The following is a 56,336-nucleotide window of genomic DNA, read 5'->3' as shown; positions in this document are numbered from 1 at the left end:
ATGCCCACTTCGTGGCGCAGCAGGTCGGCAAGGTCATTGACGGGCGCGGCGGCGATCTGTTCGGCCGTGATGACAGAGATAGAGGCCGGTGCCGAGCGGGTATTGTGCGCCGTTGTGGTGACGGTGATCACCTCATCGGCTTGAGGGGCGTTACTGGCGGCGATGGCTTGCTGGGTCAGCAGAGTGACGATGGTGGTGGCCAGCAGGCTGGGAGCAATAAAACGGGAGGTTGAGGATTTCATTATTTACATCTTCCATAATATGCAAATGATAAGCGTTATCATTATCAAGTTGAATTTACTCCGATCGCAACTCTTTTTTATTGGCGAAGCTCAGTTTCGTTCGTCACTCTCTTTTGACTAAAAAGAAGTTAATGAAATTGATTCTCATTTGTATTGATCGTTTTTTCGCTCCTTGTTAGGATGCCGTTCACCCTGATATCTGGTGAGTCAAATGGCTCACTTTAAGTCGTGTCAGGCAGTGATTCATTCCAAGGAGTAGCACCGTCATGTGTGACCATGCACTGGAAGGAGAGTGGCCCGCCACAGCGGTCGGGCTGGATAAAGTGTGCTGTTTTGCCAGCGGTGACAGGGTACTGGTCGCCTCCGGTATCCACGACAGTTTTACCGGCATCCCACCGGATAAGCTCCTTGCCCATCTGCGTCAGCTGCGCCAGCAGGGGATGGTCAATCCCATCGCCATCGGCGCCATTCCGTTTGATACCCAATCCCCCTGGCATCTGGTGATCCCGGCGCAATCGCAGTGGGTCGCAAGGGATGCGCTGTTGCCCGCCAGCTGTTGCCAGCTCCATGGCGAGGTGAGCGAAGTGACCGGCTCCGCCCACTATCAGGGGGCGGTGCGGGCAGCGTTGCAGCAGTTCAGCGAGGGGCAACTCGAGAAAGTGGTGTTGTCACGCGCCATCGACGTGCAGAGCGCAGAGCAGACCTCCCCCGCACACGCCTATGGCTCTCTGCTGGCCCAGAATCCGGGCGCCTATGTGTTCCAGATCCCGCTGCCGGATGGGGAGACCCTGCTTGGTGCGAGCCCCGAGCTGCTGGTATCGCGCAGCGAGATGGCGGTGGTGAGCAATCCGCTGGCGGGTTCCCGTCCGCGCCACGCGTTTCCTGATCAACATGCGGCCAGTGCCGAACTGCTTGGGGCGCAAAAAGATCGCTATGAACATGCGCTGGTGGCCGATGCGGTTGCTGCGGCCCTCGCTCCCTTCTGCCGCGAGCTGGATGTGCCCGCGGAGCCGCAGGTGATCGCGACCCCTACCATGTGGCACCTCTCGACCCGCATCGCCGGACGGCTCCATGAGCCATCTCCCGTGCTGGCACTGGCGCTGGCGCTACACCCGACACCGGCGGTGTGCGGCACGCCGCTCTCGGCAGCGCGTCAGGCCATCGCCCGGCTCGAGGGGTACGATCGCCGCTTCTACTGTGGCGCCGTCGGCTGGATGGATGCCGATGGCAATGGCGAGTGGGTTGTCACCATTCGCTGTGGCGTGCTGGCCGGTAGGCAACTGCGACTCTATGCTGGTGCCGGGGTGGTGGTGGGCTCTTCGCCCGAAGCAGAGTGGCAAGAGACCGCTGCCAAGCTTGGCACCATGTTGCGCGCCTTTGGCCTCGAGAGCCGGGAGCCGGAGGTGACAACATGAAGCCGCTGGTACCCTTTACCCCCTGGCCCGCCGAGCTGGCAGCCCACTACCGGGCACAAGGGTGGTGGCGCGGACAACCGCTCACCGCCCTGCTAGATGACTCTGCCGAACGTTATTCCGAGCGCACGGCCCTGATCTGCGGCGAGCGAACCCTCAGTTATGGCCAGTTAAAGCGTGAGGTCGATGCACTGGCGGCGCGGCTGGCCGCGCGCGGGCTGGGTCATGGCGATACCGCGCTGGTGCAGTTGCCCAACTGCGCCGAGTTCTATATCTGCTGGTTTGCCCTGATCCGCTGCGGCGTGGTGGCGGTGCATGCCCTCTACAGCCATCAACGGCGCGAGCTGGTGGCCTTTGCCCGCCAGATTGAGCCCGCCTTGCTGGTACTAAGCCCCTCTCACCCCGGCTTTGCCGGTGAAGCGGGAAGCCTCGTGGCCCTTGATGAACTGGTATCTCCTTCCTGCCAGACACTGCTGTTCGAGCAGGCTGAAGGCTCCGATCTTCAGTCGGGATTTGCATGGCATCAGCCTGACCCCATAGCCCGTGCTGATGGTTCGCCGCCGGCGGCCACTGCACCAACCCCTACACCGACTCCAGCCGATCAGGTCGCTTTTTTCCAGCTCTCCGGCGGCAGCACCGGCACCCCCAAACTGATCCCCCGTACCCACGATGACTATGGCTACAGCGTGCGCCAGAGCGTAGAGGTGTGCGGCTGGGATGAGCGGGTGATCTATCTCTGCGCTCTGCCAGCGCCCCACAACTTTCCCCTGAGCTCCCCCGGGGCACTCGGGGTGTTTTATGCCGGTGGCTGCGTGGTGCTGGCAAAGGATCCTTCCGCCGCAACCTGTCTGCCGCTGGTGCAGCGCCATCAGGTCAACTGGGCGGCGCTGGTGCCACCGGCTCTGGCGCTCTGGCTGGAGGCGGCCAGCCACTATCCGCAGACCTCCCTGGAGTGTGTGCAGGTGGGCGGCGCGCGCCTCAGCCCGGCTCATGCCGAGGCGGTAGCGAGCCGCCTTGGCTGCCGCTTGCAGCAGGTGTTCGGCATGGCCGAGGGGCTGGTCAACTACACCCGCATCGAGGATGACCAGTGGCACATCGTCAATACCCAGGGCCGCCCGATGAGCCCGGGCGACGAGGTCGAGGTGCGGGATAGCGACGGACGCCCCTTGCCAGATGGCGAGTGCGGCGAGCTCTGGACGCGTGGCCCCTACACCTTTCGCGGCTACTTCAAAGCTGATGCCCACAATCAGCGTGCCTTCGACCGGGACGGTTTCTACTGCACCGGCGATCTGGTCTGCCGCTTGCACAGTGGTCATTTGATAGTGGTGGGGCGCAACAAGGATCAGATCAACCGGGGCGGGGAGAAGATCGACGCCCTCGAGATTGAAGAGCTGTTGCTGACCCACCCGGAGGTGCGGCAGGCAGCGCTGGTCGCCATGCCTGATCCCATGCTCGGGGAGCGCAGCTGCGCCTTTCTGATGTGCCGCGAGCCCCTCAATTTGCCCCGCTTGCGCCGTTTCCTGCGCGAGCAGGGGGTGGCCGATTACAAACTGCCCGATCGCCTGGTGCTGGTGGAGCAACTGCCCCACACCCCGGTCGGCAAGATAGACAAACAGACGCTGCGCGAGCAGCTCGCCAAGGAGTGTGCATGACCATTCAATCCCTCGCCGCCTATCCGCTGCCTACCGCCGAGGAGCTGCCCACCGGGCGGGTGAACTGGCCCTTCGAACCGGGCCGCGCAGCCTTGCTGGTCCACGATATGCAGCACTATTTCGTCGACTTCTACGGGCCGGACAATCCGCTGATCAATCAGGTCATCGACCATATCGCCACCCTGATCCGTCAGGCGCGAGCTCTTGGCATGCCGGTGGTCTATACCGCCCAGCCCGCCGAGCAGAGTCAGGCCGATCGGGCGCTGCTCAACGACATGTGGGGGCCCGGGTTGACCCAGGCGCCGGAGCGCCAACCAATCGTTCCGGCGCTGGCACCCGAGCCGCAGGATACGGTGCTGACCAAGTGGCGCTACAGCGCTTTTTGCCGTTCACCGCTGGCCGAGCTGATGGCCGAATGGGGGCGGGATCAGCTGGTGATCTGCGGCATCTACGGCCATATCGGGGTGATGCAGACGGCGGTCGATGCTTTTATGCGCGATATTCGCCCCTTCCTGGTGGCTGATGCCATCGCCGACTTTTCCCGCGAAGATCATCTGCTGGCGCTCTCCTACGTCAGCCGCAATGCAGGTCGGGTGATTACCGTGGCCGAGGTGATGGCGGCCAGCAAACGCCCCCTGACTCGGGAGTCGCTGCGTGCTCAGGTGTTGGCGCGGCTACCCGCCGAGATGCAGCATGAGCAGCCCACCGAGGATGACAACTTGCTCGACTATGGTCTCGATTCGCTGGCTGTGATGGGGCTGGTGGAGGAGTGGCGCCAGCAGGGAGTGGTGGTGGAGCTGGCCGAGCTGGCCCGCACGCCGACCCTGGCCCATTGGTGGGCGCTCCTCTCCCGTCAGCTGAATGTCAGTCAGGACACGGCTTATCAGGTCAACGAAGAGCACGTCAGCGAACCGGAGTGCACCCCATGAGCGAGTGGCAAGGCAGAACCGTCTGGGTAACCGGTGCGGCACAGGGAATTGGCCATGCGGTGGCGCGCACCTTTGCCGAGGCAGGGGCCAGCGTGGTGGCGTTCGATTTGCAACTGGTCGAGGCGCTGCCCGGCAACGTGAAGGGAGTGGTGATCGATGTCAGCGACAGCGAGGCCGTGACCCGCTGCTGCGAACAGCTGCTGGACGAAGGGCTGGGGCCCGATGTGCTGGTCAATGTCGCGGGCGTACTGGCGACCGGCAGGATCGATGAGGTGGATGACGCTCTTTTGCAGCGCACCTTCGCCATCAACACTTTCGCCCCCTTCTACCTGATGCGGGCCCTGACCCCCTGGTTTCAGGGACGGCGCAGGGGCGCCATCGTCAATGTCTCCTCCAATGCCGGTCGGGTGCCACGAGTGGGGATGGGCATCTATGGCGCCTCCAAGGCGGCGCTGACCAGCCTCACCCAAACGGCGGGGTTGGAGCTTGCTCCCTACGGCGTGCGCTGCAATCTGGTGTCGCCGGGCTCTACCCGCACCCCCATGCTGTACGGCATGTGGCAGGAGGGGGAGGCGGCGCAGCAGGAAGGAGAGCTGCGTACCATCGCGGGCCTGCCCGGGCAGTTCAAGCTGGGGATCCCTCTTGGCAAGCTCGGGACACCCGACGAGGTGGCTGCCTGCGTGCTGTTTCTCGCCTCCGATGCCGCCAGCCATATCACCCTGCAGGATCTGGTGGTCGATGGCGGTGCCACCCTGGGGGTCTAGCCCACGCGCTGCCGATCTGGCAGGCGTGACACTCTCTTTATGGAGGAGGCCAGGCCTCCTCGCTTTTCAGCCATGCGGGCAGGAGCAAGCCGCTGCCCGCTCGATGTTTGCGCAAGGACATTCCCATGGAACAGACAATGGCGATGCGCGCCACCCACCAGCGTGGTGAGCACCCGCGCTGGCCGCTTACCACTGCTCAGGCGGGCATCTGGTTTGCCCAGCAAAAATACCCGCAGAGCCCCGCCTGCAATACCGGCGAGTACTGGCTGCTGGAGGGGGCGCTGGCTCCCCATCACTTCACCCGTGCGGTGCGCCAGACCATCGACGAGATCCCCGGTCTGCACTGCGCTTTTGTTGCCACTGCCGATGGCCCGCAGATGGTGGCCAACCCCGCCTGCTGGCAGCTGGCAGAGCGGGATCTGCGCAGCGAAGCCGACCCGCTTGCGGCCGCGCAGGTCGAGATGCGTGCGCAGCTGGCCGTCCCCTTCAATCTGGCCGGGGGGCCGCTGTTTGCCACCACCCTCTATCGCCTTGGTGAGGGGCGGTGGGCCTGGTTTATCGCCGTGCACCATATCGCCATCGATGGCTTTGGCCTGAGCCTGCTCTGCCAGCGGGTGGCCAATTGGTATGAGGCGCTCTGCGTCGGCGAGCAGCCAGCACCCTGCCACTATGCGACCCAGCAGGAGTTGCTGGCCGAGGAGGTGGCCTATCAGGATTCGCCGCGCGCAGAGCGGGATCGCGATTTCTTCGTGCAGCAGCTGGCCGGGGTGGAGAATCCGGCGTCGCTCTCCCGCCGTCCGGCGCAAGGGCCGGGCCCCACATATCGTCTTGAGCAGCGGCTGGCTGGTCGCCAGTGGCAGGCATTGGTGGCACGGGCGAGTCGTTCGGCCTGTCACCCCTACAGCCTGCTGCTGGCGGCGGTGGCCAGCTATGTGCAGCGGATGAGCGGCGCTGGCGAGGTGGTGCTGGGTATTCCGCTGATGGGGCGGCTGGGCTCAGCAGCGGCCGATACCCCCTGCATGAAGGTCAATGTGGTGCCCCTGCGCATCGAGCTGAGCGGCACCAGCCGGGTAGGGGCGTTGCTGGCACAGGTCGAGCGGCAATTTGCCGCCCTGCGCCGTCATCAGGGCTGCCGTCAGGAGTGGTTGCAACAGCGTCAGCCGGGCCAGCCGCTGTTTGGCCCTCAGGTCAACCTGATGCCCTTTGCCCGTACCCTCAGCGTTGGTGAAGGGCACAACCAGGTTCGTGGCGAGGTGCAGGTGCTGGCGGCAGGGCCGGTGGAGGAATGCGCCTTCTACTTTGCCGAGGAGGCAGGCGCGATGACCCTGACCCTCGAAGCACATCAGGGGCGCTTCAGCCAACAGGAGAGTGAACGTCATCTGGCCCGACTGGTAGCCTATCTGGCCGCCTGGAGTGAGGCGGCTGACGAGACCCCGGCGGTGCGCTTGCCGCTGTTGCTGCCCTGCGAGCAGGCTGAGCTGACGCGCTGGAACCAAACCGACCATCCGTTGCCGACCACTACCCTGAGCGCACTGCTGGCCGAGGGGCTGGCGGCGGCAGATCAGAGCGCCATCGCGCTGGAGTGTGGTGCCGAGCGCTGGAGTGTGGCCGAGCTGCGTCAGCGTACCCGTCAGTTGGCCAGCTATCTGGCGGGAAAGGGCGTGGGCCCCGGTTGTCGGGTGGCGGTAGTGATCCCGCGCTCTCCCGAGCTTATTCTCGCCCAGCAGGCCATCATGGCGGTGGGAGCGGTCTACGTGCCCGTGGATCCGGACTATCCGGCGGAGCGGATCGGCTACATTCTCGCCAGCAGCGATCCTGCGCTGGTGCTGACTAGTCGCACATTGCGGATGCCGCTCGACGTGGCCGCACCACTTGTCTGCCTAGATGCCCCCGGTGTGGCAGAGCAGCTGGCGACGATAGACGTGGTGGCGATAACACCTTGTGATCTGCCAGCCCCCAAACCGGAAGATGCGGCCTACATCATCTACACCTCAGGTTCGACCGGTCGGCCCAAAGGGGTGGTGGTGAGCCACGGCGCCATCGTCAACCGGCTGCTCTGGATGCAGCACATGTATCCCATCGGCCCGGCGGATCGGGTGCTGCAAAAGACCCCGGCCGGTTTCGATGTCTCCATCTGGGAGTTCTTCTGGCCCTTTATGACTGGGGCGCGGCTGGTGCTCGCCAAACCGGGTGGCCACAAGGATCCCGCCTACCTTACCGAGCTAATTGAGCAGGCCGGGGTCACCACCTTGCACTTTGTCCCCTCCATGCTGCAGATCTTTGTCACTCAGGCCGAGCCTGCGCGTTGCAGGGCACTGCGGCAGGTATTCTGCTCCGGCGAGGCGCTGCCCGCGGATCTGGTGCAGCGCTGGTATGGGGCATTTTCAGCCCCCCTGCACAACCTCTATGGCCCGACCGAAGCAGCGGTGGATGTCACCTGGTATCCCTGCCGGGCAGACGAGGCGGTGACCAGCGTGCCCATCGGCTATCCGGTCTGGAATACCAGCATCCACATTCTCGACCCCTGGTTGCAGCCGGTGCCGCCCGGTGTCGCGGGTGAGCTCTGGATCGGCGGCGTGCAGGTGGCGGAGGGCTACTTTGGCCAGCCCGAGCTCACCGCCGAGCGCTTTATTGCCAACCCCTTCGGAGCGGGACGGCTCTATCGCAGCGGCGATCTGGCCGCCTGGCGCGAGGATGGCGCCATCGAGTATCTGGGGCGCCTCGATTTTCAGGTGAAGATCCGTGGCCAGCGCATCGAACTGGAGGAGATCGAGCAGGTGCTGCTGCGCCATCCCCGGGTGGCGCAGGCGGTGGTGCTGGCCCCTGAATTTGCCCCCGGCGATCGTCGTCTGGTGGCCTATGTGGTGGCCGCAGATAGCAGAGATCTGACGCTGGCCGAGCTTACACCTGCCCTTGGCGCCGTGCTGCCCGACTATATGGTGCCGGGGCTCCTGGTAAACCTGGCTGAGCTGCCGCTCACTCCCAATGGCAAGCTGGATCGCAAGGGGCTGCCGCTGCCCGACATGGCGTCGGCGGTGGGTCAGTCACTGCCGAAAACCTTGCTGGAGGAGCGCCTCTGTCGCCTCTTCGCCGAGATACTGGGGCTGGCGCGGGTCGGCGCCGACGATAACTTCTTTGCGCTCGGTGGCCATTCCCTGCTGGCGGCGCAGTTGGTGGTGCGTATTGAAGAGTCGACCGGACAGGCGCTCACTTTGGCCAGTCTGTTCGAAGCGCCGAGCCCAGCCCAGCTGGCGCGCCGTCTTGGCGGCGAACGTGAAGGGATGCCCATGCTGTTGCCCCTGCGAGCGCCCGGTGCGCCAGCGGGTACATCGGGTACCACTCTCTTTTGCGTCCATCCCGCCGGCGGGCTCGGCTGGTGTTATGCGCCGCTGGTGCCCCATCTGCCGGCCGACATGGCGGTCTATGCCCTACAGGCGCGGGCGCTCTGCCAGCCGGATGTCCCGCTGCCCGCCAGTTTCGACGAGCTGGCTCTCGACTATGTGACCGAGCTGCGTCGTCAGCAGAGCGAGGGGCCCTACTGGCTGCTCGGCTGGTCGCTCGGGGGCATGCTGGTGCACCGGATGGCCGCCATGTTGCAGGAGCAGGGACAGGAGGTGGCCATGGTGCTGCTGCTCGATGCCTACTCCTGTCAGCAGTGGCAGACCCAGCCGTTGCCCGACGAGCAGCGGATGCTCGATGCGCTGCTGCGAATGGGGGGGATTGCGGTTGCGGACGAGGCGCTCGACTCCCTCACTCGCGACGAGGTGGTGGCCAGGCTGGGGGCGGAGGGGAGTGCGCTGGCCATGCTCGACGAGCAGGTGGTGAGCGCCATGATTGAGCTGGTGGGCCACAACAACCGGCTGATCCGTGAGCCGGTCGACTACTGCTACCACGGGGAGGTGATCTTTATCGAGGCGTCAGCTTCCCGCCAGCCCTGGCTGGATGGACGTGGCTGGGAGCCGCTGACAAAAGGCGAAATCCGCTATGAGCGCTTCCCCTGCCTGCATCAGGAGATGGTGCATCCCGACTGGTTGGCGAAGATCGGCGCTTTTATTTGTGAGCGGGTCGATGGGGTCGGGCAACAACCGCACATCCGGCAGGAAGGGGATGCATGACCCCGGTTGCCGCCATCCGGGAAGCCTTGCAGGCGGGCAAGCTGGTGGGGCTGGGGGAGCCGCACTGGCACCCGGATTTTATCCGGCGCCAGCACGCCTGGCTGTGTGATCCGGCGCTCTGGGGAATCATGACCGATCTGGTGCTGGAGTGCGGCAACCGCCGCCATCAAGGCTTGCTCGATGCCTGGCTGGCGGGTGAGGTGCGCTGGCAAGGGGAGCCGCTGACGCTGGCGCGGCTCTATCCGGTCTGGCTCGACTCCTGTGCCTTTCCCGCTTGGATGGCCCCCGAGTTTCCGGCTCTCTTTTCCGCTCTGCGCCAGAGCAATCTGGCGCGCCCTGCACATATGCGGCTGCGGGTGCATCTCTGCGAGCCCTCGTTCGAGTGGCAGGAGATGAGCCCGGAGCGATGGCAGCAGCACAACAGGGGGCGGGATCAGGCGCTGGCCGACTATCTTCTTGCACTTCCCGCCCGCGGCGTGGTGGTGTTGGCTGGGGCGCGCCATCTGCTCAAAGCCGCAGGGGATCCCCACTTTGCGCAGCCGACGCTGGGTCAGTTGCTGGAGGCGGCAAGGCCGGGTTGGCTGCAGGTGCTTCACCCCTGGCCAATGGTTGCTGGGAAGGGAGATGAGGAAGAGGAGCTGGTGTGCGAGTTGGCCGATATCACAACTGTCGAGCTGTATCCCCACTGGTCGGCGCATCCGCCGCTGGAAACTCTTGTCGACAGGTTGGTGCGCGTGGCTGACCGGGGACGGGAGATGCGAATTTGCCCCACCTTGCTGGCCGAGCCTTGGCGCAGCCGCTTGTTGAGTCGCGCTCACTTGCTGCCAGCTGGCATGGCCCGCCAGCTGCAACATTGGCTGGCGTAACTGCTGGTTGGCGTAACCGCTAACTTGAGTAACAGAAGGGGGAGTAGGCTCCCCTTTTCAATATTTGGCATCCTGCATTCAGTGCTGCAAAGTTGCACCATTTACGGCATACCTTGCCACTCATCGCCGAAAATTCAGCTCCTTCGCTACTTTAAAGAAGTTTCTACTGGTCTTACCTGAGTAAATTCTTTTGCTTTTTATTTAACAAGGTATTTACATCTAAGTGTCACCAGCATCGGTGACGCCTACAACGGCAAGGAGCCAGTTATGACCCATGTCGACATCCCTTTCCTTCGTTACCTCGATGCGGAAGGGTGCCCGGTCGCCACCTTACCGACCTGGCTGGACAAGGCGATACTGCACACCTTTTACCGCAATATGGTGATGGTGCGCAGCTATGACAAAAAAGCGATAGCGCTGCAACGAACCGGCAAACTCGGTACTTTTCCCTCCCATCTCGGCGCAGAAGCCGTGGGGATTGGCATTGGTCTCGCCATGCAGCCGCAGGATGTCTACGTTCCCTACTATCGAGACATGCCCACCCTCTATGTGCGGGGCGTGCCGATGGAGAAAAACCTGCAATATTGGGGGGGGGACGAGCGGGGCAGTTATTTTCTCAAACCCGATGGGACTCCCTCTGAAGATCTCCCCATCTGCGTCCCCATCGCTACCCAGATCACCCACGCCTGCGGTATTGCCTCGGCCTTCAAACTGCGTAATCAACCGCGGGTTGCCGTAGTCACCATCGGCGATGGCGGTACCTCCAAGGGGGATTTTCTGGAGGGGCTCAACTGCGCCGGTGTCTGGCACCTGCCGATGGTCATCATCGTCAACAACAACCAGTGGGCCATCTCGGTGCCACGCAAACTGCAATCGAGCGCTCCTACGCTGGCCCAGAAGGGGATTGGCGCCGGGGTGCGCAGTCTGCAGGTGGATGGCAATGATGTGGTGGCGGTCTACGATGCCGCCCGCAGTGCCGTCGAACGGGCCCGCAGCGGCAAGGGGCCGACCCTGATAGAAGCGGTCAGTTATCGCCTCGGCGATCACACCACGGCCGACGATGCCACTCGTTATCGCGATGGGGCCGAGGTCGAGGCCGCCTGGGCGAAAGAGCCGGTCAAGCGGCTACGCCAGTTTATGCATAGCAAAGGGTGGTGGGATGAGGAGCAGGAGCAGAGCCTGCTGGCGGAGGCTACCCGAGAGGTAGAGCAGGCGGTCGCCCGTTATGAGGCGATGGCGCCCCAGCCGCCGGAGGCGATGCTCGATTATCACTACGCCAGCCTGCCCGCCGAACTCGTGCCCCAGCGCGAGCGAGTGATTGCCAAGGGGATGAAGCAGGAGGTTGGCCATGAGTGAGATCAGTTTGCTGGAAGCGGTCAACATGGCCCTTCACTACGAGATGGAGCACGACCCGGATGTGGTGGTGCTCGGCGAGGATGTGGGGGTCAACGGCGGGGTGTTTCGCGCCACCGTGGGCCTGCGCGACAAGTTCGGTTTCAAGCGGGTGATCGACACGCCGCTGGCCGAGGGATTAATCGCCGGGGTGGCGGTCGGCATGGCCACCCAGGGGCTCAAGCCGGTGGCTGAGTTCCAGTTTCAGGGCTTCATCTTTCCCGGGATGGAGCAGATCATCTGTCAGGCGGCGCGGATGCGAAACCGCACCCGTGGCCGCCTCTCCTGTCCCCTCGTCTATCGCTCCCCGTATGGCGCGGGCATTCATTCGCCTGAACATCACAGCGAGAGCGTCGAGGCGCTGTTTGCCCATATCCCTGGGCTAAGGGTAGTGATCCCCTCCAGCCCGAGACGCGCCTATGGCCTGCTGCTCTCGGCCATCCGCGATCCGGATCCCGTGATGTTTTTCGAACCGGACCGCATCTATCGCTCGATGAAATCCGAGGTGGTGGATGACGGTGTCGGCCTGCCGCTGGATGTCTGCTTCACCCTGCGCCCGGGCCGGGATATCACGGTAGTGGCCTGGGGGGCCTGCATCCAGGAGGTGATGCGGGCGGCGAACCTGCTGGCCGAGCAGGATATCCAGTGCGAGGTGCTGGATCTGGCCACCATCAAGCCGCTGGATATGGAGACCATCCTCACCTCGGTACGCAAGACCGGCCGGTTACTGGTGGTGCATGAGGCGTGTGGCAGCTTCGGGGTCGGGGCCGAAATCGTTGCGCGGGTGACCGAGCAGGCACTTCCCAGCCTCAAGGCGCCACCCAAACGATTGACCGGGGTGGATGCCGCCGTCCCCTACTATCGCAACGAGGCGTATTACCTCATCACCGAGCAGGATATCGCCGATGCCGCTCATCAGCTGATGGAGAACCAGTGGCTATGAAATTTTTCAAATTACCGGATCTGGGTGAAGGGTTGGCCGAAGCCGAGATCGTCGAATGGAAGGTGAGTGCCGGTGATACCGTTGCGGTCGATCAGGTGCTCTTGTCGGTGGAAACGGCCAAAGCGCTGGTGGATGTGCCCTCTCCGGTGGCCGGGGTGATTGCCCGTCTCTGCGGCGCCGAGGGGGATATCCTCCATATCGGTGCGCCGCTGGTGGAGTTCGAGGGGGGCGAAGATGATGGCACCGTGGTGGGCAAGGTGAGCGCCCATCAGCAACATATCGAGGATCACTTCGTGGTGGGGGCCATTGCCCCGGGTGGCGCGCTGGTGCAAGCCATGCCTGCCGTGCGCCTGCTGGCACAAAAACTGGGTCTGGATATCGACCGGATCAAGGGAAGTGGCAGCGGCGGCATGGTGACCGAGCTGGATGTGCAGCAGGCATTCGAGTCACAGCAGAGCAGCGGCAACGAGTTCCTCAAAGGGTCGCGGCGTGCCATGGCCAAGGCGATGGAGCTCTCTCATCAGACTGTGGTGCCGGTCAGCATCACCGATGAGGTGGATTTGCGTCACTGGCGGCCTGATGAGGATGTGACGGTGCGCCTTATCAAGGCCATTGGCGTGGCGTGCCGCGCCGAGCCCTCGATGAACGCCTGGTTTGATGGCGACACCCTTTCACGGCGTCTGTTCAAAGAGGTCAATGTAGCCATCGCGGTGGATTCAAAGCATGGCCTTTATGTGCCGGTGATGGAGAACGTGGCCGAGCGGGAGGGGGCGGATATCCGGCAGGGGCTGGATCGGATGATCGCCGATGTGAAGGCGCGCGCCGTGCCGCGCGAGATGTTGCAGGGGGCGACCATTACGCTCACCAACTTCGGCGCCATCGCAGGCCGCTATGCCAGCCCCATCGTGACGCCGCCGCAGGTGGCCATCATAGGGGCAGGCAAACTGTTCGAAAAAGTGGTGTTCATCCATGGTGAAGCGCGTCCCGTCAGAGCATTGCCGCTGTCGATGACATTTGACCACAGAGCCTGTACTGGCGGGGAGGCGGCTCGTTTTCTCAAAGCGCTGGTCGAAGCGTTGGAAGCAGCGACCTTATAACAGTTTGTGCCCTGCCGTTGGCAGGGCACAAATTTGTTTGCGTAATCTACAAAGCCACGTATAATCCAAACCAGCTTGAAAGGGCGATAGTTATGTCAATGAATACGATGTTTCACATCTTGTCCTGTTGTTCATAAGTTAATCCCGTTTTTTGAGCTTTACCCGCTGAAAAGCATAAGTAATTATTTTGAATACAGGTTTAAAAGATATGTCTAACATGATCACCGGTACCGTTAAGTTTTTCAACGAAACCAAAGGTTTTGGCTTCATCCAGCAAGAAAACGGCCCGGACGTTTTCGTTCACTTCAGCGCCATTCAAGGTAACGGTTTCCGTACCCTGGCTGAAGGTCAGCGCGTACAGTTCTCTGTGACCCAAGGTCAGAAAGGCCCGCAGGCTGAGAACGTAACCGCTCTGTAATTCTTACAGAATTTAAGAAAGCCGTGGTACCTCTGGTGCCACGGCTTTTTGTTTATCTGGCTTCTGCTACTGACTCCCATGTGCTGAATCATGCTGTTATCGCTCCTGCTTGCTGCCACCTTGACTCTGACGTCCGATGCGCCGGTACCGGTTCAATCCGCGATGGAAGCGCAGGTGATCTGCCAGCAATTCGTCCAGGTCCGGATGGGCACTGCACAGCAACCCGATGAGCTGAATGCGCGACTGGTGCCTGAAAGGGAGGGGGAGTGGCTGGTGGATGGCAAAGTAAAAGGACCCGAAGGTCCTTTGCTGTTTGCCTGTCATCTTCACCAAGGGGAGCGCTGGGAGCTACTCAACTTTTCGCTCTGGGCACCACAGCCGGTCAAAGCGGTTTGAGTGCAACCAGCAGATGTTGCAGGTGTTCAACCATGGTCATGCCAAACGGGGTGAGATAGCCGCCATCTTCTGCGCTGATGAGCCCCTGTTGGTGCAGACGGGCTGCCGCCTGGCACAACTCTTCAGACATATCGCTGCGTAATTTAATCCCTAGGCTCATGTTGGCCGGATCAAAGCATGCCAGTATTTTCAAATCGTTCACGAATTCGTTAGAAACCTGGTCGATCCCAATCATGGATTTACTCCTTACGCTAAAGATGTATGCAAACTAGCATCCCCGGATCCACTTTAGTGGGCGCTGGCTCAAATTATTGATCTTTGGCTGGATGCTGCGTTTCAAATGCTGTTTTTTTCGGCGTAATCAGATGGTTGGCTGACAGCTTCGCCAAGGGCCGAGCCGGACCAAACGTGGTAGGATAGGGGAATTCTTTATATCGGACGGTCCATTGGCGGCTGTTCGCCCAGTCCAAGGTATTGCTCATGGTCAAGATCACGCTGGTATCCCTGCTGCATTCACACACCGCCACTTTCCCTGTTTACCCAGTCTCCTTGCTGACCTCCTTGTTGGAGGGCCATGAGGGAGAGGTGTGGCTACCTGCCCGCAAGGGGGGCGACATTACCCATCTTCGCAAACATGCTAAAGGGGCTCGCGCCCGCGAGCTGGCAAATCTCGATGCCGGTTGGTGCGATTTTATATCTGGTCAGGAAGGGGCGACTGCGGAGCTGGATGCGCTGGCCAACTACGACACCGAGATGATGGACAACTTGCAGATGTACTGGCATAGCGCGGGCAAGATCAACAGCCCGATCACAGATAATTTGTTCGAACTTCGTCGCGAAGTGGTGGATGAGGCCCATGGCGAAAAGCTTGCCGCTCTCTGGGAGCAACAACAACAGCAGCGATTTGAGCAGTTGATGAAAAGTGCGGCTGACGGTCGGGATCAACTCTGTTTCGTCGAAGTAGAGTCTGCCTACTGGCTGCGACAGAAGTTGAGCGAGCAACCTGATGTAGAGCTGATCACCCCGACCTTTTAATCCGGTCTGGAAGGTGGGTGAAACGTTTTATTCGCCGCCCTGCTCTATCCTTATGAGCGTTGCTGTTTCCCCGACGGGAGTCAGGAGGCGGCAAGCTGGACAAGCTGACCACAAGATGTGAACATGGCGCCCTTTATCGAGAGAGAGACTTGGCCAATGAGCTATGAACTGAGCGACACCGAGCGCAATGCCGCGCTGCAACTGAACGCTGACTACCGTTACGATCACTTCATCAGCAAGCTGGTCGAGCATGAAGAGCTGTTCGTCCTGACTGACGAGCATGGCGTCATGATGCTGACCACCGACGATGAAGATTGCATCCCGGTATGGCCGCACCCGGAGTACGCCAAGGCGTGGGCCGAAGGCGAGTGGGCCGATTGCAAACCACAGTCCATCACCCTCAAGGTGTGGCTGGAGCGGTGGATTGACGGCATGGAGCAGGACGAGCTGTGTGTTGCCGTGTTCCCGACCCCGGATCAGGAAGGCATCGTACTGGAGCCGGCTGACGTGGCTGACGCCATTGCCGAGAAGCAGGCCAAACGCGGCTGATCACCGAGCTATTCGCAACACCGGTTGCCAACAAAGACCCCGCTATCTGGCGGGGTCTTTGTTTTAGGTCTGTTTGCCAAACGAGTTGTGGCTATCAGGGCTGGCGATAGGTGGTGTCGATGATGGGCTCGGCCGGGAAAGTCTTGCCACTCTTGATGGCTGCCCTGGTCTCGGATTTTAGCTCTTCATCGATCCACAGCAGACCGCCATAGCTGTAACCGCTGTTGTCGCCACCGAGTGGCCAATAGAGCTGCTCGCTCTTGGGCGTTGCTGGTACTTTTGGCAGTTTGATCCAGCGCCATGCCCCTTCCCGTGTGTAGGGCACCTGATACGCAGGCACGAAGCTGGCCAGCTCATAGAGCCGCTGCTGGATCTGCCGTGACAGGGCCGCTTTTTTGGCAAAGTCGAACTCCTTGTCATACTGCTCCACCAAGGCTGTGATGGCGTCGTCATCGATGTTCATGATGTTGTTGGTCTGGGGCTTGTTGGCGTTGACCTTGTGGAAGAACTCCCAATAGGCGGGATAGCGGCTACCCGCCCAGGCCATCCAGGCGCTCTGGTGCTTTTTCTCCAGCATCGATTTGAAACCGGCCGATGCATCCATCAGGTTGAGCTCCAGATTAAGCCCCGCCTTCTTGGCCTCTTCCCGCAACAGCGTGAGCCGCTGGGCGTGCTCTGCGGTGGTGTAGGTGATGGCGAGGGTCAGTGACTGCCCCTTGTCGTTTTGCAAAATCCCCTGCGGCCCCACTTTGTTAAAGCCTGCCTTGGCAAAGTATTCCCGTGCCAGTTTGGGATCGAACGGACGGGCCTTGATCTCGCTGTTGGTAAACTCCCCCTGACCTGAGCCATAGCTGTTGAGGCGTTGGTAATCCCCCCGCAGCAGGGTAGCGAGCATTCTGTCGAAATTGAGGGCATGCTGGATGCCGAGGCGAACATCGAGATTGCGCAGCAGCGGATCGGCGGTGTTGAGATAGAGCCCCATCGGCGGTTGCGGGGTCTGGTTGTAGAACCAGCGCCGCTCGATATACCCCTTCTCGAACTCGGCGGTGTTGGTCTTGTCGTGCCACCAGTTGGGCATCACCAGCGGGAAGCTGTCGAGATCGCCGCGCAGGAAGTGCTGCCAGGCGATGTTCAGCTCCCTGAGCACCTTGATCTCGATCCGCGCAGGATTGAAGCGATGCTGGAAGTAGCGCTCGTCATCCCCCCACCAGTGTTCAATCCGTTTTAAAGTGACCGATTTGCCCTTTTTCACCTGATCGATCTGATAAGGACCGGTGACTGGCAACACCTTCCAGTTGTACTCCTTGACCCAGTTGGCGGTGAGCTTGATGGCGTGGCTCGGCTCCGGGCTGATGGGCAGTGACTCGAGCAGATCCTGGCGGCTCTTTTCGGTGCCGCTGGTGATGGCCAGGGTGTGATCATCAAACTTGGTGATATCGGTTATCTGGGTGCTGTAGTAGTTGTTGTACCAGGGGTCGTTGATCTCCTTGCTGCGCATCATCTTGAGGGTAAAGAGCCAGTCATCGGCGGTGACCGGTTGGCCATCTGACCAGCGTGCCTTGGGATTGATGCGAAAATAGAGGGTCTTGTTGTCGGCGCCGAAGGCCCACTCGTTTGCCAGCATCGGCATGGGGTTGCCGGTGACGGGATGAGTGCTCAGCAGTGGCAGGTTGGTTTCCCGCACGTAACTGGCAAAGCCGCCGTTGGAGTCGGGGCCATATTTGCGCAGGGTCAGGGGGAAGCTGGTCATAAAGGTGCGAAAGGTGCCGCCGCGTTTGGCGGCCGGATCGGCATAGAGAGGATCCTGGTTGTTGCTCTCCCACTTCAAGTCGGCAGGCAGCGTGGCACTCCAGCCAAACGGGCTCCAGCACAGGGCCAGGGTGATGGCGGTGGCGCGAATGATAGGGGAGAGTCGGCGCTCCCCGGCGTTGATGGTCGATGGCATGTCCTTGCTCTCCTGAAGTCTGCTTCCTGCAGATCACGCACTGGTGATGTCAGTCCCGATGGGGACTGGCTCATCATGAAAATTTTATCCTGTCAGGTCAATGAAATAGCGTGAATTAGCGGGTGGCCTAGGCCGCAACGCAGTGCAGGGTGATCCCCTTGGCCGCGATGGCTGCCCGCATGGGGGCGGGCAGGGCATCATCGGTAACCAGCACGTTGATCTGGCCCGGCGTGCCAAGCTGGCTCGGGTGGATGGCGCCAAACTTGCTGCTGTCGGTGATCACCACATTGGTCATCCCCTTGGCAAGCACGCTGTTGACCACATCGGCCCGCATCATGTCGCGGCCGGTAAACCCCATCTCGGGATGAAAGCCATCCACCCCGATGAAGGCCTTGGAGAAGTGCACCTGCTCGATGCAGAGGCGAGTGAGCGGCCCCACCACGCTCTCGCTCTGATGCTGGAACAGCCCGCCGAGCAGCACCACCTGAGCCGGGGTGTCTTTGAGCAGATGGGCGATATAGCTGCTGATGGTGATGATGGTGACCCGTTTGTGCAGGGCCAGATGGCGCGCCAGCATGGCGTTGGCGCTGCCCCCTTCGATAAAGACTGTCTCGCCATCCTCTACCAGCTGGGCGGCACGCTCGGCGAGGCGCTCCTTGAGCAGGTAATTGATGTTCATCCGGGCATCCGGGTCATCGGTCTCCAGCGCCATGGCCGAGCCGTGTACCCGTCTGAGCAGTCCCTGCTTCTCCAGCGCGGTGAGGTCGTTGCGCACCGTCACCTCAGACACGCCGGTATGTCGGGAGAGTTCACTCACGCTCATCTTGCGAGCCTGATGGACCAGAGTGAGGATCAGTTGGTGGCGTGGATTCATGGTGCGCTCACATGCAAGGTGGTGGATAGCGGCAAGCCACCCGTGGGGTGGCTTGCCAATCATATGACGTCACAGGCGCCATGGGGAGCGCCCCGTCAGAGACTGTGCTCGGTGCGGGCGATGATATCATCTTGCGCATCCGGGGATAAGGCGGTGAAGAAGGCTGAATAGCCCGCCACCCGTACCACCAGATCCCGGTATTGATCCGGATTGGCCTTGGCTGCCAGCAGGGTTTCCCGCGAGACGATGTTGTACTGCACGTGCCACCCCTTGTGCACCTCGAAGAAGGTGCGCAGCAGGCTCATCAGCTTGGCCTTGTCCCGCTCGTTCTCAAGGCTCGCCGGACTCAGCTTCTGGTTGAGCAGCACCCCGCCGAGGATGGCCGCCGTGGGCAGCTTGCCGATGGAGTTGAACACCGCCGTCGGGCCGAGACGATCCGAACCCGACGAGGGGCTGGCCCCTTCCGCCAGCGGCGTGCGGGCGTGGCGGCCATCCGGGGTGGCCATGGTGGCGGCACCGAAGGGGACGTTGGCCGAGATGGAGGAGGTGCCGGCATAGTAGGTGCCGCCGATGGGGCCACGGCCGAAGCGGGAGTTGTGCAGCCCCTTGAGCTCGTCGATGTAGCTCTGGTAAGCCTGCACCAGCAGCAGGTCAACCTCGTCCAGATCGTTGCCATATTTGGGGGCTGCATTGGTGAGGCGCTGGCGCAGCTGCTCCCCCTCCAGTCCTGAAAAATCTTGCTCGAGTGCTTCGGCCAGCTCTTGCTGATCCACTATCCCCTGTTCGAACACCAGTTTCTTCAGGGCAGCCAGACTGTTGCCGAGGTTGGCGATCCCCACCTGCAGACCTGAGACCCAGTCATAGACGGCGCCCCCCTCCTTGATGGTCTTGCCGCGCTCGATGCAGTCATCCACCAGGGCGCTGCAGAGGATGTCGTGGGCCTGAGCCTCCAGCACGCTGTCGACCACGCAGTCGATCTCGATGGATTTGCGGGTGAAGTAGCGCACCTGTTCGTCCCAGCGGGCCATCACCTCGTCAAAGTTGCCAAAGCTCCCGTCTCGCAGCGACTGGGGCTGGGGCAGGAATACCTTGCCGGTGGTGGCATCGCGGCCGCCATCAAGGGAGGCCAGCAGGATGCGGGCGAAGTTGATAAAGCTCATGCCGGTGCAGCGATAGCCCCACTTGCCGGGCACGGCGGTCTCGATGCAACCGATGGCGGCGTAGTGGTGGGCATCCTCCACGCTCACCCCGAGCTTGATGAACTCGGGGATCACCACCTCGTCGTTGTTGAAGGCGGGCATGCCAAAGCCGCAGCGGATCACCTGAATGCAGGCGTCGAGGAAATCCTCGCTCATCCCGGCATGGTAGCGCACCGAGAGGTTGGGCTGGGTGGATCTCAGCTGGCCGCAGGACTCCAGAATCGCGTAGGAGAGGCCGTTGACCGCGTCATGGGCACTGCCATCCCGCCAGTTCTGGCCGCCGATGGTGACGTTTTGATAGAGCGGGCTGCCGGCGGATGCCTTGGAGTGGGTGCCGGAGCGGATCTTGTTCACCTCTAGCAACTTGAGCCAGCACCCTTGCAGCAGCTCGATGGCGCGCGTCCGAGGCAGGGATTCCGACAATTCCACCTCGCGGCGATACCAGGGGTAGAGGTACTGATCCATCCGGCCAAACGACACCGAGTGACCGTTGGATTCGATCTGCAGGATGAGCTGGATAAAGTAGCAGAGCTGCAGCGCCTGCCAGAAGGTCTCGGGGGGCTGGTGGGCGATGTGGGCGCAGTTGAGCGCGATGGTCTCAAGCTCGTTTCGGCGCTCGGGGCGCGGCTCTTGCGCGGCCATGTCACGGGCAAGGGCGGCGTAGCGCCCGATATGAGCGCTGACCGCATCCAGGGTGATGGCGACGGCGTGCAGGAACTGCTCGCGCTGCAGATCGGCCCAATCCGCCAAATCCAGCCGACTGCGGCGCTCGGCCACCTTGGCCTTGAAGCCATCGAGCCCCAGCGTGAGCAGCTCCTCATAGTTGACCGCGAGGTGGGCATCCCCCGAGGTCATGTTGCCCTCGGCCTTGATGATGCCGCTCTCCAGCAGCGCTTTCTGCTCGTCGGTAAAGAGGCCGAAGCAGCGATCCTGCACCGTCTGGCCGCGCCAGAAGGGGGTGAGGGCGTGGATGATCGCCTTGTCGGTTTCGCTGACTGCAAAACCGGCGCCGGGGCGATCTGCCAGCTCGTCGACCTCCTTCTCAATCCAGCTCACCGTGTATTCGGGAAAGAGCGGCGCCGCCCGTACCTGACTGGCCTGATTGCCGACGATCAGCTCGTCGTGCTTGATCCAGATGGTGCGTTCCTTGAGGTGATGGGCCAGAGCCAGGGCGCGGCGCACCGGCAGCGGCCGGGCGAGATGAGTCTGATAGGCCTCGGTATAGTGGCGGGCCCGCTCGGTACAGACCGGCGGCTGAACGATGTGGATCAGGCTCTCTTTGTGGGCGCGGATCCGCGGGCTCAGGGTATTGAGGTCGAGCTGGGTCATGATCTTATCCTCTGGTCACAGGGGTCAGCCCCTGACGTTGGGCGTATGCGTGGGCAAAGTGGAGTAAATCGGGGTCGTCAAACGGTGTCTCAGGCGCCTGATAGGGCAGATCCAGCAGGGCATATTTGCCCATCCCCAGCGTGTGGTAGGGGAGGAAGTGGATCTCCTGCACCGTGCCGAGGCTGGCAGCGGTGTCGGTGATGGCTTCGATCGACGCGTGGTCGGCATTGAAGCCGGGAATGAGTGGCACCCGGATCTGCATCGGCACGCCGCGCTCGGCGAGGCGCTTGAGGTTCGCGATGGGCAACTCCACCTTGCCGCGGGTCCAGTGGAAGAAACGTTCTTTATCCACGTGTTTGAGGTCCGCCAGCAGCAGATCCAGTGAGGGAAGGCTTTGCTCAATCTGGTGCCAGGGCACATGCAGGCAGCTCTCGACCGCGGTGTGCAGCCCTTCGGCCTTGCAGCGGGCCAGCAGGTTGGCAGCAAATTCGGGCTGCATAAACGGTTCGCCACCTGAGAGGGTGACGCCACCGCCGCTGCGCTCGAAGAAGGGGCGATCCCGCAAGATGGTGTCCATCAGGGTGTCCAGGGTTTCATCGCGGCCGCACACCTGCAGCGCTTCGCTTGGGCAGAGGCCGCGCAGCCGTTCCATATCATCGGCCTTGAGGGCAGAACGGCTGAGCTGGATGCCCTCGCTGTCACGCAAGATTGCCGGACAAGCCTGGCTGCAGAGCTGGCATCCCTCGATGCACTGGCGCCGGTCGAGTAGTATGTCCGGCTTGGGAGAGCGGCTTTCCGGGTTTTGACACCAGCGACAGGCCAGCGAGCACCCCTTGAGAAACACCAGGGTGCGAATGCCGGGGCCATCGTGAGTTGAATATCGTTGCAGGTCGAAAATCATACCGCCTCCTTTTGTATTTGCATTCTATTTTCTTTCATTCGAAAGTTGATTTGATTTCGATCAAGCTGTTTGCAGATGTTTTCTCGCTAGAATGGCGACATATTGAACATCCCGTTAAGGAGTTAGAGATGGAGCTGTATCTCGATACCGCCGATGTGGCGGCAGTGCGTCGCTGGTCACGGATCCTGCCGTTGGCCGGTGTCACCACCAATCCTTCCATTACCGCCGCCGGGGGATTGCCGCTCTGTGAGCTGCTGCCCGCCTTGCGCGATGTGCTGGGGCCCAAGGCGCGCCTGTTTGCCCAGGTGATGGCCAAAACCGAAACCGAGATGGTGCGCGAGGCGTTCGCTCTGCGTGAGCTGGACCCGGATCTGGTGATCAAAATCCCGGTATGCGCAGAGGGGCTGGCGGCCATCAAGAGCCTGACCGCCAACGGTGTGCCGACTTTGGGCACCGCTGTCTATACCCCGCTGCAGGGTTGGCTGGCGGCGGTGGCGGGGGCAGAGTACGTGGCGCCCTACGTCAACCGGCTGGATGCCCAGGGGGGTGACGGCATCGCCACCGTGCAGGAGCTGCAACAGCTGCTTGCGCTGCACGCGCCGAACAGCAAGGTGCTGGCGGCATCGTTCCGTACCCCGCGCCAGGCGCTCGACTGCCTGCTGGCGGGTTGCCAGTCCATCACTCTGCCGCTCGATGTGGCGGAGCAGCTGATGAACGTGCCAGCGGTGGATGCGGCGCTGGTGAAGTTCGATCAGGATTGGCAGCGCGCTTTCGGTCGCTGATTGCCTGATTGCAGTGACAGATGGGGGAGGGTGAGGAGACGCAGGAGGGGATTGGGATTGACCGACTAGACTTGTAATAGGCAGTCAGATGCGCTGGCTGCCTTGCGATCTACCGGAGGTATCCCATGAGCGACCATCTGCTGCTCCCCCATGGTGAAGATCTGCGACGTGCGGTGCGCTGGCTCAGTGAGCACCACCAGTACGATATCGCCGCCATCGAAGAGGCCAGCCAGCGTTTCGATCTCTCGCCGCTGGATGAGGAGTTTCTGATCCGGCACTGGCTCGATAGCCAGCGCCAGTCGTGAGGACAGAGTTAGAAGAAGTTGGTGAGGTTGATGCCAAACTCTTTGGGGTCGACCGTGCACTCGATGCTCTCCTTCACACTCGATCTGGCCAGATCCAGCCACTGCACATCGAGGTAGTGGCGCTGGGAAGCGTGATAGATCACCTTGACCACCGGCTTGAGCGGCTGCTGCTCGTTGCGCTGCATCACGATGGCCAACCGCTGGTTTGAAAGCTGTACCAGCGTTCCCACCGGATAGACCCCCATGCACTTGATGAACTTGGTGACCAGTTCGGCATCGAAGTGCTGGTTGACTCCCCTTAGCAGAATGCGAAAGGCCTGGGTGGGTTGCATGCCAGCCTTGTAGACTCTGTCGGCAGTTACTGCGTCATAGACATCGACAATACCGCTCATGCGGGTATAGAGGGAGAGTTCATCCCCTTTGAGCCTTAGTGGGTAGCCAGTACCATCGAGCCGCTCGTGGTGGTTGGCGGCTACTTCCAGCATGGTTGGGGTGATGCCGGGGGTATTGCGGAGAATGTCGTAGCTATGCACCACATGCTGGCGCATGATGGCAAACTCCTCGTCGGTCAGCTTGCCCGGTTTGTTGAGCACCTCGTCCGGCGTCATGATCTTGCCCACGTCGTGCAACAGCCCTCCCAGAGTCAACTCCTTGAGCACGCTGCGCTCCAGCCCCAGATAACGGCCGAAGTTGGCCAGCAGGATGGCCACGTTCATGGAGTGCTCCATCAGATAGGCATCCTTGGCACGAATACGGGCCAGGCAGAGCATGGCATCGCCATGGGTGAACATGGTGTCCACCATCTCCTCGGCGACTTCGGCGAGCGGGGTGATGTTGATGGGTTCACCCGCCTTGAGCTGACGAATGAACTTGCCTTGCAGCTCGCGCGCCTCCTGATAGAGGCGGCGGATCTTCAGCTCCCGCCCTTCGCCGTTGGCCCCGACCCGGCGTCCTGCCTGAGCACTGTTGGCATTGAGGTCAGGGGAGGTGATGGCGTCACTCTCGGTACTGCCCAGCTTGCTGCGGGCCAGATCGATGCGTACCGTGAGCACCCCCTGACGCACCAGATTGGCAATTTGCGCCACACTGGTCACCATGCCCATCCGGGCAATCTCCATCCCACCTGTCTGGCTGGCGATAGCAATGACATACATGCCGGGTTTCAGCTGGTTGACGGGAATGACGGGGTAGGATGCTTGAGACTTCATGAGGGCTTCCTGACTCTTATTATTATGAGTATCGTGCGGATGGATTGCACCCGAGAAGTGTAACATCGGATGACCAGTTCGTCATAATTGGCAACCCCTTAACAGTGGCGTTGTCGCCCCCGCCCGATATAATGACGCCCCTTTACTTGTTGGACTCCGAGGTTGTGAATGCGGCTTGATAAATTTCTGTGCGATTGTTCCGATTTGACCCGCTCGCTGGCAGGCAAACTGATCCGTCAGGGTGAGGTCATGGTGGATGGCATTGTGGTCAAGCAGCCTGCCTTTCATATCAATGAGCAGAGCCAGATCGAGTTTGACGGCGTGCTGCTGACGCTGGAGCAGCGCAACCGTTATTTCATGCTGCACAAACCGGAAGGGTATGTCTGCTCCAACGAGGATCCGGATCACCCGACCGTTTTCTTCCTGATGGATGAGCCGGCGATGGGCAAGCTGCACGTGGTGGGGCGCCTTGACCTCGATACCACCGGACTGGTGTTGGTGACCGACGATGGTCAATGGTCCCATCGCATCACCTCGCCGCGTCGCGAATGTGCCAAAACCTATCACGTCTGGCTGGCCGACCCGGTGAGCCCGGATGCAATCGAGTTGTTCGCCGAAGGGGTCTACCTGCGCAACGAGACCGATAAAACCCGTCCAGCCCAGCTGGAAATTCTCGGTGAGTGCGAGGCCAGGCTGACAATTCACGAAGGCAAGTACCATCAGGTCAAGCGGATGTTTGCCTCCATCGGTAACAAGGTCGTTGGCTTGCATCGCGAGCGGATTGGCGGCCTGACGCTGGATGAGACGCTTGCTCTCGGTGAATACCGTGAGCTGACCGTTGACGAGATCGCCCTGTTCTGATCAAGCTTGTTGCCGGGTGTCAGTGAGTGCTGAAACCCAGCACCAGTGCCGTACCCAGGGTGGCAATCAGTGCCCCCACCCAGGCGGCAATGGATGGCCGCTCCCCCGAGTGCCACCACAACAGTGGCAGCAGCAGTACCGGCGTGGTGGAGGAGAGAATGGCCACCATGCCAACCTCGCCCTGCCGTAACGCAATCAGGATCAGCGTCATGCCTAGCGTCATCGCCAGGAAGCCATTAGCGATGATCATAGCTAGGACCCTACGGTTGATAGGGTTTAACGGACGTGCGATAGGCATTCCTGCCAGTCGCAAGCTGCAGTGTGCCAGCAACGCGGTGGCCATTCTGACCCCGGACGCGCTGACGGCATCGACATTGCCGCTCATCATCACAGGTTTGGCGATGATCACACCGAGACTCTGGCAAAGCGCAGCGGTGAGACCCAGCGTGATGCCTATTCCCAGGCCGCCACGGATCTGCTCCCACTCGTTATTGTTGCTGCGCCTGCCAAACAGGATCGCCAGCATCACGCCGACAAAAACCAGCAAGGCACCCAGCAAGCGCCATCCGGTCAGTGGCTCATTAAACAACCAGAGCCCCAGCATGGCTGAGAAGAGGGCATGACAGGAGAAGAGCAGGCCGCTGCGTCTTGGGCCCATCCTGTTCATGCAGGCATAGAGCGCCGTATCACCAATAAAAATGCCGATAAGTCCGGAGAGGGCGAGCAGTGGAAGTGTGCCGGCGGTGAGGGTTTGCCAGCCGCCGCTGAGCAGGCTGATGCTGCCGAGCATCAGGCTGACCAGAAACATGCGCCAGCGGCTGTAGGCAAATGCGCCGAGATGACGGGCCGGTTTGACCGAAATCAGCGCTGCAATTGCCCATAAACTGGCCGAGGCGAGGGCCAGCCACTCATAACCCATAAAAACTCCTGAAAAAAATCTCCCGAAAGACTCCATCTCCCGGGCAAGCCCGATACAATACGGGGCGTTTTCGGGGATAACAAGCGCGGCATCAGGCATTCATAAGGCGAGCCGTCGGCCTTCCCCCTCCTGCAGTAGTTTTATTCGAGGTTTTGTCATGAGGTCTGGTTTCTTCCCCACGCTGGCGCGACGCTGGCTCCCCCCCCTATTGCTTGCCGCGCTGGCCGTTCCACAGGCTCATGCAACAGCCGTTGTACAGCAGCCTCCTGTGGCCGACCGGCAGATGTTGGTCAAAGGCAATGGTGCCGAACCGGAATCCCTTGACCCGGCACTGGTGCGCTCCGGTTTTCCGGGGGAAGCCGTGTTGGTCGATCTTTTTGAAGGGCTGGTCAGTGAGGATGGCCAGGGGCATATCGTCCCGGCTCAGGCACAGCGCTGGGAGGTCAGTGAAGATGGGCTGGAGTGGCGATTTTTCCTGCGCCCCCAACTGAAGTGGTCCAATGGCGAGCCGCTGGTGGCCGCTGATTTCGTCTATGCCTGGCGCCGTCTGCTCGATCCGGCCATCAACTCCCCTTCTGCCGGATTGCTGTTGGCCATGGGGATCAACAATGCGCAATCCATCTATGCCGGCGCACTGGAGCTCGACAATCTTGGCATTGAGGCGCAAAGCGATCAGATCCTGAAAGTCACCCTGGAGCGGCCGGTTCCTTATTTTTTGCAGCTAATAAGTCAGCGTCCCTTTGTACCGGTCAATCGGCAGGTGATAGCCCAGTTTGGCAAACAGTGGACCGAGCCCGGCAAGCTGGTGAGCAATGGGGCGTATCGTTTGGCTAGTTGGGTGCCTAACGAGAGACTCGAAGCCGAACGCAATATCCACTACTGGGACGATCGCCACACTCGCATCGGGCGAGTCACCTACCTGCCTATCACCTCGCAACATGCGGAGCGGTTGCGTTATGAGGCCGGTGAAATCCAGCTGACCAACAAGGTCTCCCTCGGCTATTACCAGAAGATGAAGCGCGGATCCCCGGAGCGGCTCTGGGGCTTGCCGCTGTTTGGTACCTATCTCTATGCATTCAATTTGAAACGCCCGGAACTGCAGGATGTGCGGGTGCGTCAGGCGCTCTCCATGGCGGTTGATCGACTGCAGCTCATTGAATCGGTGAGCGGGCAGGGTGAACAGGCGGCATGGTCGCTGTTGCCGGAGATGCCAGGTTACCCCCGGGTGGTATTGCCTGTCGCGCTTGAAGATATGCCGACCCGTCAGGCCAAAGCGGCTGCACTGCTGTCAGCGGCCGGGTATAACAGCGCTAATCCACTCAAGCTGAGCATTACCTACAACAGTGCCGACACCCACAAGCAGATGGCAATGGCCATTGCTGCCATGTGGCAGAAGCTGGGGGTACAGGTCACCCTCAACAGTCTGGAGTGGGGCGCCTATCAGGTGGCCAAGGATAGCGGTGATTTCCAGGTGGCCAGAAGTTTCCTGTTTGGCGATTACGTGGAGCCGTCAGCCATATTGGGCAGCTTCCGTTGTCAGGATCTGCGCAACGAGAGCGGCTACTGCAATCCCGATTTTGATCTGCTGCTGGAGCAGGCTGCCAATACGCTGGACAGTGCGAGTCGGGTTGAATTGTACCGGCATGCCGAACAGTTGCTGCTTGAAGAGGCGCCGATCCTCCCCGTGTATCATTACAATCAGATGAGACTGGTTGACCCCACCCTGCGGGGACTGCCCTGCCAGAATTTGAAAGGGACGATTGCCACCAAGGATCTCTATTTCAGCCCGCAGTGAGGAGCATTTCATGAAACTTGCCATCATTTCCGACATCCACGGCAGCATCATTGCGCTGGAGCGGGTATTGACCCGACTTGACTCCTGGCAGCCGGATCACTATCTGCTGCTCGGCGATCTGCTCAACCATGGCCCGCGTAATCCTCTGCCGGAAGGGTATAACCCGGCGGCAGTGGCTGACAGGCTCAACGAGCTTGCGCCACAGATCATCGCGGTGCGGGGCAATTGCGATTCCGAAGTGGATCAGATGCTGTTGCGCTTTCCCATCACCGCCCCCTACAACCAGTTGCTGATCGATGAGCGGCGCTGGTTTGTCAGCCACGGTCATCTTTATCGCCCGGACGAGGTACAGCTACCGCCGGGTAGTCTGTTCCTGAGCGGCCACACCCATGTACCTGTGCTGGAGTGGCAGGGGGAACGGATATTGATGAACCCGGGGTCAATCTGTTTCCCGCGCGGCGAGCTGCCAGCCAGTTATGGAAGCTATGAGGATGGGGTACTGCGCGTCAACGCGTGTGAGGATGGGCGGGAGTTGTTGCGCCTTGCGCTTTAAAACGAAGAGCAAAAATGCAAGGCCTGATAAGAGATGTCAGGCCTTGATACCGTAGGAGCGGGTGCCAGAGCGAGTATTGCCTTTGGCGTCATAGGTCAGGCTGTTGCGATCACGCAACTGACTCAGAAAGGTTGCCAGACGACGGTTGGAGACGATGCTCAATTCAAGCAAGCGACCGTTGATATCATTTTGTGCCTGGCAGGCATCCAGTTTTGCACGAAGCTGCGCCATCTCGTCGGGATAGGCTGCCAGCTGCAGTGCCAGTTCCGGCATCTCTGCCAGTGTCTTGTCCAGAGTTTCTATCGCAGCAAGCAACTGCTGTTTGCGCTCGGTCAGTGCAGGCAGGGCCAGTGCCTGATGCTGCTCGAGCAAGCTGAACTCCTCTTCCAGAATGCCTTGCATCTGGCTGAGGTAATCATCTTGGGTGTGCAGTAACGAAGGTAAGTCCATCATCCCAGAACTTTGTCCAGATTGGCCTCGAAACTGAACATCTTCTTGGCTACAGCGTCGCTGTTAACCTGATATTCGCCACTCGCGACGGCTTTTTTCAGTCGTTCAACCTTGCTCTCGTTGCCGGTTGAGGCGGTATTGAGGTTCTGTTGCATTTTTTGCAATTGTTGCGCCTCACTGGTCAAGGAGACGGAGTCCAGCTTGACAGTGGTCGCTTTGTTTTCGGGCGATGAGGTGACTGACTTGCTGCCTGTCCCTTGGCTATTAGCGGTATTTTGCAACCGATTATTCGCCAAGTTGTTGATATTGTTGATGGCCATTTTAGTTACCTTCGTCTGCTTTAAGGTTTGCTTACCTGTTTATCGGTGCGGCAGCTCAAAACTTTAGAAAAAAAATTGTTCAGGCTCCGGATATCAAAAAGTGACCGATGCGGCACCGACTGCTGTGACTTTACCTTCCACCGTTTTGCCGGAGCGAATATTGACGAGTTTGATGATCTCTCCGAAACTGCCATCTTGCAAGGCTCGGGCCATGGTTTTGATCTGGAAGTTGCTGTTTTCGGCTGTCAGGGTGACCTGATCCCCTTTACATATCACGCAAACCTGGCTCAAGCGGATGGGCTGTCCCGGTTTGATCTCCCGCTTGCTGCGTACCCCAATCAGAGGGGCCGGGTTGGTCAGATAGTCACCACGGATCAGGGTTTGATCCTGAAACGCCACTACCAGCTTGCTTTCATTCAGCAGATCCCCTTTGGTAATGGGGTCGGTGACAGTAACAAAGGGTTTTTGAATACTGACCCTTACCGGTAAGTAGACATCCCAGGGTTTTTCTTCCTCACACTTCATGTAAACAGTTGTATTACGACGAATTTCCATTTTTGCTGGCAAGCTGATGGTCAACAGATCATCGCAACGGGTTAGCGGGAGTCTCTCATCAAGGGTCGCGGCAGTGACCTCTGCTCTGGCATCCAGCGGCAGATCGAGTTGACCATAAACGAACTCTTGTGCCTGCTCTCTCAGATAGGTTGTGACATCCGAGGCATGGCTCGAGGATATGCTGCCAAAAAAGAGGCTGATGAGTAAAAGTCGGTTAATCATTTTCGCTCGTCGGTCGATAAGTTGTTCACGCATATCACCATATTTAACTATGATTGCTTCAGAATCTGTTTGTTGTCACATCGATAGTCTGACGCAATCCATCACGCATGCATGATTAATGCCAAGCGTTTTTAGGGAGTGTTTATGGCCAGTATCCTGGACTCGGTCAACCAACGTACCCAGCTAGTGGGGCAAAACCGGCTGGAATTGTTGTTGTTTCGTCTCAATGGACGTCAAAGATTTGGCATCAACGTATTCAAAGTGCGTGAAGTGTTGCAGTGCCCCCCCTTGACCGTGATGCCCAAGTTGAACTCCTGTATTCGCGGAGTGGCTCATATTCGTGGCCAGACTATCTCGGTCATCGATCTCAGCATGGCAATGGGCAAGCGCCCCATTGAAGATTTGAGCAAGTGCTTCATTATCATCTCCGAGTACAACCGCTCCATTCAGGGTTTTTTGGTGCACTCGGTCGAGCGCATCATCAATATGAACTGGGAATCTATCCTTCCTCCCCCCAAGGGGGCTGGTCGCATCAACTATATGACGGCGGTTACCGAGGTTGATGGCGAGTTGGTCGAGATCCTCGACGTTGAACGTATTCTCAACGAAATATCTCCGGTTTCTACTGAGGTCAGCCAGGAGCTGGTGGAGGCCAGTGTCGAGCATCCGACCTTGGGACGTCCCGTATTGGTTGCTGACGACTCTTCGGTTGCGCGCAAACAGGTACAGCGTGCGCTGGAGGCGATCGGAGTTGAATGCGTGCTGGCAAAAGATGGCCGCGAAGCATTGAACATGCTGCTGGAGATGACCAAAAATGGCCCTATCAAGGATCAGATTGCGCTGGTGATTTCCGATATCGAAATGCCCGAGATGGATGGCTATACATTCACTGCCGAGATCCGGAATAATCCCAATCTCAAAGATTTGCATGTTATTCTGCATACCTCGCTCAGTGGTGTATTTAACCAGGCTATGGTGCAAAAAGTTGGTGCAAACAACTTTATTGCCAAGTTCCAGCCTGATGAATTGGCCAAAGCCGTACAAAACGCACTCTAATTTAAAGAAGAACAGCTGCATGAAGACACTTTCGGATGACTTATACAAACAGTTCAGCAACTTTCTTGCGGTTCAGAGCGGGATCGTGCTGGGTGATAACAAACAGTATCTGGTGAAGAGCCGTCTTTCACCTTTGATGGCACAGTTTGGCATCGAGAGTCTGTCTGAACTGGTCACCCGTGCAATGAGTGTACGAGAGCGTGACCTGAAAATGGCGGTTGTTGATGCGATGACCACTAACGAGACCCTCTGGTTTCGTGATACATATCCGTTCCAGCTGCTGACCGACAAGATTTTTCCTGAATTGGGCAAAAGTGGTCGCCCTGTCAAGATTTGGTCTGCTGCCTCATCTTCGGGACAGGAGCCATATTCTATCGCCATGACGGCGCTGGAGCAGCAGATGAAGAAGCCGGGTACCTTGCCCGGTGGAGTGCAGATTGTCGGGACAGACATATCGACTACCATGCTGAATCAGTGCAAGGAAGGGGTATATGACAGTCTGGCTTTGGCACGCGGATTGTCGCCAGAGCGCAAGAAGATGTTTTTTGAGCCCTATGGTGACAACAAAATGCGGGTGGTAGAGCGAGTCAGAAAATTGACCACCTTCCGGCCGCTCAATCTGCTGGAGAGTTATAGTCTGCTCGGTAAATTTGACATCATTTTTTGCCGTAACGTGCTTATCTACTTTGCACCGGAAGTGAAGTCAAAAATCCTCAACCAGTTTGCATCCAGCCTCAATCCTGGTGGATACCTGATGCTGGGAGCGTCGGAATCGCTGGCGGGTTTGACTGACCGATTCGAGATGATTCGGTGCAATCCCGGAATTGTTTACAAGGTCAAATAACGTTGCAGCCCATGGTATTCAATGAGTTGTGATTGGTGACATTGTTTATAAGAGAAGGAGGCACAGTGCCTCCTTCTCTCTTTATGGCTCCATTCTTATAGCTCCATTCGTGATGGCATTGCGCCATGTTCCTATCTATCGCGCAGCAGATCCTTGCACTCCGTCTAAAGGCTTTCATAGCTAGGCTCGACAACCTGGCAACATTTTGAAAATCGTCTGGCACATCTCTTGCAAGCAAAATATACCAAGCAGGAGGTGTGCTATGGCTTTTTCATTCGACAAGGCATTTGGTATCCATCAATACACGCTGGGTGTTCGCGCCAAGCGTGCCGAGGTGTTGTCCAGCAATATTGCCAATGCGGACACGCCAGGTTTTAAAGCAAGGGATATCAACTTTGCACAGGCATTGCAGGATGCCCAGCATAAACAGGGTTTTGGCCTGGTAACAACCAGTGAAAAGCACTTTGCCTTGAATATGGATGCCCCCGGTACTGTTCAATACCGCAATCCGTTGCAGCCTGATACGGGTGATGGCAACACGGTGGATGTGCAGCAGGAGCGGAGCGAGTTCTTGCGCAACAGTCTGGAGTACCAAACCTCCCTGGAATTTATGAATCGCAAGATCAGTGGCCTGCTTAAAGCCCTGAAAGGAGAGCAGTGATGAGTTTGTTCAAGGTCTTTGATATTGCCGGCTCGGCCATGAGTGCGCAGTCCGTGCGTCTCAATACGGTTGCCAGCAATATGGCCAACGCGGACAGCGTAAGCTCCAGCGTGGAAAACACTTACCACGCAAGGCGGCCAATTTTTGCCGCTCAGCTCGATCAGGCCATGTCAGATAAGCAGGGATCGGTCGGCGTTGAGGTGAAGGGCATTGTCGAGAGCAAGGCTCCACTGCTCAAGGAGTACAACCCTAACCACCCGATGGCGGACAAGGATGGCTTTATCTTCAAACCGAACGTCAACATGGTTGAAGAGATGGCTGACATGATCAATGCCTCGCGCAGCTACCAGACCAATGTACAGGTTGCAGATTCGGCCAAGAAGATGCTGCAGCAGACGCTCCAGCTTGGCAAATCCTGATAGGAGGGATGCAACATGGTCGACACCACAAACAGTGTGAACGGCATTGGCCGTACCACGACCCAGACCACAGGCACCACAACGACGCCGAAGAAAGAGCTGGATCAGGCTTCGTTTATGAAACTGCTGACCATGCAACTATCATATCAGGATCCCTTCAAGCCGGTGGACAATGCCCAGATGCTCTCCCAGATGGCTTCCATGTCTACCTCGGAGGGGATCAGCAGTCTGTCTACCCAGATGGGCAAGCTCAATGAGCAGATGATCTCCAGCCAGGCTCTGCAAGCATCTTCTCTGGTTGGCCAGAATGTACTCTTGCCCAGCAATGTGGGCTATCTGGACAAGGAGGGCCCTGTCTCCGGTGTCGTTCAGGTTGGCACGACCAATCAATACGCGGGTGTCAAGATTATCGTTGAAGACGAGGCGGGTCAGGTCATCAAGGAATTTAGCCTGGAAGGAGAACAGAAGGGCAATGTGGAGATCGCCTGGGATGGCACTGACAAGGCGGGCAACCGGGTCAAGCCAGGCAAATACGTGATCAAGGCCAGTGGCAGTGTGGATGGCAAGGCAGAAACTATTCCCACATACGCTTATGGCAAGGTCGACAGCGTTGCCCTGGGGAATGCAACAAATCCCACAATGCTTAATTTGAAGGGACTGGGGAGCACCCTGCTGAGTTCCGTCCTGCAAATATCAGGCACCAATCCAAACCAGACGGCTACTCCGTCAAAAACCACGTCGACAGCATCGATCTAAGGAGCTGGATATGTCATTTAACAATGCCTTGAGCGGTGTCAACGCGGCACAAAAAGACTTGAACGTCACCGCTAACAACATTGCGAACGTCAATACAATGGGCTTTAAAGAGTCCCGTGCCGAGTTTGCGGATGTCTACGCCAACTCCATCTTTGTCAATGCCAAGACTCAGGTCGGTAACGGTGTGGCGACCGGTGCTGTTGCCCAGCAGTTCCATCAGGGTGCGCTGCAATTTACCAATAACGCGCTGGATTTGGCCATTCAGGGGAACGGCTTCTTTGTCACCTCTGATGGTTTGACCAACCTGGATCGCACTTACACCCGTGCCGGTGCATTCAAGCTCAATGAAAACAGCTATATGGTCAACAATCAGGGCCACTATCTGCAAGGCTACGAGATCAACGCCGATGGCACACCCAAGGCGGTCAGTATCAATGCGACCAAGCCGATCCAGATCCCTGATCGGGCGGGTGAGCCGATCAAAACCAGCAAGATTGATGCAAGTTTCAACTTGCCTTCCACCGCATCGCCCCTGCCTGCAGGTAATGGTGCGGGGGATGCCTCCACCTTTGACCCTAAGGATTCCAAAACCTACTCCTCATCCACCTCAGTGGTGATTTATGACTCGCTCGGTGAACCTCACACTATCACCCAGTATTTTGTCAAAGAAGCAGATCCAGCAGACCTGACCAAGCCAGCTAGCCCGACAGCTTGGCGCATGTATCTTTATCAAGGTGACAAGCCGGTCGATATCGTCGGAGGGGTGACGCCAACAATGGCCACAGGGTTGAATCCTGCACCTGCCGGTGCCCGAATTACCTTTGGTGCCGATGGTAAAATGATTACTCCGACCACACCGGCAAACATCCAAACGGAGCAGTTGGGGGCAGCAGGAGCGGGAATTATTACCAATGGTGCGGATCCTACCCAGCAGGTAGATATCACTTTCGGCACTGTGACCCAATATGCCTCACCGTTTGAAGTCAACAAGTTGTCACAGGATGGTTCCACTGTCGGCCGTTTGACCAAGGTCGAGATCACGCCGGATGGGATTGTCTCTGCAACCTACAGCAATGCCACCACCATCAAGGTAGCCATGGTGGCCATGGCCAAATTTGCCAACTCGCAAGGGCTGACCCAGGTGGGTGATACTTCCTGGCGGCAATCCCTGCTCTCCGGCGATGCTTTGCCGGGAACGCCCAATTCAGGCACCTTCGGTACCATCAAATCGTCGGCGCTGGAGCAATCCAACGTAGATTTGACCTCCGAACTGGTTGATCTGATCACTGCCCAGCGTAACTTCCAGGCGAACTCCCGCTCTCTGGAGGTCAACAGTTCGCTGCAGCAGACCATCTTGCAGATCCGTTAATTCCTCTCAGGCGACGGGGCACCTTGGGTGCCCCGTTTTTTTATCGTTCTCTACTGTCGAATGGCGTGGCATTCCCCTTCTGTTGGCATCCAAATTGCAGTTCTGCTGTCAGAGTCATCTGTTTGACGGAGAATCCCATGGATCACCTGCTTTATATCGCCATGTCCGGGGCCAAAGAGAACATGAACAGCCTGGCTGTTCGCGGTAATAACCTCGCCAATGCCAATACCACCGGCTTTAAATCCGATTTCGAGCAGGCCCGCAGCATGCAGGCCTTTGGTGAGGGGCTGCCCAGTCGGGTATTTGCCATGACGGAACGTCCCGGCCAGAACCTGCAGCATGGCATGTTGATGACCACGGGGAGGGATCTTGACGTGGCGGTGGATGGTCCCGGCTGGATTGCGGTGCAAGATCCGAAGGGGGGGGAGGCCTATACCCGTATGGGAAATCTGCAGGTCAATGCGACTGGCAACCTGCAGACCTCTACCGGCTTGAACGTCGTGGATGACGGTGGTCAACCCATCGTGCTGCCAATGCCGATGGAGAAGCTGGAGATTAACCGGGATGGCACCATCAGTGGCCGTCCTGAAGGGGCCGCCGCGAATTTGTCGGAAGATTTTCAGCGGATCAAACTGGTTAACCCGGCCGCCGATGCGGTAGAGAAGGGCCAGGATGGGCTTTTTCGGCGCAAAGATGGCCAGAATGAGCCTGCCTCTGCCAACGTTGGCCTGATCGCCGGCTCCCTGGAGGGGAGCAATGTCAATGTGGTGGATGAGATGACCAACCTGATCCGGTTACAACGACAGTTTGAAACCCAGGTCAAGATGATGAAAACGGCCGAAGAGAATGACGAGGCCCAAACCCAGTTGCTGCGTATCAGCTAATCAAGGAGTTACCTATGAATCCTGCACTCTGGATCAGCAAGACCGGGTTGGATGCTCAGCAGACCAATATTTCGGTCACCTCGAACAACCTGGCGAACGCCAGCACCGTTGGTTTCAAGAAATCGCGGGCCATTTTCGAGGATCTGCTCTATCAAAACATCAATCAGCCCGGCGGCCGTTCGTCGGCGGATACCGAGTTGCCCTCCGGCTTGATGCTTGGCGCGGGCGCCAAGGTGGTGGCTACCCAGAAAAACCACAGTCAGGGCAACGTACAGACTACGGATAATTCGCTGGATCTGATGATCAGTGGCCGTGGCTACTTTGAAATTCAATTGCCCGACGGCAGCCTGGCCTATACCCGTAATGGGCAATTCACCCTTAACAGCGAAGGCACCATAGTGACGCCGGGTAACGGTTATCCCCTGCAGCCAGAAATCCAGATCCCGGAAAATGCCCAGAGTGTCACTGTCGGCACTGATGGTCAGGTCTCGGTACAGCTGAAGGGGGATGGTGCTTCTCAAGTGGTCGGACAGATCACCCTGTCAGATTTTGTCAATGCCAGTGGTCTGCAGCCGATGGGTGAGAACATGTTTCTGGAAACCCAGTCCAGCGGTGCAGCCATTCAGGGAACTGCAGGGGCGGATGGCATGGGGGTCTTGAAGCAAGGGATGCTGGAAAGCTCCAACGTTAACGTCACCGAAGAGCTGGTGAATCTGATCCAGGCTCAGCGGGTCTACGAGATGAACTCTAAAGTCCTCTCTGCGGTGGATGGCATGATGTCCTTCCTGATCCAGCGGACCTAATGGGGAGAGCCATGATGAAAAGCGTATGGATACTGGGGTTGCTGGTGTTGGGGGGGTGTAGCAGTACTCCCAATACACCCAGGCCTGATGACCCCGAGTTTTCCCCCGTATACGGGGAGTCGGAGCCAGTCTCGGTGAGACCGACAGGTGCTATTTTTCAGCCGGATCAGGTTAATGGCATCTATTCGGATATCAAGGCGCACAAGGTGGGTGACATCATCACCATCGAGCTGGCCGAGTCCACTTCCGCCTCGAAGAAGGCAAATACCCAGAGTGGCAAGGATAACAAGTTTAATCTGGATCCGGTGACGCTGGGGGGCGTGCCTGTCACTGCCAGCCCCTATGATCTCTCCGCATCCATCGCTCAAAACAGTGCCTTCAAGGGGCAGGCCAAGGCGGATCAGAGCAACAGCCTGCAAGGCAATATTTCGGTCAGTGTGGCCAAGGTACTGCCCAATGGCAATCTGCTGGTACGGGGCGAGAAGTGGATCATGCTCAACAATGGCAATGAGTATATCCGTATCACAGGTCTGATTAGACCGGAGGATGTCACCTCGGATAACAGCGTGTCATCCCAGAAAGTGGCGAATGCCCGTATCTACTATGGTGGTACCGGCGATCTTGCCAATACCCAGGAACAGGGATGGCTTACCAGCTTTTTCAATGGTCCATGGTGGCCGCTCTAGGAGATGTTATGAAGTCACTCCGTTTGGTTACTCTGCTCTGCTGTCTACTGCCTTTGGGGATGGCGAATGCCGCCCGGATAAAGGACATCAGCTCAGTAGAGGGGGTGCGTAGCAACCAGTTGATCGGCTACGGTCTGGTCGTGGGTCTACCCGGTACCGGCGAGAAGAACAACGCCTTTACCGAACAGACCTTCCGCACCATGCTCAACAACTTTGGTATCAAGGTACCGGACAACATCAAACCCAAGATCAAGGATGTGGCGCCGGTGGCAATCCATGCGGATTTGCCGCCGTTTGCCAAGCCGGGCCAGACCATAGACGTCACTGTTTCTGCCATCGGTGAGGCCAAGAGCCTGCGCGGTGGTACGCTGCTGCAGAGTTTCCTGAAAGGGCTGGATGGGCGGGTCTATGCGGTCGCGCAGGGCAGCCTGGTGGTCGGCGGGTTGGGGGCCGAGGGGGCTGATGGCTCCAAGGTGGTGGTCAATACTCCGACCGTCGGCCGCATTGCCAATGGTGCCACCGTAGAGCGAGAGGTGCCCAATGCCTTCAGCCAGGGTGACACCATCACATTCAATCTCAATCGCCCCGATTTTACCACCGCGCGTCGGTTGGCCGATGTGGTCAACGATCTGGTGGGGCCCAATACTGCGCAGGCACTCGATGCCACTTCGGTCAAGGTTTATGCCCCACGAGATCCGGGTCAACGGGTCTCCTATCTGGCGACCATCGAGAACCTGGAGGTGGATCCGGCCAACGAGGCGGCCAAGATCATCGTCAACTCCCGCACCGGCACCATCGTTATCGGCAGTCAGGTGAAGCTCAAACCGGCGGCCATCAGCCACGGAGGCCTGACGGTGACCATAGCCGAAAACCAGCAGGTTTCTCAACCCAACCCGCTGGCGGGGGGCGAGACCACGGTCACCAACAACTCGACCATCAATGTCCAGCAGGAGCCCGGGCGGATGTTCAAGTTTGATACCGGTGCGACTCTGGACGATCTGGTCCGAGCGGTCAATCAGGTCGGGGTCGCCCCCGGTGATTTGATGGCTATCCTTGAGGCGCTGCAGCAGGCAGGTGCCATCGAGGGGCAACTGGTCATATTGTAACTGGCGGCAAGTGATTGCCACGGGTGGCAATGAGGTAAGCAAAATGGCGGAGTTTGACACCAACAGCGGCATGAATCTCGGGGTGGTGCAGGATATCAAGAACCTGGACCGTCTGCGCCAGATGAGCCACAGCAAAGAGGGGCAGGCCGAGGCACTGCAGGGGGCTGCGCGCCAGTTCGAGTCAATCTTTACCCAGATGTTGTTTCAGAGCATGCGTCAGGCCAACGGGGTGTTGACTCAGGACAACCCGATGAACAGCAGCTATACCCAGTTCTATGAAGGGATGCTGGATGAACAGCGAGTGGCAGACATGTCCAGCAAGGGGGGGCTTGGATTGGCTGACATGGTTGCCAGGCAGCTCTCACCGGCGACATTTGTCCATCAGGATGGCCGGGTGCTCAAGATGCCGCAACGGACGGAACGGGTCTATAAACCCTACGAGCCACCCAAGGCGGCTGCTACTGATTTGATCTCGGCATCAAAAGTTGGCAAAGATTTTGCTGAAAAAGAGATGACCGAGGGGGTCAAGGAGAGCCACGCACTCACTATGCCCCGTCGACCGCACCGCAGCATTCCGCCCATGGGACGTATGGCCAGCGAAGAGGGCAGTGCCGCCAGTAGTGGGGGCAAAGAGTTCGATACGCCGGAAGAGTTCGTTCATCGCCTGATGCCGCTGGCCAAGAAAGCGGCCGACAAGTTGGGGTTAAGCCCGGCGGTACTGGTCGCTCAGGCGGCACTGGAGAGCGGCTGGGGCAAACGGGTGATCAAGGATGGTGAAGGGCAGATGACCCATAACCTGTTTGGCATCAAGGCCGATCCTCGCTGGGAAGGGCCCAAGGCGGTAGTCAGCACCCTGGAATATGAAGAGGGTGTGGCGTCCCGCCAGAAAGCGGCGTTTCGTTCCTATGGCTCGTTTGAAGAGAGCTTCAACGACTATGTGGACTTTCTCACCTCCGGTTCCCGCTACAAGGGGGCCCTGGCCAGAGTGGACAGTCCGGATCGCTACTTCGAGGCGCTGCAACAGGCGGGTTATGCCACCGACCCGCACTATGCCAGAAAACTGAAACAGGTATTGCGCAGTGATGCCATTGCCCGATACAACGAGATGGAGCTGTAACATATGGCAAGCGATCTGCTTGGAATTGGTACATCGGGCGTGCTGGCACAGCAGCGCCTGCTGCAGAGCACCAGTAACAATATCGTAAACGTCAATAGCCAGGGCTATGTGCGTGAGCGTACGCTGGTGTTTACCAATGCCATCGGTCTTGGCACCGGTGACATCAGGACCGAGCGGGTAATCAACAGCTATATGCAGGGAGAAGTGCGTCGCGATACCTCTGCCTTTTACGCATCCCTGACTCATTACGAGCAGCTGGCCGGCGTGGATCGCCTGCTGGGAGACAGCAGCAATAGCGTAGGGGAGACCATCACCTCTTATTTCAAGTCCTTTCATTCGGCAAATGAATCACCCGCCGAGATCGGTGGCCGCAAGGTAGTGATGACGGAGCTGAGCGGTATGGTGAACCGCTTTCACACACTCTCGGCCCAGCTCGACAAGCAGAGCGATACCCTCAACACCCGTATTGAAGATGAGACCAAGCAGGTCAACAGTCTGCTCACCAGCATCAATGATCTCAACCAGGCGATCATCCGTACTCAGGGGTCTCCCGAAGAGAACCTGATGCTGTTTGATCAGCGTGACGAGGCGATCAGGCAGCTCTCCGAGAAGATGGATATCCGTACCGTAACCCAGGCTAACGGCAGCGTATTGGTCAATATGAGCACTGGTCATTCGCTGATCCTGGATGGGGGCGTTGCCCAGTTCAAGGTGGTGGCGGGCGATCCCGATTCCCGTGATCAGGAGTTGCAGCTGACTCTTGGCGACAATCAGGCTCTCATCGATCACGATACCTTCGGGGGGGCCATGGGAGGGCTGTTCAAGGCGCGTACCGACCTGGAGCCGACCAAGCGTGAACTGGGCCAGCTGGCCGTTGCGATGGCGGATGCCATGAACCAGCAAAACCGTCTCGGGATGGATCTGGACAACGAGTTGGGCAGCGATATTTTCACCCTGCCAACCAGCAAGGGATTGCCTTATGGCGACAACACAGGGTCGGTCGGAGCGAATGTCAGCTTTGTACCCGGCAAAGGAAGCTCTGTAACCCCCTTCGACTATGAAGTGCGCTTTAGCAGTGCGAGCGGATATGAAGTGTTCTCGCTGGACAAATCTGGTAATCGCACCTCTGTGGCGACGGGCACCACGCCGCCAGCAACGTTTGAACTGGCTGGCCACGGGATCTCGATCGATCTCACCGGTACGCCAGCGGCAGGAGACAAGCTGCTGCTGCAACCAACCAAGGGGGCTGCTGCCGGGCTGGCTCAGCAGATCAACCGGCCGGAAGACCTGGCCTTGGCTGCACCTCTCAAAGTACAGAAGACTACCAACAACATCGGCAGTGCAGACATCAAGCTCGATGGCATCTTCAATACCGGAACGGGTTCCGGTTTTGGTACCAACAGCCTGGATCCCGCCGCTCCCCAGATCGTCAAGATCGGCAATAACGGCAATTATGAGGTGTATGCCGGTGATGGCACTACCTTGATCGGTGTCGCGCCGGCAGCCAGCAAAGGGCAGAATTTGATGGCCTCGATAGTAAACCCCTTTCCGGGTGGGCCTGCGGTCTACAGCAACCCGAAACAGAGCCCGGGCTACGAGTTCAGCATTACCGGCACGGTAGAACAAACCGACAGCTTCCAGCTTAGTTACAACACCAATGGTTTTGCTGATAACAGCAATGGTCTGGCAATGGCTGAGTTGCAGAACAAGGATCTGGTACGCAAAAGCACCAATGGTGGTACCACCAACGACAAGATGACCTTTAACCAGGCTTACTCCGGGTTGGTGATGGAAGTGGGTAACAATACCAGTCAGGCAAAAACCCTGCTCAAGGCTAATGAATCCAAGCTGATCCAGAGTACCGGGATCTACGAGAGCGTCTCCGGGGTCAATCTGGAGGAGGAAGCGGCCAATCTGATCCGTTTCCAGCAATCTTACGCGGCATCCGCGCAGGTGGTCAGTACGGCCAAAACCATCTTCGATACACTGCTTTCGTCCGTGAGGTAACGTCATGCGCATCACTACAAACATGATCTACGATCGGAATCTTTACTCCCTCACCAATACCAACGAGCGACTGGACAAGGCCTATCAGCAGCTGCAAACCGGCAACAAGTTTCAGAGCGCCGGTGAGGATCCGGCAGGCATGAGCCAGAAGATGGCGCTGACCAAAGAGATTGAACTGTTTAAACAGTACGGGGTGAATGGCAGTTTGCTGCAGAACAGTCTGGGGCATGAAGAGACGGTATTGGACTCTCTCAATACTGCGATGCTCAGTGCCCAGACCCTGATCCAGAAATCCAATAATGGTGCCATTAGCCTGGATGACCGAAAGGCCATTGCCAGCGAACTGGAAGGGTTGCAGCAGCAAATGTTTGACCTGATGAACAGCAAGAACTCATCGGGTGAATTTATTTTCGGGGGCAATCAGAGCAAGACCCAGCCCTATGTGAAAGATGCCAACGGTAAATACATTTATCAGGGAGATCCTGGCCAGCGAAATATTCAGGTATCGCCCACAGTGCAAATTGCTGCCAATGACTCCGGACAGGATCTGTTTGAAATCGTAGCAACCAGAAGAACCGCCAGTGCCACCAGTGCGAATATCAAGGTAGGGGTCGGGGATCAGGGGGATTTTGATAATTTCTATAAATCCAGTTACGACCCGGCACTGCCCAGCAACACCTACACAGTCTCCACCACAATTGGCCCGCCCGATACCTATGATATCAAGGATGCGGGTGGCAATACCCTGCAGACAGGTAATTACACTCCCGGTACCAAAATACCGTTCAATGGTCTCGAACTGACACTGGATCAGCCTGCAGGTGGTGCAGCACAGCAGTTTGCTCTCAATCCTCCCAAGAATGACAACGTGTTGAACGGGATGTCAGACTTCATTACGGCTCTGCGTGATCCCAATATTTCAGCCGAGAGTTTTGAGCAAAAAGTGGCCGATGCCACCGTTCATATGAAAAATGCCCGTTTGAACATTGATCATGGGCTGGGTGAACTGGGTGGCCGGATGAACAGTCTGGAGCAGGTGATGGGTTCCAACGAGGGGTTGAGCACCCTCAATGCCGAGGCGAGAGCCAAGGTGTCGGAAGCCGATCTCTATGAGGTAATTTCAGCCCTGTCAAAAGAGGATGCGGCATTGAGTGCCTCGCAGCTCTCGTTCAGCAAAATAAGTCGTCTGACGCTATTTGACTATATTCGCTAAGAAAAGGCCCCTATGGGGCCTTTTTGCTATGCATCCCCGGCAGAGTTCCCCTGATATGTTCCGACAATTGTAACAAGCTGTTGCCATACCCTGTTTCCTGGTTGAGGCGGGGTTGACCTCCCTGCGGGATTGGATAATCATGCCGCCCGCACAACAGAGGGTTGTGCATATTATTTGCAGCATCTCGTTAGGCGAGGCTCCTGTATAAACACAGGCCACTGATCTCACGACGTCCAGAGACGCCCAAGATCAGGACAGTTTTCATCGGATTAAGGTGTAAACCCAAGTGGCTTCCGGCATGCCGGATACGTTATGCAGTGCTAAAGCTGGTACGTGGGGATGATGACACGCCGAACGGCGTCATTTCCTGCCTATTACTCGTCAATCAAATTGCTGTTTTCTTTCAGACAGCGAACGGTCTCCGCTCGCGCTCAGGCTTGCCTGAAATCACATGAGGTTCTTTGTGATGAAGAAAACACACACCATTCTCAACCGTCATCAACTGCTCGATCTCGCCAGCCTGCAAGGCTGGCTGGAACACAATCTGGATCCGGTTCAGCGCGCCGATCAGCTGCTGACCCTGCGTCCGGAAGAGCTCAACTGCATCTTTGACACCTTGCCTGCGTCAGAAGGGGCAGAACTGATCGCTTCTCTCTCCGCAGAGAGTGCCGGTCGCCTTTTGCTGCGGCTGCATGGCAGCATCGTCAGCGTGTTGCAGGAGGCTATTCCCCGTCGCGAAATGGTGGCTATCCTGCGCAAACTGAGTCGTCAGGATCGCACCATGTTGCTTGCTCGCTTCCCGACCCAGGCGCAGGCCATCTACTACTCACTGCTGGATTGGCCGCCTGAGTCCGTCGGGGCCAATATGCGCCACGAGTATCTGGCAGTGAGCGAACAGGATTCCGTCGGCAAGGCCAAGCAGCTGATCCACGATGCCTGGGACAATGCCCAGCTGTTCCGCCACATCTATGTGGTCAACGTGGATGGCCGTCTACAGGGGAGTATCTCGCTCAAGAGCTTGCTGATTGCTGACCCCGAGGCCAGTGTCGCTAACCTGATGGACCGGGAGACGGTGCGGATCAACGCTCGGGCTGATCAGGAGCTGGCGGCGCGCCTGCTGATCGACCGCGACCTGTCGGTATTGCCGGTCGAGGATCAGGGGAGACTGGTCGGTATTTTCCACGTCGATGATGCCGCCGACATTCTGGAGCTTGAATCCACCGAGGATGCCGAGATGCAGGGTGGCTCATCACCGCTCGATACCCCTTACTTGCAGGCGACGCCCTGGCAGCTGTGGCGCAAACGGGTGGGCTGGCTGCTTATCCTGTTCGTGGCGGAAGCTTACACCGGCACAGTGTTGCGGGCATTCGAGGAGCAGCTGGAAGCCGCCATCGCGCTGGCCTTCTTCATTCCACTCCTGATCGGTACTGGCGGTAACAGCGGCACCCAGATCACCACCACCATAGTACGAGCCATGGCGGTCGGGGAGGTGAGTCTGCGCAATCTCGGCACAGTGCTGAAAAAGGAGCTCTCCACCGGTCTGCTCATCTCGGGTGCCATTGCCATGGCGGCCTGGGTACGGGCATGGAGTCTCGGCGTCGGTCCCCAGATTGGCATGGTGGTGACCTTTACTATCATCGCCATCGTGCTCTGGAGTGCCACGGTCGCATCCATTATTCCCATGGTGCTGCGTCGTTTCCGCATCGATCCGGCGGTGGTCTCTGCACCCTTCATCGCGACGCTGGTGGATGGTACCGGCCTTATCATCTACTTCGAGATGGCCAAGCTGTTGTTGCCCGAGTTGCAGTAACCGGGAGATTGAGATGCAAAAGGCAGCCAGTGGGCTGCCTTTTGCATTTATCTTTCCGGTTTAGCCGAGTTGGAACAACAGTGGCCAGCCCTGCTCCTGGCAATAACGATGCTCTTTCTCCAGATTCTGCATCAGGAGACGGTTCTCCTCGCACCAGTCAATCGGCAGGGTCACGACCAGCTGATCCCCTTGTACCGCGACTTTCCACTCGGGCAGCAGGTTGTCCTGGCGCTTGTGGTGAGCGGCGACTGCGAGGCGCAAGATGCGGATGCAACGCAGCACCGTTTGCATGTCGTGGTTGGGCAGGGGAGGCAGCTCGGAGAGCTTGAGCCCCTTGCGCTGAAAGCGTACCAGCGCAGCCAGCAGCGCCTGATCGTCCTGGTTGAAGCCAGGCAGGTCGGTGTGTTGCAGGATATAGGCGGAGTGGCGGTGAATGCCGCTGTAGTTGATGGCAAGGCCAATTTCGTGCAGCCGCGCCGCCCAGCCGAGGATGGCGCGATAGGGCTCTATCTCCATCTGCCAGGGCTCTTGCAAGGCATCAAACAGGGTCAGCACGCTCTGCTCCACCCGGGCTGCTTGTTTGCGGTCCATCCGGTAGTGGATGCCTAGCGCCTGTGCGGTACGTTCGCGAATATCGTGGTGCTGCAAGCGCTCCTCGAATTCGTAAAGCAACCCTTCGCGCAGAGCACCGTCAGAGTAGTCGAGTCGCTCGATGGGCAGCGAGGTAAACAGCCCGAGCAGAATGGCGACCGCGGCGGCAAACACCTCCTGACGCTCCTCGGTCAGCCCCGCCAGTTTGAGGTTATCGACCCGCTTGCGTTCGATCATCAGGGCTTTGAGCTGTTCCAGCCCCTCCAGCGTAATGCTACCGTCAGTCAGCCCCTCACCCTGCAGCACGTCGCGCACGGTACGAATTGAACCTGAGCTGCCAAGACTGCTCTGCCAGCCCAGCTTGCGGTACTGATTGACGATGGGGGCGAGTTGGTGCTGCGCTTCCAGTACCGCATTGCTGAAGTGCTTGTCGCTCAGCTTGCCGCTGGCAAAGAAGCTCTGGGTAAAGCTGACGCAGCCCATCTTGCGACTGGTGAGGGCCTTGTGCTCAAACCCCTCACCTATGATGAGCTCAGTGCTGCCGCCACCAATGTCGATCACCAGTACCTGACCTTCAATATGCTGGGTATGGGCGACCCCCTGATAGATGAGGCGCGCCTCTTCCTGGCCGCTGATGATCTCGATGGGGTGGTTGAGTACCTTGGCTGCTTCGCTGACGAATTCACGGGCGTTACTGGCGCGGCGCAGGGTGTAGGTACCGGCAATACGAATTTGATCCGGTTTGATATTGGTGAGCCGTTCGGCAAAGAGTGACAGACAGGCGAGGCCGCGTTCCATCGCCTCTGGGCTCATGCGCTTCTGCTCGTCCATCCCCTCGGCCAGACGCACCCGCTCCTTGATGCGATCGACGATGCGAAAACGCCCTTCGCTCAGATGGGCGATCACCATGTGAAAACTGTTGGAGCCGAGATCGACGGCGGCATAGAGACTATTGTCCATTGTTTGACTCGATACGTTTGAGATAGTCGTAAATCGCGACCTGAGAGCGGATTTTTCGGCGATTGCCCCGCTTCACATATTCGTTTTTCTGGTCGGCATCGATCACCCGCGCCTTGCAGGTATCACTCAGTTGTAGCTCGAGAATATCCATGATGCGCTGCTTGAGCCGCTCGTCATAGATGGGCGTGCCCACCTCGATCCGGCCGTCAATATTGCGGCTCATCCAGTCAGCGCTGGAGATATAGAGCTGGGGGTTGCCCTTGTTGTGGAACACCATCACCCGCGGGTGCTCGAGGAAGCGGTCGATGATGCTGATCACCTTGATGTTGTCACTCAAACCCGGCACGCCCGGCCGCAGGGCGCACATGCCACGGATGATCATCTGGATCGGCACGCCCGCCTGACCGGCGGCATAGAGCCGGTTGATGAGATCCCGGTCCACCAGATTGTTGATCTTGAGGATGATGCCGCTCGGCTGGCCCGCCTTGGCGTTGGATAGCTCGTTGTCGATGAGACGATAGAGCTGACGTCTGCTGTTGATGGGGGAGACCAGCAGGTGGTTGAATTTGTAACGCTTATAGGGGTACTCGATATATTCAAACACCCCCTCTACTTCGGCGGTGATATCCGGATTGCGGGTCAGCAGCGAGAAGTCGGTGTAGATCTTGGCGGTCTTCTCGTTGAAGTTACCGGTACCGATGTGGGCATAGCGCACTGGCTCGCCATTTTCGTGGCGAGTGATGAGGCATAGCTTGGAATGGATCTTGAGGCTCGGTACCCCGAACACCACCTTGACCCCGGCATCGGTGAGGATGTTGGCCCAGTCGATGTTGGCCGCTTCGTCGAAGCGGGCACGCAGCTCGACCACCACGGTCACCTTCTTGCCGTTGTTGGCGGCATCGATGAGGGAGTGGATGATCCGCGACTTCTTGGCCACCCGATAAATGTTGATGCGAATGGCGCTCACCGCCGGATCGAACGCCGCCTGGCGCACCAACTCGGTGAAGTGGTGGAACTTGTGATACGGGTAGTAGAGCAGAATATCCTGCTTGGTGATGGCATCGAAGGCGTTGACGAAGCCGTCAAAATCGCGGCAATCCAGCGCCGGCAGTTTGGGGTTTTCCAAATAGTCACGGCCCACGTTGGGGAAGCCGATGAAATCCTTGAAGTTGTGGTAACGCCCACCCGGCATGATGGCGTCGTAGGAGCTGATCTGCAGCTTGAGTTTCAGGAAGCTTATCATGGCGGCGGGCATCTCCCGCTCGTAGACGAAACGCACCGGCATTGCGGTGAGGCGCTGCTTCAAGCCGTCACTCATCTTGTCCACCAGGCTCAAGTCCAGCTGGTCGGAGAGGTCGTATTCGGCATCCCGGGTCAGCTTCACCGCATAGGCGGCAATCTCGTCGTAGTCGAAGAAGCCTTTGAAGATCTCGTCGAGGCAGAAGCGGATGACGTTATCCAGAATGATGATCTGCTTCTTGCGGCGGGTCCCTTCCGGCGGCAGCTGGAAGAAGCGGGGCAGGTCGTCGGTCGGCACTTCCACCAGAGCGTACTGGATCACCTGACCGTTCTTCTTCATCTCGATGGCCAGATAGGTGTACTCATCCTTGAGGAATTTGACCGGATTGACCTCTTTGTTGAGCAGGATCGGGATGATGTGGCGCAGCACCTTCTCCTTGAAGAAGACCCGCAGCCACTTCTGAATGGCATCGGAGAGCTGGTTCTCGTTGACCAGAAAGATGTTGTGGCGAGCGAGCGCAATCAACAGCTCTTTATAGGTGTTGTCGAACGCTTCACCGAGCGCCATCACTTTTTGCTGGATGGCGCGCAGCAGCACTTTTGCTTCATCGTCGCCACCATGTACTTCATTGATGAGGATGCGGCGCTTGACGTCCGATACCCGTACCTTGAAGAACTCATCCTGGTTGGAGGAGAAGATCCCCAGAAAACGAACCCGCTCGATGAGGGGCACCGTCTTGTCCATTGCCTCTTGCAACACCCGTTCATTGAATGAGAGCCAGCTCAGCTCTTTCTCTTCATACTGCTTGTCGGTGCTCATCTTGTGCCTCTGTTTCAGGTCGCGTCTGCGCGGCAGTTATGGCGTTAATATATGACAAATAAATGACAGTATTGTTACTGCTCGCTGAACGCTTCGTCGATGTCGACGACCAGATCGTCGGAGAGGGATTCCAGCGCGGTGATAAGCGTATCCATCGCGAGCCCGTCGGGCAGGGCTACCAGCGCATGGGCATAGAAGAGCGGGGCGCCGGAGTGGGGAGCCGGTTCACAGCCAGTGGTGAGATCGGCCACATTGATCTCGAGCTGACGCAGGATGCTGGCTACTTCATGGACGATGCCGGGGCGGTCGTTGCCGGTCACCGTCATCATGACTTGATGGGCTGGCTCGGTGGTCGGTGTCCCTTCGGCAAAGCTGATGGTCAGACCCGGTAGCATGGCCAGTGCTTCGCACAGGCTGCGATAGTGCTCATCGGGGACAGAGACATGGAGAATACCGGCAAACTGGCCCGCCAGTTCGCTCATGGCGCTGCCCAGCCAGTTGCCCTGCTCGCGGCTGATGACTGCTGCCAGACTCTCGACGATCCCGGGTTTGTCTGCACCGATCACGGTGACCACCAATTGCTTTTGCATCCTGCTCTCCTTGAAATGGGATTTCTTGCTCTATCCCTATTGTGCCTGCTGGGGCTGGTCATATGAACCCCCGCCTGCTGACAAATAGATAAAAAGACGGGACTTTTCACTTTCTATACACGGGTCTGCTGCCTTGCTCCGTGGCGGCTGTGGTAAAGTAATTCCCCTTTCGTGTCGTGAAATGGATCGTGCTCTCATGAATACCCTTGTCCTATCGGGATTGTTGTTGCTGGCGCTGCTTGTGCTGGCGATCTTCTGGAGCAGAGGCAGACAGCAAAAGCGCCTGCCCTATGATATGCAGGAGACCCTGTTCAGTCCCGCCGAGCGCTCCTTTCTCGGGGTGCTGGATCTGGCGGTGGGTGACAAGGCCCGGGTCTTTGCCAAGGTGCGGGTGGCTGATGTGCTGACGCCGCAGGCCGGGATCGGCAAAAGCAAATGGCAGCAGTACTTCAACAAGATCAGCGCCAAGCATTTCGACTATCTGCTTTGCCACCCCGCTGATCTCTCCTTTATCTGTGCCATCGAACTCGATGACAGCTCCCACCGTCACCAGAAGCGCAAGGCGCGGGATCTCTTTCTGAAAACCGCCTGCGACAGCGCCGGACTGCCGTTGCTGCAGATCCCGGCAAGTGCCAGCTATCTGGTGGAAGAGCTGCGCGAACAGATCCTGCCACTGCTGGTCAAAACCAGCGAACCATTGATCGATGATCTGCCGCACGGGGCGCGGCGCGAGCCGACGTTCAATCCTCTGTTGCTGGACGGCGTGGATGTCGGTGCCGGGATGCGTGGCCGCAATGCCCATGCCGAGGCCATCTCGCCTGCGTCGCTCCACGAGCCCGCCATCCAGGTCAAGGGGATGGTGGAGGCGCCACAGAGTGAGGGGGAGTTGGTCGATAGCCTGTTCGCCGATGTGGAAGATGATGAAGAGCACGAGGTACACCACTGCCCTCGTTGTGATGCACCTCTGGTGGAGCGGGAGGCGAAAAAAGGCCCCCACGCCGGTCGACTCTTCCTGGCCTGTAGTCGTTTTCCCGCGTGTCGTTATGCGGCGCCGCATCACCACCACAGCCACTGAGTTCATCTGACCGTATTGCATGCTGCCCTCTGACGAGGGCAGTTTTCTTTCCGCCATTGGCGGCGTTTGCTAGCGGCGCCAATGCAGAAAATTCCTCGGCAAAATTTATCTAATCTCCCGTTTCTATCGATACACTTAGCCTGAATACGACAATTTTTGACAATGTGTCGGTTTTTTGGCACTTTGTGTGCCTGCAAAAAGACAGTCAGTAGCTGTTTTATTACTAAATAAAACAATAAGTTAGTTCAGGATATCGCGAGGGATGGATATGGTGGAGATGGGCGTGTTGATTGTTGATGCCGATGCGCAGCGGCGCCAGCAGTTGGGAACCGTGCTCACGTTTATGGGGATCCTGTGGCAGGATGTCGCAGAAGGGGACCTGGATGTCGCCATCGAATCTTCTGGCCCACTGCAAGGGGTGCTGGTGGGTGAACTGGCAGGTCGCACCTTGCCCGAGTTACTTGCCGCTTTCCCTCGTACCCCCTTTATCTCGCTGGTTGAGGCGGAACTGCCCAACAGCAACTTTATCGGTGTTGCCCAGGCCCCCTTTACCTATGAGTCGCTGACTCGTCACCTGCACTTCTGTCAGGCTTTTGTCTCTCTCCATCCCCGTCAACAGACCCACGACAAGGGGCAGACGTTGCTGCGTTTGCTGGTGGGCAAAGGGAAGGGGATCCAGGAGGTTCGCCGCCTCATCAGCCAGGTGGCCGAGACCGATGCCAACGTGCTGATCCTTGGTGAATCGGGAACCGGCAAAGAAGTGGTGGCCCGTGCCATTCACGAACTCTCGGCCCGCAGTAGTGGCCCCTTTGTGCCTATCAACTGTGGTGCCATTCCTGCCGAGTTGCTTGAGAGCGAACTGTTCGGTCACGAGAAGGGAGCCTTTACCGGCGCCATCGCAGCTCGTCGCGGTCGTTTCGAGCTGGCGCAGGGGGGCACTCTGTTCCTCGACGAGATTGGCGACATGCCGATGCCGATGCAGGTCAAACTGCTGCGGGTATTGCAGGAGCGGCTGTTCGACAGGGTCGGTGGCGGCAAACCCATTCAGGCCGATGTGCGCATCATTGCGGCGACCCATCGGGATCTGGAGGCATTGATCCGCAGTCAGGGTTTTCGTGAAGATCTCTACTACCGCCTCAACGTCTTCCCCATTGAGACCCCGCCACTGCGGGATCGCATCGATGACATTCCGCTGCTGCTGCAGGAGTTGCTCAACCGTCACGCGGAGCAGCACCACAGTGTGATCCGTCTGACCCAGCGGGCGCTGGAGTCGCTGATGCAGTACCCCTGGCCGGGCAATGTGCGCGAGCTTTCCAACCTGCTGGAGCGGCTGCTTATCCTCTACCCGCAACAGATCGTCGATGTGGCGGATCTGCCGAGTCGTTATCGTCTGTTGCCGAGCGAGCCGCGGGATGAGCGGCTGACCGAGATGGATGAGCGGGATGCGCTGGCGGCGGTGTTCCAGGAGCCGCCGGAGCTGGATCACCCCCTCGCCTCTGCCCGCACCATGCAACTGCCGGAGGAGGGGGTCAATCTCAAGGAGATGCTGGCCGACCTTGAAGTCGAGCTGATCCGCCAGGCGCTGGAGTCGCAGGACGGGGTGGTGGCCCGCGCCGCCGATCTGCTCGGCATGCGCCGTACCACCCTGGTAGAGAAGATGAAAAAGTACGGGATGAGCAAGGACGTTTAAGGGTCAAAGCCTTGACGTTAACATGCAATCTATTGTTTTAATTAACATATTTTAGTGGCATGGAAATTGAATGACCTGACCCAATAGCCAGTTTGAGGTCAGGTTTATGACGATCCAGCAGCAGGACATGCCACTCCAGTCCCACGAAGTGAGCCAGCTCTATGCCATCTTCAAGGCGCTCCCCACCGGGGTGTTGCTGCTTGACGGGGCTGGGGTGGTCACCCGCGCGAATCCGGCAGCCATCTCCCTGCTGGGGGAGCCGTTGGAAGGAGAGCTCTGGCGCCGCATCATTGCCCGCTGTTTTGAACCACGTGAGGATGATGGCCACGAGATCTCCCTGCGCGATGGACGACGGGTCCAGCTTTCTACCCAGCCGCTGCCGGATCAGAGCGGCCAGCTGGTCTTTATCAATGACCTCACTGAAACCCGCAAGCTTCAGGATCGCATCAACCACATGAAGCGGCTGTCGGCGCTGGGCAATATGGCGGCTTCGCTCGCCCACCAGATCCGCACTCCGCTCTCCGCCGCCATGCTCTATGCCGCCAACCTGGCCAACCGTACCCTCAAGCCGGAGTCCCGCAGCCAGTTTCAGCAAAAGCTGATGGCCCGCCTCCAGGATCTGGAGAAGCAGATCAACGACATCCTGCTGTTTGCCCGCAATGGCGACAATCAGGTGGTCACCCCCATCTCGGTACAGGGCTTGCTGGCTGAAGTGCAGGCTGGTGCCGAGGCTTTCTGTCAGCAACAGGGCTGCGAACTGCACATAGAGGCGCCGGAGCCCGATCTCTGCCTGCTGGCCAACAGCAGCGCACTGGCGGGCGCCATCAACAACCTGATCGCCAATGCCCAGCAGGCGGGGGCCACGTCACTCTTGGTCAGCGCGGTGCGCAGTGGTGTCCGGGTGGAGATGCGTGTCATCGACAATGGCAAGGGGATCCCTTCTCACCTGCTTGGTCAGGTATTCGAACCCTTCTTTACCACCCGCTCCCAAGGCACTGGCCTCGGGCTGGCGGTGGTGCAATCCGTCGTGCGTGCCCATCAGGGGGAGGTCGGTGTGGCCTCGGTTCCCGGTGAAGGCACCTGTTTTACTCTGTCGTTCCCCCTGCATCAGCAGCAGGTGCAACTTGGAGGTGCAGCATGAGCCTTGTTAAGGAGCTGTGCCTGCCGAGAGGGAGCCATATCAATGCGGCCAGGTTGGCTGTCGTGGGAGGTGTAGCATGACTCAGGCCCGGATCCTGGTTGTAGAAGATGACAATGGCCTGCGCGAAGCGCTGGTGGATACCCTTTTGCTCGGCGGTTATGAGTGCCGCGAAGCGGACAGCGGCGAGCGTGCTCTGCTGGCCCTCTCCCGTCAGCCGTTTGACATGGTGATCTCCGATATCCAGATGGGGGGAATGGACGGCCTCACCCTGCTGGCTACCATCCGCCAGCAATATCCGCAGATACCTGTGTTGCTGATGACCGCCTACGCCAATATCGACGGCGCGGTGCGCGCCATGCGCGAAGGGGCCATCGACTATCTGGCCAAGCCCTTTTCGCCGGAGGTGCTGCTCAATCAGGTCAGCCGCTATGTGCCTGCTCAGAAGGTGGAAAAACGTGCCGTGGTCTACGGGGATCCCAAAACTGCCGAGCTGTTCCAGCTGGCGACCCGGGTGGCCAGAAGCGAAGCGACCGTGATGGTGACCGGCCCGAGCGGGACGGGTAAAGAGGTGCTGGCCCGTTACATTCACGACAACTCCAGCCGCGCCGAGCAGCCTTTCGTCGCCATCAACTGCGCCGCCATTCCGGAAAACATGCTGGAGGCAACCCTGTTTGGCTACGAGAAGGGAGCCTTCACTGGTGCGGTACAGGGGTGCCCGGGCAAGTTCGAGCAGGCGCAGGGGGGCACCCTGCTGCTTGACGAGATCACCGAGATGGATCAGGGGCTGCAAGCCAAATTGCTGCGGGTGTTGCAGGAGAAAGAGGTGGAGCGGCTCGGCAGTCGCAAGATGATCCCGCTGGATGTGCGAGTTATCGCCACCAGCAACCGGGATTTGAAAAAAGCGGTGCAGGATGGCCTGTTCCGCGAAGATCTCTACTATCGCCTCAACGTCTTCCCGCTGCGATGGTCTGCCCTGAGTGAGCGGCCCGGCGACATTCTGCCGCTGGCGGAGCACCTGCTGGCCCTGCATGCCAGCCAGCAAGGGCTGCCCACCCCGCAGCTGGAGCCGCAGGCGCGCGAGCGGCTGCTCTCTCATCCCTGGCCCGGCAATGTGCGGGAGCTGGATAACGTGGTACAGCGTGCCCTGATCCTTAGCCCCGACGGGGTCATTGATTGTGACCACCTCATTCTGGAAGAGCTGGACGAGCAGGAGATGGAGTTTGTCAGCGTGGAGCGCAGCTATGGCGGCGATCGCCTCGGCAGCGAGCTCAAGCAGCAGGAGCACCAGATCATTCTCGACACCCTGCAAGAGTGCAATGGCAGTCGCAAGGATGTGGCCGACCGGCTCGGGATCAGCCCGCGCACTCTGCGCTACAAGCTGGCCCAGATGCGTGAGGCGGGGATCGACCTGCCAGCCTGAGTCAGCGGCAAGAGAACCGTCATGGTGTGGGGGCTGTCATGGTCTTGACGGCCCGGCTCGATTATCATGGGGCCCTTGGCGCTTTGAGCCTGGGCCCTGTTTTTATTGGTAAAACAGGGGACCGAGCCTTAATAAGGGACCCCTATGATCTCTCATCGAAAACTCGAAACCGTACTGAACCATCTGCTCGAACCGCACGCCATCAAGGATTACTGCCCCAACGGCTTGCAAGTGGAGGGGCGCGAGCGCATTCGCAAGGTGGTGACCGGTGTCACCGCCAGTCAGGCGCTCATCGACGCGGCGGTGGCTGCCGATGCCGATGCCATTCTGGTCCATCACGGCTACTTCTGGAGCGGTGAACCGGCCCAGATCACCGGTATGAAGCAGCGTCGGCTCAAGACCCTGCTGACCCACGATATCAACCTGTTTGCCTACCATTTGCCGCTGGATGTCCATCCCGAGGTGGGTAACAACGCCCAGCTCGCCAAGCTGCTCGACATCAAGGTGCGTCGCGGTCTGGAGCCGTGGAACAGCAAGAGCGTCGCCATGGTGGGCAAGCTGGAAGAGCCGATGAGCGGCGCCGACTTTGCCAAACTGATTGCCGAACGCCTTGGCCGCGAACCACTCTATTGTGGCGACAGCGGCCCCGAGCTTATCCGTTCCGTGGCCTGGTGCACCGGTGGCGGTCAGAGCTACATCAATCTGGCGGCGGAGCAGGGCATCGATGCCTTTATCTCCGGTGAAGCCTCCGAGCAGACCATTCACACCGCTCGCGAGATGGGGATGCACTTCTACGCTGCTGGCCATCACGCCACCGAGCGTTACGGCGTCAAGGCGCTGGGGGAGTGGCTGGCGACCGTGCACGGGCTGGATGTCACCTTTATCGATATCGACAATCCGGTGTAGGGTCGCTTGGCCGAGTAATCCGACCTAACCGCTGCTATCGTGCGGTAGGTAGAAATGACAAGGGAGGCTTAAGCCTCCCTTGTTGTATCTGACATGCAGTTGTTAGCGGTTACTCGCAGGCGTAACCCGCGGGGCCCAGCAGGGCGCCATCCAGTTGCACGGCGCCGTCTACCATTTGCAGCCTGCCTTCGCAGAACCAGCGTACCACCAGCGGGTAGATGCTGTGCTCCTGCGCCTGTACCCGTGCCGCTACCTCCTCCGCCGTGTCCCCTTCAAAGATGGGCACGCGGGCCTGCAGGATCACCGGGCCCCCGTCCAGCTCTTCGGTCACGAAGTGGACACTGGCGCCGTGTTCACTGTCACCGGCATCTATGGCGCGCTGGTGGGTGTGCAGGCCCTGATACTTGGGCAGCAGGGAGGGGTGGATATTGATCATCCTGCCGGCGAAATGGCGCACCAGATCGCCGCTCAATATCCGCATAAACCCGGCCAGCACCACCAGATCCGGCTGATAGTCTGCCATCAGCGCCAGCAGGGCGGCGTCATACTCCTCCCGGCTGGCAAACTGCTGCTGGGCCAGAATGGAGGTCGCCACGCCAGCTTCTTTGGCGCGAACCAGACCATAGGCATCGGCCTTGTTGCTGATAACGCCGACCACTTCACCGGCAATCTTGTCGCTGGCGCAGTGGTCGAGGATCGCCTGCAGGTTGCTGCCGCTGCCAGAGATTAGGACGAGGATCCGCATCATTTGATGACGACCTGCTCCTCACCGTCTGTTGCCTTGGCGATATGACCGATGTGCCATGCGTTCTCGCCTTCCGCTTTGAGCAGGGTCAGCGCCTTCTCCAGCTGATTGGCAGGCAGGGCGATGATCATGCCGACACCGCAGTTGAAGGTGCGATACATCTCGTGACGGGTGACGTTGCCAGCCTGCTGCAGCCAGCTGAACACCGCCGGCCACTGCCAGCTCTGCTCGTCGATCACCGCTTGAGTATTGGCAGGCAATACGCGGGGGATATTCTCCCAGAAGCCACCGCCGGTGATGTGGGAGAGGGCGTGGATCTCGCACTCCTTGATGAGCTTGAGCACAGGTTTCACATAGATGCGGGTCGGCTCCAGCAGGGCGTTGGCCAGGGTGGTGTCCC

The 56,336-nt window shown here is 58.8% G+C and carries 53 protein-coding genes and 1 riboswitch (2 of these 54 cut by a window edge); of the genes, 37 read left to right on the top strand and 16 right to left on the bottom strand.

Annotated features, from left to right (window positions below; genetic code table 11):
• Window positions 1-242, bottom strand: partial view of a TonB-dependent receptor domain-containing protein gene (locus G5137_RS02720; protein WP_158109616.1) — the 5' portion only. 1,711 nt of this gene lie to the left of the window's left edge; 242 of the gene's 1,953 nt are visible here — the first part of the coding sequence; its start codon is at window positions 240-242; its stop codon lies beyond the left edge, outside the window.
• Between the two features lie 266 nt (window positions 243-508).
• Between G5137_RS02720 and G5137_RS02715 the strand changes: the two genes are divergently transcribed.
• The 11 genes from G5137_RS02715 to G5137_RS02665 all read left to right on the top strand — a co-directional run bounded on the left by G5137_RS02715 (window position 509) and on the right by G5137_RS02665 (window position 14,226).
• Window positions 509-1,657: an isochorismate synthase gene (locus G5137_RS02715; protein ID WP_421254865.1), complete on the top strand. Its 1,149-nt coding sequence runs from the start codon at window positions 509-511 to the stop codon at window positions 1,655-1,657.
• Window positions 1,654-3,306 carry a (2,3-dihydroxybenzoyl)adenylate synthase gene (locus tag G5137_RS02710; protein WP_421254864.1) on the top strand — a complete coding sequence of 551 codons (1,653 nt, stop codon included), beginning with the start codon at window positions 1,654-1,656 and terminating at the stop codon, window positions 3,304-3,306. The genes G5137_RS02715 and G5137_RS02710 overlap by 4 nt, the downstream gene beginning before the upstream one ends.
• Window positions 3,303-4,235, top strand: coding sequence for an isochorismatase family protein (locus G5137_RS02705; RefSeq protein WP_204379577.1), 933 nt, complete (start codon window positions 3,303-3,305; stop codon window positions 4,233-4,235). The genes G5137_RS02710 and G5137_RS02705 overlap by 4 nt, the downstream gene beginning before the upstream one ends.
• Complete coding sequence (dhbA, locus tag G5137_RS02700; RefSeq protein ID WP_421254863.1) at window positions 4,232-4,999, top strand: 2,3-dihydro-2,3-dihydroxybenzoate dehydrogenase; 768 nt, start codon at window positions 4,232-4,234, stop codon at window positions 4,997-4,999. Before G5137_RS02705 ends, dhbA begins: the two co-directional genes overlap by 4 nt.
• Before the next feature lie 125 nt (window positions 5,000-5,124).
• Window positions 5,125-9,114, top strand: a complete 3,990-nt coding sequence (locus tag G5137_RS02695) for an amino acid adenylation domain-containing protein (RefSeq protein WP_421254862.1) — start codon at window positions 5,125-5,127, stop codon at window positions 9,112-9,114.
• A complete protein-coding gene (locus tag G5137_RS02690) occupies window positions 9,111-9,980 on the top strand; it encodes a hypothetical protein (protein WP_421254861.1) in 870 nt (289 codons plus the stop codon). Before G5137_RS02695 ends, G5137_RS02690 begins: the two co-directional genes overlap by 4 nt.
• A 267-nt stretch (window positions 9,981-10,247) precedes the next feature.
• Entirely contained in the window at window positions 10,248-11,336 is a 1,089-nt protein-coding gene (gene pdhA, locus G5137_RS02685; protein WP_041209832.1) for a pyruvate dehydrogenase (acetyl-transferring) E1 component subunit alpha, read from the top strand.
• On the top strand, window positions 11,329-12,315 hold the full coding sequence (locus G5137_RS02680) for an alpha-ketoacid dehydrogenase subunit beta (RefSeq protein ID WP_021231077.1): 987 nt from the start codon (window positions 11,329-11,331) through the stop codon (window positions 12,313-12,315). Before pdhA ends, G5137_RS02680 begins: the two co-directional genes overlap by 8 nt.
• Entirely contained in the window at window positions 12,312-13,412 is a 1,101-nt protein-coding gene (locus G5137_RS02675; protein ID WP_421254860.1) for a dihydrolipoamide acetyltransferase family protein, read from the top strand. Before G5137_RS02680 ends, G5137_RS02675 begins: the two co-directional genes overlap by 4 nt.
• Before the next feature lie 208 nt (window positions 13,413-13,620).
• Window positions 13,621-13,830, top strand: a complete 210-nt coding sequence (locus tag G5137_RS02670; protein WP_005302803.1) for a cold-shock protein — start codon at window positions 13,621-13,623, stop codon at window positions 13,828-13,830.
• Window positions 13,831-13,920: 90 nt separating this feature from the next.
• Window positions 13,921-14,226 carry a hypothetical protein gene (locus tag G5137_RS02665; protein WP_421254859.1) on the top strand — a complete coding sequence of 102 codons (306 nt, stop codon included), beginning with the start codon at window positions 13,921-13,923 and terminating at the stop codon, window positions 14,224-14,226.
• Here G5137_RS02665 and G5137_RS02660 read toward each other — a convergent pair.
• Complete coding sequence (locus G5137_RS02660; protein WP_005334209.1) at window positions 14,213-14,461, bottom strand: TIGR02647 family protein; 249 nt, start codon at window positions 14,459-14,461, stop codon at window positions 14,213-14,215. The two genes, G5137_RS02665 and G5137_RS02660, sit on opposite strands and share 14 nt — an antisense overlap.
• A gap of 245 nt (window positions 14,462-14,706) precedes the next feature.
• On the opposite strand from G5137_RS02660, the gene G5137_RS02655 reads away from it, so the two are divergent.
• The gene (locus G5137_RS02655; RefSeq protein WP_227340850.1) at window positions 14,707-15,261 is read left to right on the top strand and encodes a hypothetical protein; all 555 of its coding nucleotides are present in this window, start codon (window positions 14,707-14,709) and stop codon (window positions 15,259-15,261) included.
• Window positions 15,262-15,417: 156 nt separating this feature from the next.
• Complete coding sequence (locus G5137_RS02650; RefSeq protein WP_227340849.1) at window positions 15,418-15,810, top strand: DUF2750 domain-containing protein; 393 nt, start codon at window positions 15,418-15,420, stop codon at window positions 15,808-15,810.
• Window positions 15,811-15,904: 94 nt separating this feature from the next.
• Here the strand turns inward: G5137_RS02650 and G5137_RS02645 are convergent, their stop codons facing one another.
• The 4 genes from G5137_RS02645 to G5137_RS02630 all read right to left on the bottom strand — a co-directional run bounded on the left by G5137_RS02645 (window position 15,905) and on the right by G5137_RS02630 (window position 22,058).
• Complete coding sequence (locus G5137_RS02645; protein WP_421254858.1) at window positions 15,905-17,755, bottom strand: extracellular solute-binding protein; 1,851 nt, start codon at window positions 17,753-17,755, stop codon at window positions 15,905-15,907.
• A 127-nt stretch (window positions 17,756-17,882) separates the two neighbouring features.
• Entirely contained in the window at window positions 17,883-18,629 is a 747-nt protein-coding gene (locus tag G5137_RS02640) for a DNA-binding transcriptional regulator YciT (RefSeq protein ID WP_421254857.1), read from the bottom strand.
• 95 nt (window positions 18,630-18,724) lie between these two features.
• The gene (locus tag G5137_RS02635) at window positions 18,725-21,157 is read right to left on the bottom strand and encodes a formate C-acetyltransferase/glycerol dehydratase family glycyl radical enzyme (RefSeq protein ID WP_421235713.1); all 2,433 of its coding nucleotides are present in this window, start codon (window positions 21,155-21,157) and stop codon (window positions 18,725-18,727) included.
• Between the two features lie 4 nt (window positions 21,158-21,161).
• On the bottom strand, window positions 21,162-22,058 hold the full coding sequence (locus tag G5137_RS02630; RefSeq protein ID WP_216954122.1) for a glycyl-radical enzyme activating protein: 897 nt from the start codon (window positions 22,056-22,058) through the stop codon (window positions 21,162-21,164).
• 128 nt (window positions 22,059-22,186) lie between these two features.
• Between G5137_RS02630 and fsa the strand changes: the two genes are divergently transcribed.
• Both fsa and G5137_RS02620 read left to right on the top strand, forming a co-directional pair.
• Entirely contained in the window at window positions 22,187-22,840 is a 654-nt protein-coding gene (gene fsa / locus G5137_RS02625) for a fructose-6-phosphate aldolase (protein ID WP_227340846.1), read from the top strand.
• Between the two features lie 125 nt (window positions 22,841-22,965).
• The gene (locus tag G5137_RS02620) at window positions 22,966-23,145 is read left to right on the top strand and encodes a hypothetical protein (RefSeq protein ID WP_227340845.1); all 180 of its coding nucleotides are present in this window, start codon (window positions 22,966-22,968) and stop codon (window positions 23,143-23,145) included.
• 8 nt (window positions 23,146-23,153) lie between these two features.
• Here G5137_RS02620 and G5137_RS02615 read toward each other — a convergent pair whose 3' ends face one another.
• Window positions 23,154-24,353: an HD-GYP domain-containing protein gene (locus G5137_RS02615; RefSeq protein WP_421254856.1), complete on the bottom strand. Its 1,200-nt coding sequence runs from the start codon at window positions 24,351-24,353 to the stop codon at window positions 23,154-23,156.
• Window positions 24,354-24,521: 168 nt separating this feature from the next.
• Here G5137_RS02615 and rsuA point away from each other — a divergent pair, with 168 nt between their 5' ends.
• A complete protein-coding gene (gene rsuA, locus G5137_RS02610) occupies window positions 24,522-25,214 on the top strand; it encodes a 16S rRNA pseudouridine(516) synthase RsuA (RefSeq protein ID WP_421208144.1) in 693 nt (230 codons plus the stop codon).
• 19 nt (window positions 25,215-25,233) lie between these two features.
• Here rsuA and G5137_RS02605 read toward each other — a convergent pair whose 3' ends face one another.
• Window positions 25,234-26,133 carry a DMT family transporter gene (locus G5137_RS02605; protein ID WP_421208145.1) on the bottom strand — a complete coding sequence of 300 codons (900 nt, stop codon included), beginning with the start codon at window positions 26,131-26,133 and terminating at the stop codon, window positions 25,234-25,236.
• Between the two features lie 157 nt (window positions 26,134-26,290).
• On the opposite strand from G5137_RS02605, the gene G5137_RS02600 reads away from it, so the two are divergent.
• On the top strand, window positions 26,291-27,928 hold the full coding sequence (locus G5137_RS02600) for a peptide ABC transporter substrate-binding protein (RefSeq protein WP_421235709.1): 1,638 nt from the start codon (window positions 26,291-26,293) through the stop codon (window positions 27,926-27,928).
• A 10-nt stretch (window positions 27,929-27,938) separates the two neighbouring features.
• A complete protein-coding gene (yfcE, locus tag G5137_RS02595) occupies window positions 27,939-28,481 on the top strand; it encodes a phosphodiesterase (RefSeq protein WP_421221482.1) in 543 nt (180 codons plus the stop codon).
• Window positions 28,482-28,517: 36 nt separating this feature from the next.
• Here yfcE and G5137_RS02590 read toward each other — a convergent pair whose 3' ends face one another.
• The 3 genes from G5137_RS02590 to flgA form a co-directional block, all read right to left on the bottom strand.
• A complete protein-coding gene (locus G5137_RS02590) occupies window positions 28,518-28,934 on the bottom strand; it encodes a flagella synthesis protein FlgN (protein ID WP_040066163.1) in 417 nt (138 codons plus the stop codon).
• Window positions 28,931-29,251: a flagellar biosynthesis anti-sigma factor FlgM gene (flgM, locus tag G5137_RS02585; protein ID WP_005344518.1), complete on the bottom strand. Its 321-nt coding sequence runs from the start codon at window positions 29,249-29,251 to the stop codon at window positions 28,931-28,933. The genes G5137_RS02590 and flgM overlap by 4 nt, the downstream gene beginning before the upstream one ends.
• Window positions 29,252-29,344: 93 nt before the next feature.
• Entirely contained in the window at window positions 29,345-30,028 is a 684-nt protein-coding gene (gene flgA / locus G5137_RS02580) for a flagellar basal body P-ring formation chaperone FlgA (RefSeq protein ID WP_421204980.1), read from the bottom strand.
• A gap of 144 nt (window positions 30,029-30,172) precedes the next feature.
• Here flgA and G5137_RS02575 point away from each other — a divergent pair, with 144 nt between their 5' ends.
• From G5137_RS02575 to mgtE, 14 genes are all read left to right on the top strand, one after another.
• Window positions 30,173-31,084 carry a chemotaxis protein CheV gene (locus tag G5137_RS02575; protein WP_005344523.1) on the top strand — a complete coding sequence of 304 codons (912 nt, stop codon included), beginning with the start codon at window positions 30,173-30,175 and terminating at the stop codon, window positions 31,082-31,084.
• A gap of 19 nt (window positions 31,085-31,103) precedes the next feature.
• Entirely contained in the window at window positions 31,104-31,928 is an 825-nt protein-coding gene (locus tag G5137_RS02570; RefSeq protein WP_005344525.1) for a CheR family methyltransferase, read from the top strand.
• Window positions 31,929-32,190: 262 nt separating this feature from the next.
• Window positions 32,191-32,589: a flagellar basal body rod protein FlgB gene (gene flgB / locus G5137_RS02565; protein ID WP_005344526.1), complete on the top strand. Its 399-nt coding sequence runs from the start codon at window positions 32,191-32,193 to the stop codon at window positions 32,587-32,589.
• Complete coding sequence (gene flgC, locus G5137_RS02560) at window positions 32,589-33,008, top strand: flagellar basal body rod protein FlgC (RefSeq protein WP_005344527.1); 420 nt, start codon at window positions 32,589-32,591, stop codon at window positions 33,006-33,008. Before flgB ends, flgC begins: the two co-directional genes overlap by 1 nt.
• 15 nt (window positions 33,009-33,023) lie before the next feature.
• Window positions 33,024-33,764, top strand: coding sequence for a flagellar hook assembly protein FlgD (locus G5137_RS02555; RefSeq protein ID WP_216954111.1), 741 nt, complete (start codon window positions 33,024-33,026; stop codon window positions 33,762-33,764).
• Window positions 33,765-33,774: 10 nt separating this feature from the next.
• Window positions 33,775-35,133: a flagellar hook protein FlgE gene (gene flgE / locus G5137_RS02550; RefSeq protein ID WP_421173084.1), complete on the top strand. Its 1,359-nt coding sequence runs from the start codon at window positions 33,775-33,777 to the stop codon at window positions 35,131-35,133.
• A 137-nt stretch (window positions 35,134-35,270) separates the two neighbouring features.
• Window positions 35,271-36,017: a flagellar basal-body rod protein FlgF gene (gene flgF / locus G5137_RS02545; RefSeq protein WP_005344530.1), complete on the top strand. Its 747-nt coding sequence runs from the start codon at window positions 35,271-35,273 to the stop codon at window positions 36,015-36,017.
• Window positions 36,018-36,031: 14 nt separating this feature from the next.
• The gene (gene flgG, locus G5137_RS02540; protein WP_216954109.1) at window positions 36,032-36,820 is read left to right on the top strand and encodes a flagellar basal-body rod protein FlgG; all 789 of its coding nucleotides are present in this window, start codon (window positions 36,032-36,034) and stop codon (window positions 36,818-36,820) included.
• A 14-nt stretch (window positions 36,821-36,834) separates the two neighbouring features.
• Entirely contained in the window at window positions 36,835-37,506 is a 672-nt protein-coding gene (gene flgH, locus G5137_RS02535) for a flagellar basal body L-ring protein FlgH (RefSeq protein ID WP_421254880.1), read from the top strand.
• Between the two features lie 8 nt (window positions 37,507-37,514).
• Window positions 37,515-38,612 (top strand): flagellar basal body P-ring protein FlgI, encoded by a 1,098-nt coding sequence (locus G5137_RS02530; protein ID WP_216954108.1) that lies wholly within the window; start codon window positions 37,515-37,517, stop codon window positions 38,610-38,612.
• Between the two features lie 43 nt (window positions 38,613-38,655).
• On the top strand, window positions 38,656-39,729 hold the full coding sequence (gene flgJ, locus G5137_RS02525) for a flagellar assembly peptidoglycan hydrolase FlgJ (RefSeq protein WP_421204658.1): 1,074 nt from the start codon (window positions 38,656-38,658) through the stop codon (window positions 39,727-39,729).
• 3 nt (window positions 39,730-39,732) lie between these two features.
• On the top strand, window positions 39,733-41,736 hold the full coding sequence (locus G5137_RS02520) for a FlgK family flagellar hook-associated protein (RefSeq protein ID WP_421254855.1): 2,004 nt from the start codon (window positions 39,733-39,735) through the stop codon (window positions 41,734-41,736).
• Window positions 41,737-41,740: 4 nt separating this feature from the next.
• On the top strand, window positions 41,741-42,949 hold the full coding sequence (gene flgL / locus G5137_RS02515) for a flagellar hook-associated protein FlgL (RefSeq protein ID WP_216954104.1): 1,209 nt from the start codon (window positions 41,741-41,743) through the stop codon (window positions 42,947-42,949).
• 176 nt (window positions 42,950-43,125) lie between these two features.
• Window positions 43,126-43,295: riboswitch (M-box (ykoK) riboswitch) on the top strand.
• A 120-nt stretch (window positions 43,296-43,415) separates the two neighbouring features.
• Complete coding sequence (mgtE, locus tag G5137_RS02510) at window positions 43,416-44,759, top strand: magnesium transporter (protein WP_216954102.1); 1,344 nt, start codon at window positions 43,416-43,418, stop codon at window positions 44,757-44,759.
• Window positions 44,760-44,819: 60 nt separating this feature from the next.
• On the opposite strand, the gene ppx is transcribed toward mgtE, so the two are convergent.
• The 3 genes from ppx to G5137_RS02495 form a co-directional block, all read right to left on the bottom strand.
• Window positions 44,820-46,310, bottom strand: coding sequence for an exopolyphosphatase (ppx, locus tag G5137_RS02505; RefSeq protein ID WP_421254854.1), 1,491 nt, complete (start codon window positions 46,308-46,310; stop codon window positions 44,820-44,822).
• Window positions 46,300-48,369: a polyphosphate kinase 1 gene (ppk1, locus tag G5137_RS02500; protein WP_421213051.1), complete on the bottom strand. Its 2,070-nt coding sequence runs from the start codon at window positions 48,367-48,369 to the stop codon at window positions 46,300-46,302. The genes ppx and ppk1 overlap by 11 nt, the downstream gene beginning before the upstream one ends.
• 74 nt (window positions 48,370-48,443) lie before the next feature.
• Entirely contained in the window at window positions 48,444-48,959 is a 516-nt protein-coding gene (locus G5137_RS02495; RefSeq protein WP_216963538.1) for a glycine cleavage system protein R, read from the bottom strand.
• A gap of 196 nt (window positions 48,960-49,155) precedes the next feature.
• Here G5137_RS02495 and G5137_RS02490 point away from each other — a divergent pair, with 196 nt between their 5' ends.
• The 5 genes from G5137_RS02490 to G5137_RS02470 all read left to right on the top strand — a co-directional run bounded on the left by G5137_RS02490 (window position 49,156) and on the right by G5137_RS02470 (window position 55,191).
• Complete coding sequence (locus G5137_RS02490; RefSeq protein WP_227340833.1) at window positions 49,156-50,034, top strand: DUF2726 domain-containing protein; 879 nt, start codon at window positions 49,156-49,158, stop codon at window positions 50,032-50,034.
• Window positions 50,035-50,302: 268 nt separating this feature from the next.
• Window positions 50,303-51,724, top strand: coding sequence for a sigma-54 dependent transcriptional regulator (locus tag G5137_RS02485; protein WP_216954401.1), 1,422 nt, complete (start codon window positions 50,303-50,305; stop codon window positions 51,722-51,724).
• A gap of 106 nt (window positions 51,725-51,830) precedes the next feature.
• Window positions 51,831-52,865, top strand: a complete 1,035-nt coding sequence (locus tag G5137_RS02480) for a sensor histidine kinase (protein WP_216954098.1) — start codon at window positions 51,831-51,833, stop codon at window positions 52,863-52,865.
• Window positions 52,866-52,941: 76 nt separating this feature from the next.
• Window positions 52,942-54,285: a sigma-54-dependent transcriptional regulator gene (locus tag G5137_RS02475; RefSeq protein ID WP_227340832.1), complete on the top strand. Its 1,344-nt coding sequence runs from the start codon at window positions 52,942-52,944 to the stop codon at window positions 54,283-54,285.
• Window positions 54,286-54,429: 144 nt separating this feature from the next.
• Complete coding sequence (locus tag G5137_RS02470) at window positions 54,430-55,191, top strand: Nif3-like dinuclear metal center hexameric protein (RefSeq protein WP_139472862.1); 762 nt, start codon at window positions 54,430-54,432, stop codon at window positions 55,189-55,191.
• Window positions 55,192-55,300: 109 nt separating this feature from the next.
• Here G5137_RS02470 and purN read toward each other — a convergent pair whose 3' ends face one another.
• Both purN and purM read right to left on the bottom strand, forming a co-directional pair.
• The gene (gene purN / locus G5137_RS02465; RefSeq protein WP_421204661.1) at window positions 55,301-55,939 is read right to left on the bottom strand and encodes a phosphoribosylglycinamide formyltransferase; all 639 of its coding nucleotides are present in this window, start codon (window positions 55,937-55,939) and stop codon (window positions 55,301-55,303) included.
• Window positions 55,936-56,336, bottom strand: the end of a protein-coding gene (gene purM, locus G5137_RS02460) for a phosphoribosylformylglycinamidine cyclo-ligase (protein WP_421254853.1). It continues 637 nt past the right edge of the window; the window shows 401 of its 1,038 coding nt (coding positions 638-1,038); its start codon lies beyond the right edge, outside the window; the stop codon is at window positions 55,936-55,938. Before purM ends, purN begins: the two co-directional genes overlap by 4 nt.

Origin of the sequence: Aeromonas sp. 600282 (assembly GCF_049175755.1) — a bacterium.
GTDB lineage: Bacteria > Pseudomonadota > Gammaproteobacteria > Enterobacterales > Aeromonadaceae > Aeromonas > Aeromonas veronii_A.
Note: the sequence above shows the minus strand (reverse complement) of the source record. Positions and strands in the feature narration are given on the sequence as shown.

What these genes read in the sequence shown, in the direction of transcription:
- mgtE (WP_216954102.1), top strand. Translation starts at nt 43,416, where the DNA reads ATGAAGAAAACACACACCATTCTCAACCGTCATCAACTGCTCGATCTC.
- flgL (WP_216954104.1), top strand. Translation starts at nt 41,741, where the DNA reads ATGCGCATCACTACAAACATGATCTACGATCGGAATCTTTACTCCCTC.
- G5137_RS02470 (WP_139472862.1), top strand. Translation starts at nt 54,430, where the DNA reads ATGATCTCTCATCGAAAACTCGAAACCGTACTGAACCATCTGCTCGAA.
- G5137_RS02695 (WP_421254862.1), top strand. Translation starts at nt 5,125, where the DNA reads ATGGAACAGACAATGGCGATGCGCGCCACCCACCAGCGTGGTGAGCAC.
- G5137_RS02570 (WP_005344525.1), top strand. Translation starts at nt 31,104, where the DNA reads ATGAAGACACTTTCGGATGACTTATACAAACAGTTCAGCAACTTTCTT.
- G5137_RS02650 (WP_227340849.1), top strand. Translation starts at nt 15,418, where the DNA reads ATGAGCTATGAACTGAGCGACACCGAGCGCAATGCCGCGCTGCAACTG.
- G5137_RS02675 (WP_421254860.1), top strand. Translation starts at nt 12,312, where the DNA reads ATGAAATTTTTCAAATTACCGGATCTGGGTGAAGGGTTGGCCGAAGCC.
- G5137_RS02620 (WP_227340845.1), top strand. Translation starts at nt 22,966, where the DNA reads ATGAGCGACCATCTGCTGCTCCCCCATGGTGAAGATCTGCGACGTGCG.
- G5137_RS02715 (WP_421254865.1), top strand. Translation starts at nt 509, where the DNA reads ATGTGTGACCATGCACTGGAAGGAGAGTGGCCCGCCACAGCGGTCGGG.
- flgJ (WP_421204658.1), top strand. Translation starts at nt 38,656, where the DNA reads ATGGCGGAGTTTGACACCAACAGCGGCATGAATCTCGGGGTGGTGCAG.
- G5137_RS02640 (WP_421254857.1), bottom strand. Translation starts at nt 18,629, where the DNA reads ATGAATCCACGCCACCAACTGATCCTCACTCTGGTCCATCAGGCTCGC.
- G5137_RS02635 (WP_421235713.1), bottom strand. Translation starts at nt 21,157, where the DNA reads ATGACCCAGCTCGACCTCAATACCCTGAGCCCGCGGATCCGCGCCCAC.
- flgH (WP_421254880.1), top strand. Translation starts at nt 36,835, where the DNA reads ATGAAAAGCGTATGGATACTGGGGTTGCTGGTGTTGGGGGGGTGTAGC.
- flgM (WP_005344518.1), bottom strand. Translation starts at nt 29,251, where the DNA reads ATGGCCATCAACAATATCAACAACTTGGCGAATAATCGGTTGCAAAAT.
- flgA (WP_421204980.1), bottom strand. Translation starts at nt 30,028, where the DNA reads ATGATTAACCGACTTTTACTCATCAGCCTCTTTTTTGGCAGCATATCC.
- ppk1 (WP_421213051.1), bottom strand. Translation starts at nt 48,369, where the DNA reads ATGAGCACCGACAAGCAGTATGAAGAGAAAGAGCTGAGCTGGCTCTCA.
- G5137_RS02690 (WP_421254861.1), top strand. Translation starts at nt 9,111, where the DNA reads ATGACCCCGGTTGCCGCCATCCGGGAAGCCTTGCAGGCGGGCAAGCTG.
- flgF (WP_005344530.1), top strand. Translation starts at nt 35,271, where the DNA reads ATGGATCACCTGCTTTATATCGCCATGTCCGGGGCCAAAGAGAACATG.
- purN (WP_421204661.1), bottom strand. Translation starts at nt 55,939, where the DNA reads ATGATGCGGATCCTCGTCCTAATCTCTGGCAGCGGCAGCAACCTGCAG.
- flgC (WP_005344527.1), top strand. Translation starts at nt 32,589, where the DNA reads ATGAGTTTGTTCAAGGTCTTTGATATTGCCGGCTCGGCCATGAGTGCG.
- G5137_RS02530 (WP_216954108.1), top strand. Translation starts at nt 37,515, where the DNA reads ATGAAGTCACTCCGTTTGGTTACTCTGCTCTGCTGTCTACTGCCTTTG.
- G5137_RS02615 (WP_421254856.1), bottom strand. Translation starts at nt 24,353, where the DNA reads ATGAAGTCTCAAGCATCCTACCCCGTCATTCCCGTCAACCAGCTGAAA.
- G5137_RS02660 (WP_005334209.1), bottom strand. Translation starts at nt 14,461, where the DNA reads ATGATTGGGATCGACCAGGTTTCTAACGAATTCGTGAACGATTTGAAA.
- G5137_RS02655 (WP_227340850.1), top strand. Translation starts at nt 14,707, where the DNA reads ATGGTCAAGATCACGCTGGTATCCCTGCTGCATTCACACACCGCCACT.
- G5137_RS02680 (WP_021231077.1), top strand. Translation starts at nt 11,329, where the DNA reads ATGAGTGAGATCAGTTTGCTGGAAGCGGTCAACATGGCCCTTCACTAC.
- rsuA (WP_421208144.1), top strand. Translation starts at nt 24,522, where the DNA reads ATGCGGCTTGATAAATTTCTGTGCGATTGTTCCGATTTGACCCGCTCG.
- G5137_RS02590 (WP_040066163.1), bottom strand. Translation starts at nt 28,934, where the DNA reads ATGATGGACTTACCTTCGTTACTGCACACCCAAGATGATTACCTCAGC.
- G5137_RS02495 (WP_216963538.1), bottom strand. Translation starts at nt 48,959, where the DNA reads ATGCAAAAGCAATTGGTGGTCACCGTGATCGGTGCAGACAAACCCGGG.
- flgB (WP_005344526.1), top strand. Translation starts at nt 32,191, where the DNA reads ATGGCTTTTTCATTCGACAAGGCATTTGGTATCCATCAATACACGCTG.
- G5137_RS02600 (WP_421235709.1), top strand. Translation starts at nt 26,291, where the DNA reads ATGAGGTCTGGTTTCTTCCCCACGCTGGCGCGACGCTGGCTCCCCCCC.
- yfcE (WP_421221482.1), top strand. Translation starts at nt 27,939, where the DNA reads ATGAAACTTGCCATCATTTCCGACATCCACGGCAGCATCATTGCGCTG.
- G5137_RS02605 (WP_421208145.1), bottom strand. Translation starts at nt 26,133, where the DNA reads ATGGGTTATGAGTGGCTGGCCCTCGCCTCGGCCAGTTTATGGGCAATT.
- G5137_RS02645 (WP_421254858.1), bottom strand. Translation starts at nt 17,755, where the DNA reads ATGCCATCGACCATCAACGCCGGGGAGCGCCGACTCTCCCCTATCATT.
- G5137_RS02490 (WP_227340833.1), top strand. Translation starts at nt 49,156, where the DNA reads ATGAATACCCTTGTCCTATCGGGATTGTTGTTGCTGGCGCTGCTTGTG.
- flgG (WP_216954109.1), top strand. Translation starts at nt 36,032, where the DNA reads ATGAATCCTGCACTCTGGATCAGCAAGACCGGGTTGGATGCTCAGCAG.
- fsa (WP_227340846.1), top strand. Translation starts at nt 22,187, where the DNA reads ATGGAGCTGTATCTCGATACCGCCGATGTGGCGGCAGTGCGTCGCTGG.
- G5137_RS02710 (WP_421254864.1), top strand. Translation starts at nt 1,654, where the DNA reads ATGAAGCCGCTGGTACCCTTTACCCCCTGGCCCGCCGAGCTGGCAGCC.
- G5137_RS02555 (WP_216954111.1), top strand. Translation starts at nt 33,024, where the DNA reads ATGGTCGACACCACAAACAGTGTGAACGGCATTGGCCGTACCACGACC.
- G5137_RS02485 (WP_216954401.1), top strand. Translation starts at nt 50,303, where the DNA reads ATGGTGGAGATGGGCGTGTTGATTGTTGATGCCGATGCGCAGCGGCGC.
- G5137_RS02670 (WP_005302803.1), top strand. Translation starts at nt 13,621, where the DNA reads ATGTCTAACATGATCACCGGTACCGTTAAGTTTTTCAACGAAACCAAA.
- pdhA (WP_041209832.1), top strand. Translation starts at nt 10,248, where the DNA reads ATGACCCATGTCGACATCCCTTTCCTTCGTTACCTCGATGCGGAAGGG.
- dhbA (WP_421254863.1), top strand. Translation starts at nt 4,232, where the DNA reads ATGAGCGAGTGGCAAGGCAGAACCGTCTGGGTAACCGGTGCGGCACAG.
- ppx (WP_421254854.1), bottom strand. Translation starts at nt 46,310, where the DNA reads ATGGACAATAGTCTCTATGCCGCCGTCGATCTCGGCTCCAACAGTTTT.
- G5137_RS02520 (WP_421254855.1), top strand. Translation starts at nt 39,733, where the DNA reads ATGGCAAGCGATCTGCTTGGAATTGGTACATCGGGCGTGCTGGCACAG.
- G5137_RS02480 (WP_216954098.1), top strand. Translation starts at nt 51,831, where the DNA reads ATGACGATCCAGCAGCAGGACATGCCACTCCAGTCCCACGAAGTGAGC.
- G5137_RS02665 (WP_421254859.1), top strand. Translation starts at nt 13,921, where the DNA reads ATGCTGTTATCGCTCCTGCTTGCTGCCACCTTGACTCTGACGTCCGAT.
- G5137_RS02630 (WP_216954122.1), bottom strand. Translation starts at nt 22,058, where the DNA reads ATGATTTTCGACCTGCAACGATATTCAACTCACGATGGCCCCGGCATT.
- flgE (WP_421173084.1), top strand. Translation starts at nt 33,775, where the DNA reads ATGTCATTTAACAATGCCTTGAGCGGTGTCAACGCGGCACAAAAAGAC.
- G5137_RS02475 (WP_227340832.1), top strand. Translation starts at nt 52,942, where the DNA reads ATGACTCAGGCCCGGATCCTGGTTGTAGAAGATGACAATGGCCTGCGC.
- G5137_RS02705 (WP_204379577.1), top strand. Translation starts at nt 3,303, where the DNA reads ATGACCATTCAATCCCTCGCCGCCTATCCGCTGCCTACCGCCGAGGAG.
- G5137_RS02575 (WP_005344523.1), top strand. Translation starts at nt 30,173, where the DNA reads ATGGCCAGTATCCTGGACTCGGTCAACCAACGTACCCAGCTAGTGGGG.